The following is a 44900-nucleotide window of genomic DNA, read 5'->3' as shown; positions in this document are numbered from 1 at the left end:
ACAGGCTTTGGTCCGACTTGAGACCGATCCGACCGCTTTGCCCTGAATCTCAATTTCTCCGCATACTGATGATTTGCGTAGTTTGCGCTTTTTGAACAAGACCTGCTGTTCCAATGCTTTGGGTCTTTTAAAGGGTTTGGGCGATATGTCCGGCCCCAACAAGGGCAAGTCAGTTGCCCTTGCGGCAGCAGCGACTTCCTGTGGCGATGCGGGGCGCAATTGCGGTCGCATATTCGGTAGGGTCAAGGGCAAAGCTGCGGCAATGGTGGCAGCAGGAGTGGCGCTGGCTGTCCTGTCCGGTCGCGGCAACGGATGCAGCGACGTGGAAGGCGAAGCAGACTGGACAGGTTCACCCAACCAGGTGGCACAACATACAGCAATTGCACCCCAAACAGGTCTCATGCCGGTGCCTTTCCACGACCAAAGTCCGGCGCGTCCGTGTCTTGTCCCGCGTCGATAATTCCACGACGAATAGCGCGAGTACGTGTGAAATAGTCGAATAATTGCTCACCATCTCCGGTGCGGATCGCACGTTGCAACGCAAACAATTCCTCGGTGAAGCGTCCTAGTATCTCTAGCGTGGCATCCTTATTCGTCAGAAAAACATCCCGCCACATAGTAGGGTCTGACGCAGCAATCCGTGTGAAATCCCGAAAACCGGCGGCCGAGTATTTGATCACTTCGGAATCCGTTACGCGGCGCAGATCATCCGCTACACCAACCATAGTGTAAGCGATCAGGTGCGGCGCATGCGAAGTAACTGCCAAAACAAGATCATGGTAATCAGCTTCCATTTCATCGACATTGGATCCCATACCCTCCCACAGAGCCCGCAAACGTGCGACTGCGTCAGGATCGGACCCTTTAACGGGGACAAGCAGGCACCAGCGATTGTCAAAAAGCTCGGCAAATCCAGACTCAGGCCCCGAATGCTCGGTGCCTGCCAAAGGGTGCGCCGGGACGAAGTGAACACCTTCTGGGATCGCAGGTCCAACATCCTGAATGACATGGCGTTTGACCGAGCCAACATCCGAGACCGTTGCACCGATTTTAAGGACGGGCGCAATGTCGCGTGCCACGGCCCCCATGGCACCTACAGGTACGCACAGCACTACCAGATCAGCGCCTTCAACCGCTTCTTGCGCTGTATCGCATATGCGATCACAAAGTCCGATGCGGCGTGCCGTGTCTCGGGTTGCCCGAGACTTTGCGTAGCCCGTCACTTCGCGAGCAAGACCCCCGCGTTTGATCGCCCAGAACATAGAAGACGCAATCAAGCCCAGCCCGATCAGAGCCACGCGGTCGTATATTTGGCTCATTCGGCGCCCCTCTTGAACTCTGAAATCGCAGCGACCACGCGGCGGCATGCCTCCTCGTCGCCCACGGTTATCCGCAATGCGTTCGGCAGGTTGTATCCCGCAACACGCCGAACGATCAAACCTCGAGTTTTCAGAAAATCGTCGCAAGCCTCAGCCTCGACCTGGTCGGCAAAGCGAGCAAGGATAAAATTGGTGCTGGAAGGATCCGAAGGCACGCCAACTTTTGCCAGTTCATCAGACAGCCACGACCGCAATCGCGCATTTTCTGAACGGCAGAAATTCAGATACTCTTCATCCTGCGCAGCCGCTTCTGCCGCAGCCAGGGCGGTCAGTGACAAGTTAAACGGTTGACGGACCCGGTTAAGCACTTCGATGATATCCCGCTGGGCGTAGCCCCACCCAACGCGCATGCCGCCAAGGCCGTATATCTTTGAAAACGTCCGAGTCATGATCACGTTTTGGTATTGGTCAACCAGCGCTGCACCGCCGTCAAACCCATCGACGAATTCGGCGTATGCGCCGTCAATGACCAAGAGGCAATCGTCAGGAAGATTGTCCGCCAAGCGCTTTAGTTCATTCTGTGAGATCATTGTTGAAGTGGGATTGCCCGGGTTGGTTACAAAAACAACCTTTGTACGTTTTGAAACCGCCGCAAGAATGGCATCCACATCGACTTTGCGTTCACGCTCTGGAACCATCACGGGCTTTGCTCCGACCATGCGGGCAATGATTGGGTACATGGAGAATCCATGTTCAGTGTGAATGACTTCATCACCACAACCAGCATAAGCTTGTGCAACAAATTGCAGCACCTCGTCGCTACCGACGCCACAGATGATCCGCTCGGGATCCAGCCCTTGTCGCTCACCGATCACATGGCGAAGGCTTCGATGATCTGTGCTGGGATAACGATGCAGATTCGCTGCGCTGTCGCGGACGGCCTCAATCGCCTTGGGACTCGGCCCAAAGGGATTTTCATTGGAACTCAACTTGATAACGTGCTCCACGCCCGCCACACGCGACTGTCCGCCTTGATACAGCGCGATGTCCATAATACCGGGTTGCGGGGTGATCTTGTTCATGAGAGGCTCCGTTAACTGGGCCTCTCATACCTGTCTCAACGCGTTGAGAAAAGCAGCAATTCCATTAGGCCGCTTTGAAGCGAGCAGTCGCCGGGTCAGCGTTATAGAAACGGACGAATTCTTCGGTCCTGCAGGACAGGTCGTTAACGCTGTCGATAATGAACTGAACCGTCTCCTCGCTCATCAGATATGAAAAGTTCAGGCGAACCCAACCTGGTTTTTTCATCTCTTCCCCAGCGGTCAATGCGGTGTGCAGGGATTCCGAGGTTGAGCGGTCAATTCCCAACAAACGATGGGCATAGGGACCTGCGCAAGCACATCCGCCCCGCGCTTGAATGCCGTAAATATCGCTAAGCATCCGAGTGAACAGCTGCTGATGAACCGGTTGTCCCGATTGGTCACGAACAAGGAACGAAAATATTGGCAAACGATGAGAGTTTTCAATACCTAGCAAGGTCAAATGCGGGTTATCCCCCCACCCGGCCAACGCCATTTCGTTGTATTTGGCTTCGCGACTTGCGATTTCGTCTGTGCCTACAACGTCCTTAACGATAAAGGCCAAGGCAGCGCGAATATCACCGATTACATTCGGGGTGCCGGCTTCTTCACGTGTGGCCAAATCTTCGCTGTAGTCATGGCGCCATGGCGAGACAAAACTGACTGTGCCGCCTCCTGGCCAACTGGGGCTGGAGCGTTTCACGGTTTTTTCGCTGACAATCAGTATACCAGAAGCGCCAGGGCCTCCGGGGAACTTGTGAGGGGACACAACGACCGCATCTTTACGCGCTGAGCCGCTTCCCATGTCTAAAGGCAAATACGGTCCACCCCCCGCATAATCCCAAACTGACAACGCTCCGTACGATTTAAGCAACCTGGTAACAGGATCGGGATTTGTGACAATCCCCGTAACGTTCGACGCTGCCGAGAACGACCCAATCACCAAATCTGAATCCGCGTGATCTACCAATGCTTGTTCAAGTGACACCAAGTCAGGCCCACCATCTGCACCTTCTGGAATTTCGACGACCCGCGCCTTGCTTTCACGCCAGGGTAAAATGTTTGAATGATGTTCATACGGACCGATCAAGACAACCGGCCGGTCAGCCTCTTCCACTCCCATCAAGCTGACCAGCCGGTTGAGTCCCGCCGTGGCGCCCGAACCGGTGAAAATCACCGCGTCCTCTCCTCTTGCGCCGACGATACGGGCTATTTCTGCGCGCGCTTCACGGCGCAATCGCGTCATGTAAGAACCGCAATAGGAGGCCTCGGTGTGGCTGTTGGCGTAGAACGGCAAGACCTGTTGGGATATAAAGTCTTCGACTTGCCGCAATGCGCGACCCGAAGCGACGTAATCCGCGTAGACAAGCGGCACGTCCCCATGCAGACCAGGGATAAGAACGTTCTCACCAATCAAACCATCACACAGTTCAGAATTGCGAACGGCGGCTTGGATATCTGCACGAAACTTGGACAAATTCATTGCGTTGGCTCCTTTTGCAACACCAATGTGATTGATGGAGGGCCCATAATCATCACAAATTTTTGCCTGTTCGTTACAAAATTTGTGTCATATGATTAAGAATGGCAAAGAACATAGATCATATTGACACACGCATCTTAAAAGAGCTTCAAAAAGACGCGACTCTTTCACAACGTGAATTGGCCGATCGGGTCGGGCTTTCGCAGAATGCATGCTGGCGGCGACTCAAAATGTTAAACGACTATGGTGTTCTGCAGGGGTCAACAGCCCGGATAGCGCGTGAGAAGCTGGGGTTGTCCCTTGTCGTGTTTGTAATGCTTCGCACACGCCACCATTCTGCGGAATGGCTTCAGGCCTTCCGCAGTCACGTTCTAACAATTCCCGAAGTGGTCGATTTCCACCGGATTGGGGGCGATTATGACTACCAGCTTAAGGTGGTAACGCAGGATATGGCGTCCTACGACAAGGTTTACCAACGTTTGATCGAAAAGGTCGAACTGGACAGCGTGACCTCGTATTTCGCCATGGAGGCTATCGCCGAAGGGCGCCCTTTGCCAATCTAGGACCGACCGCTAAATCGGTCCAAAACGTTTCGCGTGATCATTTCGACCTGAAAATCTTTTCGGGCTAGCCCCATAACCCATTCACACGTAGCTGCATTGAAAATTTCACCCTTGCCGCGTTGCCAGTGGACCATGACTCCGTTACCCCTCAGGGCCGTATCGTAAGTTTCCGGGGTAAGCGAACCGTACATTGCTCGCGCCTTCCATTCTGCATCACTTTTGCCGATATATAGCGTTTCGCCGGTAACACCGTGATCTGTTTCGGCGTTTGTACCCAGACCCAATCCAATGATCTCGATATTCGTTGAGGCGCCGTCTTTACCGGTAGCGAAAGGCAAACCATCTCGGATCACGTGATCCAGCCCATCCACCTCATAGCCATAAATCCGCGAACTGGCGCCCAGAACATCGCCATACCCCAAGTGGGCGCCGTTCAAAGCCCAGTGACCGGGTCGGTATATTGTGAACCCCCCGCTCCCGCGTCCAACGCAATTGCCGAGGCCTGCATATACACCCTTTGAACCGTTGGCTCCGAAAGTTTGCGCACCAGGCCAATTCACCTCTGGTTGCTCCCAAGCTCCAGTCAGAAGATGGCTGTCATTAGTATCCCTGACAGGATCGGTTTCAGTTGCGATGTATTTGTAGCAGATTTGGGTACGTCCGTATTCCTCAAGACGAATCTGCCACAGAAAATTCCCAGCAAAACGCGCAACATGTCCGCCATTTTCGACATAAGTGTCGATGGCCAGTCGCATCTCGCGACTCCAATATTCGTCATGCCCCACACATACGACACATTCGTAGCCGTCAAGTAATTCTGGATCGTCGTGCAAATCGTGCAAAGTCGCGTAATCGAGTGTATAGCCCTGAGTCTCAGCCCACTTTGCGAAATGACGTTCGTAGCTTGCCCAACCAGCCGATGCGTATTTCTTGGAATAACCATAAGCGTACGCCCATTCCATGTAATGGTATCGAACCATGTCGCCTACTCTTGGCGGAGCTTCCGGCAAGGCTCGTGGTGCGCCAGTGGGCAGCCAACAAAATCCCCGCGACCAAGGGCGCTGTGTCGAAAGTATAGGCGAAAATTGTTTTCCATCTGCTCCGGTAATGCCTTCGTAGGCATTTGATCCCCCCCAGCAATTGTAGGCAACCCAGGTTCCGGTTGCGCACAACAAAAGGATCGGTGCTTGTTTCGTCGCCTGCGCACGTCGGACAAGAATAAGGTGGTGTTCTTGAACTTCTGCAGCTCCCTTTCGTCCAGTCAATTTGAATAGATAGCCGCCAGGTTTCCAATCAAGTGGAATTTCAAAACTGTAAGCCGTCGGCCAATCGCAACCCTTGACCGAGCAGTCCTCAGGCGTTTCGTGAAACACGCCGGGTAAGTTTTGAACCGTCAAAACCGACTGGAGTTTACCTCCATCCCTTGAAATTTCCATATCCCAGGTTTCTGCCGTGGTGCTAACACGCAAACCGACAGTTTCACCCGGTTCGTAACTGAAACGTTCTGTATAAGCCCAAATCTCAAGAATACTCGCGTCGCGTGCCGGTCCGATGTAATAGTTGTCTAGGATATGTCTGGCTCGCGCTCGTGAACGTGGCGAGGGGCAAGATTCCTTGGCGTTTGTTTCGTCCGACACACGAGTCCCTTCTTTGAGTTGTTTTTCAAACTGTCCAAGGGCTATTTGTTGATTGCAAGAAAAAAGGCCGCGCAAAATGCACGGCCTTTGCAATCAATCGGTTTGCGAAGATTAGTTCTTGGCGTAAAATTCAACGACGAGGTTTGGCTCCATCATAACCGGGTAGGGAACGTCGCCGAAACCGGGAGTGCGCACAAAAGTCGCGGTCATTTTCGAATGGTCAGCCTCGATATAATCAGGCACATCACGCTCAGCCAGTGCAGCGGCCTCTAAAACGATTGCCAGTTGCTTAGAACGATCACGTACCTCAATCACGTCACCTTCTTTGACGCGGTAGCTGGGAATGTTCACCCGCTTACCGTTCACTTTAACATGACCGTGGTTCACGAACTGACGTGCAGCAAACACTGTCGGTACGAACTTGGCGCGGTAAACGACCGCGTCTAGGCGGCGCTCCAGCAGGCCGATTAGGTTTTCACCAGTATCGCCCTTTACACGCTCGGCTTCGGCATAGATACGGCGGAATTGTTTTTCGGTCAGATCGCCGTAGTAACCCTTCAGCTTTTGCTTTGCGCGAAGCTGCAGGCCAAAGTCAGACAGCTTACCCTTGCGGCGCTGCCCGTGCTGGCCCGGACCATACTCACGGCGGTTGATTGGGGATTTCGGACGACCCCAGATGTTTTCACCCATCCGGCGGTCAATTTTGTACTTGGCAGACGTGCGTTTGGTCACGGCTGATCTCCTTCGCAAAGTCGAGGCCAGTGTTGGCCACTATGAAGGGCGTTGTCCTCTTGGGATTTCCCATGACAGGCATCCCCTTGCGGGGGCCACCAACACCAATGAAGCCGCGCTTATATATGTGCAATCGCTAGAGTCAACACGGCAAATTGGGCCTGAACAGAATATTTACGTCCAATCAGCACACGAGGAATGTCAGGTTACTTGGCCAACGTCTCAGCCAGTTGGTCAAAATACTCGGGCTCGGCCTGAACAGCAACGGCCGGCGCAGGAAAAGCAACGACAGTATTGTCAGTTCGCTCGTACGCCGAAGGCTTGGCGGCCAGAGTGACCGAACTTATCCAAAATTCCTCATCTCGCGGTGGGCATCCGTTTTCAAACATTAATACCAACCTGTCGTCACCATGCATCCAAATCAAATCCGCGGAAAAACTTTGCGCGCCATTCAAGAGCTCGAGGCTTGCATAAACCCTTGTCGCATTCACCGGCCGCGTAGCCGCGGGAACCTGTACATTCAACATGTTTGTCTCGTGAAATCGATGGCTCTGGTGGCCCATATCAGCTTCTGACAAGTAGTCGACGATGAAACCCCTCCAAGACCATGCAACCCCAACGCATAAATGGGACAAGGGTGCAGCCTCTAGCCCATCCAGTTCAGTTTGTGACCAATATACCGCTACTCGACCGCTTTGACCGGTTCTCATCTGTCCGCCCGCACTTTTGAACATCCCACCTGTAACGTGTTCTGTCTATCAATGGTGGCGTTGGCAGAAAAGAGAACAAAATACAGCATTCACGAACGTGTTGCATTCGAGTCAATCAAGGCACATAGGTGCCTTGATACGGGTTGCTAAATCTTGGGTGTCAACCACATTTGGAATGGCCGCAACTGCGACACGTCATACAACCTTCGATCATCACCATGTCATATTGACCGCAGGACGGGCAGGCTTTGCCGCGCGGGGCGTCGATGTTCACGACTTGGGCTTGTGGATCGGCCTTTAACCCCATTCCTTCGCCTTCCAGAAAGCCGATATTGATCATGTGTTGTTCAATGACGCCACCAATCGCAGCCAAGATCGAGGGGATGTATTTCCCTTGTACCCATGCACCGCCACGCGGGTCGAAAACTGCCTTCAACTCTTCCACCACGAACGAAACGTCTCCGCCCCGACGAAACACAGCCGAAATCATTCGGGTCAATGCCAGCGTCCACGCGTAGTGTTCCATGTTCTTTGAATTTATGAACACCTCGAAGGGGCGTCGACGGCCACCAATCACGATGTCATTGATAGTTAGATAGATCGCGTGCTCACTATCCGGCCACTTTAACTTGTATGTCGATCCCTCCAGCGACTGAGGGCGGTCCAGCGGCTCTGACATGTAGATAACTTCGCCACCATCTACGTCATGCGGTGCATTGGCGCTTTCTCCGGGAACTTTATCCTCGCTCTCTGAAACGGTCAGCACAGACCCGGTCACGTCATTTGGACGATATGTCGTGCAGCCTTTGCAACCTTGGTCCCAAGCCTGCATATAGACATCTTTGAAGGCATCAAAACTGATATCTTCGGGACAGTTGATCGTCTTAGAAATCGAGCTGTCGATCCACTTTTGCGCAGCGGCTTGCATCTTGACGTGATCGGCTGGGGGCAGTGTTTGCGCATTGACGAAATAGTCCGGCAACTCAACATCTCCGAACTTGTCGCGCCACATCTGCACCGCGTAGTCCACCACTTCTTCTTCAGTGCGCGACCCATCCTTTTGCAATACCTTGCGGGTGTAGGCATACGCAAAGACAGGCTCAATTCCCGACGAAACATTCCCTGCATAAAGCGAGATCGTCCCAGTCGGAGCAATCGAAGTCAGCAGAGCGTTACGAATGCCGTGTTCACGGATCGCTTCGCGCACGTCGTCGTCCATCTGCTGCATCGTGCCACTGGCCAGATACTTCTCGGCATCGAATAAGGGGAAAGCCCCTTTTTCCTTGGCTAATTCCACCGACGCCAAATACGCCGCGCGGGCGATTGCGTGCAGCCATGTCTCGGTCTGATGCGCCGCTTCGTCCGATCCATATCGCAGACCCAACATCAACAAAGCATCAGCCAGACCGGTCACGCCTAAACCGATACGGCGTTTGTCCTGCGCTTCCGCCTCTTGTTCCACCAAAGGGAACTTGGACGCATCCACCACATTATCCATCATGCGTACGGCTGTGGCCACCAATTGCTGCAGAGCGGTTTCGTCCAGATGCGCTGCGGCCTCGAATGGTTCTGCTACCAGCCGTGCCAGATTGATCGAACCAAGCAAGCAAGCACCATACGGTGGCAACGGCTGCTCGCCACATGGATTGGTTGCCGCAATGGTCTCTACATAATTCAGATTGTTGGCTTGATTGATCCTGTCGATGAAGATCACTCCAGGCTCGGCATAGTCATATGTCGCCTGCATGATCTTGTTCCATAAGTCGCGCGCCTGAACAGTGTGGTAAACTTTGCCATCAAAAACCAGTTCCCAAGGACCGTCTGCTTTGACTGCCTCCATGAACGGATCGGTCACCAGAACCGACATGTTGAACATGCGCAGACGGGCCGGATCGGATTTGGCCGTTATAAAATGTTCGATGTCCGGATGATCACAACGCATAGTAGCCATCATCGCGCCACGGCGCGATCCGGCGGACATAATCGTTCGGCACATTGCGTCCCAAACGTCCATAAAGCTCAGCGGTCCCGAAGCATCCGCTGCGACCCCTTTTACATCTGCTCCCCGAGGGCGGATGGTCGAAAAATCGTATCCAATCCCGCCACCCTGTTGCATGGTTAAAGCAGCCTCTTTCAACATATCGAAAATTCCGCCCATGCTGTCCGGAATTGTGCCCATCACGAAACAGTTGAACAGAGTCACCTGACGCGCGGTACCCGCACCTGCAGTGATGCGCCCGGCCGGCAGGTATTTGAAATCTTCCAGCGCCTCATAGAATTTTTCTTCCCAATGTTCCGGGTCTTTTTCCACTCGCGCCAAATCCCGAGCGATGCGCCGCCAACTGTCTTCGACTGTTAGATCAATGGGCGTTCCATCCGCCTTCTTGAAACGGTATTTCATGTCCCAGATCTGCTCGGCGATGGGGGCGGCAAAGCGGCTCATTGGTGATTCCTTGTCTTGAAAGAGAAATACAGGATACCCTAAATCGCACCCTTACCACAACACCTTGATGACAGCGTTCATCAAGCTACAATATGAAGATGGGCTTAGGGACGACTCTGTGGGAAAGCTGTGGATAAGTACGTAAATCTCATAAAACTATCTGTCGGATCAGAGAGTGTTGACACGCTGATGGCTTGGCAGGACAGCCGTAAGCCTCTTTACCCAGACGGTTTACCGCGCCACGTAACCCGCATGTGGCCCAAGCGCGAAGCCGAGATTCTTAATGGCGGATCAATCTATTGGGTGATCAAAGGCACTGTCCAGTGCCGTCAACGCATACTTCGTTTGGACGAGGTCAGGGGCGACGATGGTATCCGCCGTTGCGCGATCATTCTTGACCCCAATATACACCGCACTCAAAACGCATTGAAGCGACCGTTTCAGGGCTGGCGTTACCTCAAACCTGAAGACACGCCTGCCGACCTTCCCAAGTCCAGATCAACAGACGATACCTTGCCGGATGACTTGAACCGCGCACTTGCCGAGATCGGTGTTCTCTAACCTGATTTCAGCCGATCCAAAAATTCCGACAGAAACGCCTTTTGTTGCGGTGTGTACGTCGCTTCGCGACTGCGCCACAACGTCGCTTGCGATTTAAGGACAAGGCCATCCGACAGTATTTTCAAGTGGTTGGCCCGCAAAGTCTCTCCAGTCGAGGTGATATCAGCTATCGCTTCGGCAGTTTCATTCACCACGGTGCCCTCAGTCGCGCCTTGACTGTCGACTAAAGCGTAATCAGCTACACCCGCATCGGTCAGAAATTCACGAACCAACCGATGGTACTTAGTAGCGATCCTCAATCGGTGCCCATGTGTCTTGCGAAACGCAGCAGCCACAGCATCCAGATCATCCAAAGTGTCCACGTCGACCCAACAAGCAGGGGCGGCGATGACCAAATCAGCCCTGCCAAAGCCAAGTCGGGAAATTTCTTCAACCTGTTGTTCCCAGCGCGGCAGTTTTTCCTGCACCAAGTCGATCCCAGTTACACCGAGATGAATTCGCCCCGCCGCCAATTCGCGGGGAATCTCACCTGCGGACAACAGGATCAGCGAGACACCTTCGATCCCTTCAACACGACCAGCATATTCCCGATCCGAGCCGCTTCGCGACAAAGTAATGCCGCGCTTTTCAAACCACGAAAACGTTTTTTCCATCAACCTGCCTTTGGAGGGAACGCCAAGTTTCAGGCTCATTGCGTAGCCTCCTCGATCTCCAGCATCAGATCTGGACGCAGAACGCCACCAACTGCCGGGATTTCAGCTCCGTTTCCTAACTGCCGCGTCAGCGCATCATAACGCCCACCCGTCGCAATAGGCGGCAGATCGGGGCGACCCTCGGCATAGAAGCCAAAGACGAACCCGTCATAATACTCCATAGATGTCCGGCCATACGCGGCCTCAAAATCCAACCGCTCGACATCGACACCCCGCGTCTGCAAGGCAGCTACCCGATCCTCCAGCCGATCAAGAGCTGGGGCAATCTGGGGTAAGTCCACGGCAACATCCCGCAGCTGCTCCAGTGCAAAGGGCATGGTTTCACGTACATTCAAAAGTGTCTCCAGCCCCGCCAACTCTGTGTCGGTGATCGGAGGCGTTTCGCGGTCTTCGCGAAGCGCGTCAATCCTCGCTTCAATTTCCGAAGCGCGTCGTTTTCCAATCATTGGCACGCCAATATCCAACGGGCCTTTGGCGTCCAACAGAGCGTCGCGACCCTCGGGTCCGGGTTTTCGACCAGCAAACCGTTCGATCAATAGCCGAAACCGACGAGGGCGCCACAGATGCCGCATAAGCGCCGCCTTGCGCCGTTCAGTCGTTTTCATACCTTGAACCGCAGCCGTAAGGATACCGATGTCACCAGTTGCGGCCCGCAACGGCAAACCGCTAAGTTGCAGCGCAAAAAGTGAGAAAACTTCTGCGTCGGCGCCCGCTGGATTGTCTCGGTCAAATACCTCGTACCCAACCTGAACATATTCATTGGATCGTTCGGGGTCGTGCTCCTGACGTCGAAAAACCTCGCCTGAGTAAGTGTAGCGCGCTGGCTCGGCTCCATTGGCCATGTGCATTTGCACGACAGGCAAGGTGAAATCAGGGCGTAGCATTTGTTCGCCCCGCAACGCGTCCGAGGTCACATAGGCCCGTGCACGGATGTCTTCGCCGTAAAGATCAAGCAAGGTTTCTGCCGGTTGCAGCAAGGGCGGGTCAACGATCTGGGCGCCTGCGGCCTCAAAACGGACACGCATCATCGCAGCGCGGGTCAGTATCTGGGAACGGCTGGGCATAGATCAGTCCTGACTGTCCAGAATTTCACGCACCTTGGCGATTAGATCGCCGCGTGGCACTTCGAACTGGCTGGGGCGTTCCTTCCATTCTTGCACTGTCGCGCTTTCTGCAATCTTGGCGCCAAGCATCAAATCTTTGATCTGCACGACACCTTTCGCTTTTTCATCGCCACCCTCGATCACCGCGATAGGTGAGTTACGCTTGTCTGCATATTTCAGTTGATTGCCAAAGTTCTTTGGGTTGCCCAGATAAACTTCTGCTCGAATGTCGGCGTTGCGCAGTTCAGCCACCATTGTCTGGTAATCGGCCATTCGGTCACGATCCATGACGGTCACTATTACCGGGCCCTTGGCTTGAGTATGGATACGACCTTTTTCGCGTAAAGCCGCCAACAGACGATCCACCCCGATGGAGATGCCAGTTGCAGGAACCTCTTGCCCGGTAAAGCGCTTTACCAAGTCATCGTAGCGACCACCACCAGCGACAGAGCCAAATTGCCGCTTGCGGCCTTTTTCGTCAAAAATCTCGAAGGTCAGCTCGGCTTCGTAAACCGGGCCGGTGTAGTAACCCAAACCTCTGACTACAGACGGGTCAATTTCAACCCGGTCAGAGCTATATCCACCTGCTTCCAGTAGCGCGCCTATTTGCTCAAGTTCAAGAATACCATCTGTACCAATTTTGCTATCCCCGACGGCCTCGCGAAGGTTTGTCAAAGTTTGGGCTGTATCAACTGCCTTTGATGTAAGAAACCCGATGACCGGCTCGGCTTGATCTTCGCTTAGGCCTACGCCATCAATGAATGCGCCTGAGGTGTCCAGGCGTCCCGTTGTCAACAACTCGCGAACACCTTTTTCGCCCACCTTGTCGAACTTGTCGATGGTGCGTAGGACATCGTTCCGTGCAGAAACATCTTCTCCAAGACCCATCGCCTCAAGCACGCCATTAAGAACCTTTCGGTTGTTCACTCGCACAAGGTAATCACCACGGGGAATGCCCACTGTCTCAAGAGTGTCCGACAGCATCGCACAGATCTCGGCATCTGCTGCCATTGATGCCGTGCCGACAGTATCAGCATCACATTGATAAAACTGACGATACCGTCCCGGTCCCGGTTTTTCATTTCGCCAGACTGGCCCCATAGCGTAACGACGATAAGGCGTTGGCAGGTCGTTGCGGTGCTGCGCATACACTCGCGCCAAGGGAGCGGTCAGATCGTAGCGAAGGGCCATCCAGTCGCCCTTGTCGTTTTCATCCACTTCCTGCCAAGCAAACACGCCCTCATTTGGACGATCAACATCCGGAAGGAACTTGCCCAGCGCTTCAACCGTTTCGACTGCGCTGCTTTCAAGCGCATCGAAACCATAATGATGATAGACACCCGCAATATTCCGCAGCATCTCGGTGCGTTGCGTTACTTCCTCGCCGAAATAGTCTCGGAACCCTTTCGGCGTGATCGCCTTTGGGCGGGGCTGTTTCTTGGGCTTGGCCATGTGGGGCGTCCTCGGGCGTGTAGTGTTCCGCGCGCGGTCTATCCCATGGCCTGTGCCGGGGCAAGCATGGTGCTTGCTTTCTGTTGTTAAGGGCTTGTAGGGCAACTATGACCCGCGCCACTAACAGGAGCCGCAATGCAACATCTGGAAGAACAGATCGCCCATCTATCCCGCACTGTCGAAGAACTGAACACGATTGTTACTCGCCAGCAGGACGAGATCGACCGCCTGACCCGCCGGGTCGAGATGTTGATGCAGCGAGAGGCTGAACGCGCGCAAGAGGGATCGGGAGGCGTCGTATTAGGAGACGAACGTCCCCCACATTATTGAGTTGGTGGCCGCAGCCAAAGAACCAAAAAGAAAACCTCGGCCTTTCATTACTGACGGCAATACCAAAAATTTAAAGTTTTTACCTCAATAGTTCTATTCCAGATTGCGCAGCGTCCTGAAGCCCCTTTTCGTGCTTGGGCAGATCATCGGAAACCTGTACCCAGGGCAGGCGCTCTGACCAGAAAATATGGGCAGTCGGCTTGTACAGATTGGTGTCCTCAAGTGTTGCAGCATATAAATGAACCTCCTCCGGAAACACTTCGGTTTCAAAGGACGCAGGCGCACCACATTCGCTGCAGAAACTACGCATCACCTTAGGCGAAGACTTGAAAAATGACCTTGGTCCTGACCACGTCAGCCCCGAGCGCAGAACACCGAACCAACTTACATAATCGGAAGAGGCGGCGCGGCGGCAATCTTCACAATGGCAGATTGCACTCCAAAGCATTTCGTTAACAGACTGCCAGGTCAGTGAACCACAGAAACAACGACCTGCAATTTTCGGCATAACGAAATTTCCAAAATAATGTTCTGTTTAAGCATTGGCATCACGATAAACACGCTGTTTTGTGGATGCATCCGGCCTGCATAGTTTTTTCACAAACCCAGCGTTGTCTTTACCGCGTTGTCAACAACCCCGCCAAGCAGAGCGTCCTTGTCCTCTGCACATCCTTCTGTCAAAGCAGCCAAAAATGCCTCGCGCAATTTGGCGTTTTCTTCATCCGAACTGGCGTGATCCTCGATGTTGACTTGACGATTGTACAACGACAGCGCTGTCATCTTACCTACCACTTCCAGAACGTACTCATCGTTCCCGTCGGCCTCCTCAATGACAGAGGCACAGGTGTGGTACATGACCGGCAGAGCCTCTTTCATCATTTGTTCGGCTTCCTCATCAGCCAGGGCAAAGTTTGAGCCGGCAAACAGGGCAGCGGTGGCAATTAACTGAATGGACTTCATATTCATCGCTATTCCTCCGTCTACTTGGCATTGGCACCGATTAATGCGCCAACCACCGCACCCGCGGCGGCCCCCTTGCCATCGCCTACCAAAGCTCCGACCCCAGCACCGATCAACGCGCCTTTGACAGTGTTTTCTTTCTTTTTATCGTCCGCCAGTCCGGCCGTAGCCGTGGCCAAACCCAGCAACACAGTCGCAGCAAATGCAAACTTGCCGATTTTGAGAGCTGTAATCGTCATTTAAACGTCCTCCCGTGACATAACCCAAGAAATCTTGACGCTCCAAGCCTAGCGGGGCGGTAACCTTCTGGCAACAAAGCAAAGCCTCAGATCTCTTCAACGGTTATCACGCCATCAAGGGATTTGATCGCGCCCTTAATCTGCGGATTGATTGGGAAATCCTGCCCCAACTCCATTTCGACGTCCCCGGGCAGGCTTGGATCCATCAGGCACAATTGAATCGGCCCTTTGGACGCGCCTTTGGCGGCACTGGTGGCATCTTCGAGCACCCTTGCAACCGTTGATAAAACTTGCGCCTCGTCAACAAATATCCTCAACCCGGTCGATCCTGCATCTGCCACGACTGAGTCTGCTGGCCCAACGGAACGACCCAGAAGTTTCAGTTGGTCAGCTTCCATTGTTGCCTCGGCGGTCAGCACCACCTGAGCGCCCGTCTCCAAGAATTCGCGCGATTTCTCCAGCGTTTCCGAAAACAAGGTAACCTCGTAGGCTCCGGAAGGGTCAGAGAGTTGCGCAAAAGCAAACCTGTTGCCACGCGCGGATTTCCTTTCCTGCCGCCCAGCTACCACCCCTGCCATCTTGGCGATCAAGGGTCCAGACCGCGCCCTTTCGGTTACCTCATCCAGGGTCAGCACCTGCTTTCGCTTCAAAGCCGGCATATAGTCATCCAACGGATGACCAGAGAGGTAGAACCCGATGGCTTTAAATTCCTCACTCAGACGTTCACCCGGCAACCAGTCCGGACTGAGAGACAGACGCGGTTCAGGCAAATCATCTCCAGCTTCGCCAAACAACGAAACTTGGTTTGAGTGTTTCTGGTCATGTATCGCCGCAGAATATTGTGCCAGCTGATCAATGCTTTCGAACACCCGACGGCGGTTTTTGTCCAGCTCGTCAAATGCACCCGCTCGGGCCAGCATCTCCAGTGGGCGCTTGCCAACTTTCTTAAGGTCGACGCGTCGAGCGAAATCGAAAAGGTTTACAAATGGTTTATCTCCTCTTCCATCAGTGACTAGGTTCATCGCCTCTACACCCACGTTTTTGAGTGCGCCCAGCGCATAAACCAAGTGACCATTCGCGACGTCAAAAGTAGATTGCGAGCGGTTTACGCATGGAGGCACGTAAGGCAGGTCCAGCCCCTTGCGAACTTCTTCGAAATAAACCGCCAGTTTGTCCGTCAGGTGGATATCGCAGTTCATAACGCCCGCCATGAACTCGACTGGGTGGTTCGCCTTTAACCAGCCGGTTTGATAGCTGACCACAGCGTAGGCGGCAGCGTGGGATTTGTTGAAACCGTAGTTCGCGAATTTCTCGAGCAAATCGAAGACTTCGCTGGCCTTTTTGGCGTCCACGCCATTTTCGCCCGCGCCCTTTTCGAATTTCGGACGCTCGGCGTCCATCGCCTCTTTTATCTTCTTGCCCATTGCCCTTCGCAACAGGTCTGCCCCTCCTAACGAGTACCCGGCCATAACCTGCGCGATCTGCATCACCTGCTCCTGATAAACAATGATGCCTTGCGTTTCCTCGAGTATGTTATCGATCAAAGGATGCACGGATTCGATCGGACGGAGCCCGTTCTTAACCTCACAATAAGTCGGAATGTTCTCCATCGGGCCGGGTCGGTAGAGCGCCACAAGGGCAACAATATCCTCGATGCAAGTGGGTTTCATGCGCTTTAGCGCATCCATCATTCCGGTAGATTCCACCTGGAAAACCGCAACCGTCCTGGCCGCTGAGTACAGCTTGTAAGTGGCCTCGTCATCCAGTGGAATAGCGTTGATCTGGTTCTCTGCGCCTTCGGCTGGTTCATACAGTCGAGTACCGTCTGCAGCTATATGAAGGTCCCGCCCGGATTTGAATATCAGCTCCATCGCATTCTGGATCACTGTCAGGGTCTTCAGCCCGAGAAAGTCGAACTTTACCAGCCCGGCTTGTTCAACCCATTTCATGTTGAATTGAGTTGCTGGCATATCCGACCTTGGATCTTGATAAAGCGGGACCAGAGCGTCCAATGGACGGTCTCCGATCACAACACCTGCGGCGTGCGTCGAAGCATTCCGCAACAGCCCCTCGACCTGCTGGCCATAGTTGAGCAGTCGCTCTACGACCTCCTCACTTCGCGCCTCTTCGCGAAGGCGCGGCTCATCTTTCAATGCCTTTTCGATGGAAACTGGCTTAACGCCTTCAACCGGGATCATTTTTGATAATCGGTCCACCTGGCCATATGGCATCTGCAGGACTCGGCCGATGTCACGCACCGCGGCCTTGGATAGCAACGCACCAAATGTGATGATCTGTCCGACTTTGTCGCGTCCATATTTCTCTTGCACGTACCGGATCACCTCTTCGCGCCGGTCCATACAAAAATCGATATCGAAGTCGGGCATCGAAACCCGTTCAGGGTTCAGAAACCGTTCGAACAGCAGAGAATACCGTAGCGGATCCAAGTCCGTAATGGTCAGCGCATAAGCAACTAAAGAACCCGCGCCTGAGCCCCGTCCCGGCCCTACCGGAATGTCCTGATCCTTGGCCCATTGGATGAAGTCCGCAACAATCAGAAAATAACCCGGGAATCCCATGCCTTCGATGATGCCCAGTTCGAAATCCAGCCGCTCTTGGTATTCTTCGGGAGTCACGGCATGCGGAATCACGGCCAGCCGTTTTTGCAAGCCCTCATTGGCAATCCGGTGCAGCTCTGACACTTCGTCATCTGCGAATTTCGGCAGGATCGGGTCGCGGCGATATGCCATGAAAGCGCACCGTTTTGCAATCTCAACCGTGTTTTCAATGGCTTCTGGCAAATCTGCGAACAGAGTCACCATCTCTTGCTGGGACTTGAAATAATGTTGTGCAGTAAGGCGACGACGGCCATCCTGCTGATCGACATAAGCGCCTTCGGCGATGCAGATTAGCGCGTCATGCGCCTCGTACATATCCGAAGTCGGAAAATAAACGTCGTTAGTGGCGACAAGCGGCAGGTTTTTGGCATACGCCATCTCGACATGGCCGCGCTCGGTCAGGCGTTCTGCTTCGGGTTGTCCACCTTCTCCCGGATGGCGCTGAAGTTCGATATACAGACGGTCGGGAAACATTGTCGCCAGCCGGTCGATCAAAACCTCTGCTACAGCACGTTGACCTTGTTGCAACAGCTTCCCAACCGGGCCGTCGGGTCCACCTGACAAACAAATCAAACCTGCCGAATGCGCGGCAAGTTCATCTATGGTCACCTGCGGTAGTTGCCCGCCCTTGTCGACATAAAGACATGAGCTGAGCTTCATCAGGTTTTCATACCCGGCCTCTGATTGCGCCAACAAAATTAACGGCGCTGGTCCCTTTGGCTTTTCTCCCGGCTGAGCCTTAACGTATTCCAAGTCAACCTGGCATCCCATGATGGGCTGCACGCCTGCACCGCTGGCGGTGACCGAAAATTCCAGTGCTGAAAACATGCTGTTGGTGTCCGTCACTGCGACGGCTGGCATGTCCATCTGCTCGCAAAGGGCCGGCAGTTTTTTCAGGCGAACGGCACCTTCAAGCAGGGAATATTCGGTATGTACTCGAAGATGAATGAATCGGGGATTGCTGCTCATGACTGCCAAGCTATCGCAGCCGAGCCTTGGGCAAAAGCGAGAACAGAGGCATTTGAATGCCTAATAATGCGTCGACAATTCTTCGGCTTTTTCAGAAGGTGTTTCGATAATCAATCAGTGATCCTAGAAAAATTGTTTATTTTTAGACATTTAAATGAGTTTCGCTCGCCGATCAAATTTTTTGCTGCGCACAATGGTACACATATTAGGCAGTTTTTCTTGCAAGCTAATAGGTGCTGTTTCTAACATCTGACAGCATACTATACGCCCGCCGCTCTTTCTACGTCGCATCGAAGGAGGGCACCAATGGGCGCAACTGGGTAAGGCGACAGGTTTCACGTATGAATATCACGTTTCTTCTAAACGGGGAGACAGTGGCGTTGAAGGACGTTGATCCGACCGCGACCTTGTTGGACTGGCTGCGTGACGATTGCGGCCTTACCGGAACAAAAGAAGGCTGCAACGAAGGCGACTGCGGCGCATGTACCGTTATGGTTACTGACGAGGACGGCGCCAGGGCGTTGAATTCCTGTATCCTGTTCTTGCCGCAACTGCATGGCAAAGCGGTACGTACGGTCGAAGGCGCGACCGGACCAAATGGCGAGATGCATCCGGCACAGCAGGCGATGGTTGACTTTCACGGTTCGCAATGCGGTTTCTGTACGCCTGGCTTCGTGATGTCGATGGTGGCAAGCCATGCCAATGGCGCAACTGATCACGACACGCAGCTTGCCGGCAACTTATGCAGGTGTACCGGATACGCCCCTATCGTTCGTGCGGCAGAGTCCGTCGAAGATCAACCGGTTCCTGTCTGGGTAAGGGATGCACCGATTGCAACAGAGGCGGCGTCACCAAATTTACCTGAGTCATCGGATGAATTAGCCACAATTTACGAAAGGCACCCTGGTGCCACACTGATTGCAGGTGCAACAGACGTTGGTCTTTGGGTAACTAAACAGCTACGTGAATTGGACCCAGTGATATTTCTGAACCGTTGCGATGACCTGAAAGAGATTCTCGTCACAGATGATGAGGTACGCTTCGGCGCGATGGTCGACATGAACCGAATGGGCGAAGCGTTGGCCGAGCTCCACCCGTCCTATGCCGAGATGATCCGCCGCTACGCCAGCGTTCAGGTTCGACACGCAGCAACGATCGGCGGCAATATCGCCAACGGCTCACCCATCGGGGACAATCCGCCCGCACTAATTGCGCTTGGCGCAACACTACACTTGCGGAAAGGCAATACACGCCGCTCTGTTGTGCTGGAGGATTTCTTTATCGACTACGGCAAACAGGATCGCGCACTTGGTGAATTTGTTGAAGCTGTCAGCTTTCCACGTCAGGCGGACCGATTGAAATGCTACAAACTCAGCAAGCGGTTTGATCAGGATATTTCTGCTGTTTGCGGGTGTTTCAACGTCGTTGTTGAAAATGGAACGGTCACGCAAGCACGCATAGCATTCGGTGGTATGGCGGGCATTCCGAAACGAGCGGGAACGGTCGAAGCAGAATTGGTTGACCAACCATGGTCACAGAAAACGATCGAGAAAGCAAAGCTTGCTTTCGACAAAGATTTCACGCCAATGACCGACATGCGGGCCTCGGCGTCTTACCGACTGGGCTCGGCCAAAGCGATGCTGGAAAGGTATTTTCGAGAAGATCATGGCGAATTGACCAACGTGTTGGAGGTTTCAGCATGAGTGTCGCAAGCCCTATGCCTCATGACGCCGCACCTCTGCATGTTACTGGTACCGCCCGGTATGTGGACGATATTCCAACACCTAAGGGGACGTTGCATTTGGCCTTTGGTCTTAGCTCGATTCCAAAGGGCAGGATCACATCTATGGATCTAACTGACGTGAAGGCAGCCGATGGGGTGGTCATGGTGTTGGCTGCCGGCGACTTGCCATTTGCCAACGATGTCTCACCATCAATCCATGATGAGCCGCTGCTGTCGGACGGTGTGATCAACTACATCGGACAGCCGATTTTTCTTGTAATCGCATCTAGCCATCAAGCGGCGCGCAAGGCCGCGCGTTTGGGCAATGTTCACTACACTGAGGAAACGCCGATCCTTACTGTAGAAGAGGCCTTGGCGGCCGACAGCCGGTTTGAAGAAGGTCCGCGCATTTATGCTAAGGGTGATGCGGAAACAGCAATCGCAAATGCACACTGTTTGGTAGAAGACACTTTCGAAATTGGCGGTCAGGAGCATTTCTATCTGGAAGGTCAGGCCGCGTTGGCCTTACCCAACGAAGGCGACATGCTGGTGCATTCCTCAACCCAGCACCCCACAGAAATCCAGCATAAGGTCGCAGATGCTCTGGGCGTCCCGATGAATGCCGTCCGCGTAGAAACCCGCCGCATGGGCGGAGGGTTCGGAGGAAAGGAAAGTCAGGGAAACGCCTTGGCCGTAGCATGCGCCGTGGCGGCCAAGGCGACCGGCAAGGCCTGCAAGATGCGATATGACCGCGATGATGACATGATCATCACCGGCAAACGCCACGCTTTTCGCATTTCTTATCGTGCTGGATTTGATAAGGATGGACACATTCTGGGCGTCTTATTCCTGCATTACGCGATGTGCGGTTGGGCACAAGATCTGTCCCTGCCTGTCGCGGACCGTGCAATGCTTCATTCAGACAATGCTTATCTGTTGCCCCACGCACGGATCGAAAGCCATCGGTTGAAAACCAACACACAGTCCGCGACTGCCTTTCGCGGGTTCGGTGGTCCGCAAGGTATGGTTGGGATTGAAAGAGTAATGGACCATGCCGCACATGAGTTAGGGATCGACCCGGTGGAACTGCGCCGTCGGAACTACTACGAGCCTTCGCACAGGACCGAAGATCGCGAACCTGACGAAGAACCTCTGAACCATCCGGACCCGCACGAGGATCTTACGAGTCGAGGTGCAGTTGAAACCGGTGCAAACCCTACGAGACCTTTACCCTCGGGCGGGAACACCACGCCTTATGGCATGGAAGTCAGTGACTTTGTTTTGCACGAGATGACTGATGCTCTGTTGAAGTCCAGCGGCTATTTCGCCCGCAAAGCCGCCATAGCGAAATGGAATGCCGAAAACAACATGATCAAAAAGGGTATCGCCTTTTCACCAGTCAAATTTGGGATTTCTTTTACGCTGACTCACCTTAACCAGGCGGGTGCGCTGGTACATGTATATCAGGACGGCTCGGTTCACCTGAACCACGGCGGTACCGAAATGGGTCAGGGCTTGTTTCAAAAAGTGGCGCAGGTTGCGGCCTCACGCTTTGGAATCCCACTGGAAATGGTGAAGATTACGGCTACCGACACGGCGAAAGTGCCGAACACATCGGCGACCGCTGCATCCTCGGGCAGCGACCTGAATGGAATGGCGGTGAAGGCGGCGTGCGATACAATCCGCGATCGTATGGCGATTTATTTAGCCGAGCGCCATCAGGCCGATCCGACAAGTGTCATATTTGCAGATGGTCACGTAGAGATTGGTAAGAACCGTTACAGTTTCGCCGAAGCTGCGGCGATGGTTTATCAGGGGCGCGTTAGTCTTTCGGCAACGGGGTACTATAAAACGCCCAAGATTGAATGGGATCGGATCAAGGGCCAGGGCCGACCGTTTTACTACTTTGCTTACGGAGCAGCCGTCACCGAAGTGGCAATTGACACATTGACCGGAGAAAACCGCATATTGCGCACCGACATCTTGCATGATGCTGGCGCATCGCTGAACCCGGCGATTGATATCGGGCAAGTTGAAGGCGGTTATGTTCAGGGCGCAGGGTGGTTGACGACCGAGGAACTGGTCTGGGATGACAGGGGCAACTTGCGCACTCACGCACCGTCAACGTATAAGATCCCCGCCTGTTCTGATCGGCCTGACATATTCAATGTGGCCCTTTGGAACAGCAAAAACCGCGAGGAAACGATTTATCGCTCAAAAGCAGTAGGCGAACCACCCTTTATGTTGGGAATATCCGCGTGGCTTGCGCTGTCGAATGCAGTTGGAGCCTGTGGGGATAAATATCCTGCATTAAATGCCCCTGCTACGGCCGAAGAAATCTGGCGCGGCATCAAATGTACAAGGGGCAACCCAGATGGGATTTGATCTGCAAGCTCTTGAACAGGCAGTACAAGCACACGGAAAAGTGGTCCGTGTTGTTATCGCTGCAATCAAAGGATCCTCGCCACGTGACGTCGGCACAGCGATGCTCGTATGGGACGACGGACAATCCGGCACAATCGGAGGCGGAACACTGGAGTTTCAGGCGGCGCAGTCGGCCAGATTGCAAACCGTTCCTTCCCGCCTAACGCAACACGCGCTCGGACCTGATCTTGGCCAATGCTGCGGTGGCGCTGTGACGCTACTTAGCGAAGTATACGACTTAGCCACGCTTCGGACACTTGAAGACAATATTATCGCCCGGTCCACCAAGAGCGATGGAATGCCTATGTCTGTGAAGCGGTTAATGGCCACGGCACGAGGTCAAGGCGTAACGCCAGAACCGCAACTCGTCGATGGCTGGATGATCGAACCGGTGCACAATCCCACCCGCAATATCTGGATTTGGGGCGCAGGGCATGTGGGGCGTGCTCTTGTTGATGTCTTGTCGCCCATTCCCGAAATCGCAATTACCTGGGTAGACACAAACGTGGAGCGCTTTCCCGAAAATGTGCCCGAGAAAGTCACAGCCGTGACCGCATCGAAACCAGTGAATTTGGTGCGTCACGCTCCGCGCGATGCCGAGCATTTGGTGCTGACATATTCACATAACTTGGATTTCGAGTTGTGCAATCAGCTGTTACTCAGTGGTTTTTGCTTTGCTGGCCTGATCGGCTCAGCTACGAAATGGGCGCGATTCCGTTCGCGGTTGGCGGCGCTGGGACACCCTCCTGAGCGGATCAGCCGGATCACCTGCCCAATTGGTGATCCGTCATTGGGTAAGCACCCTCAGATGATCGCCATTGGTGTAGCAGCCGATCTGCTGCGTCCGGCTCGGCAAAGCGCATTGAAAGAGGACCTGAGAGCATGACCATGCCATTACTTAGCCTGCAGGATTTGACCAAAGCCTATCCTGGAGTCGTGGCCAATGATCATGTGACATTTAATATCGATGAGGGCGAGGTTCATGCCCTTCTGGGTGAAAATGGTGCCGGCAAATCAACTTTGGTTAAGATGATCTATGGGTTGGTTAAGCCGGACTCCGGCAAAATGATGCTGCGCGGACAACCCTTTATGCCACAAGAACCTCGTGCTGCGCGCGCTGACGGCATTGCGATGGTGTTCCAGCATTTCTCGTTGTTTGACGCGCTGAACGTGGCAGAAAATATTGCGTTGGGCATGGAAAACCCTCCGGCAATGAGTGATCTGGCATCACGTATTCGGGGCGTGTCCGAGACCTATGGCTTGCCGTTGGATCCTTACAGAACGGTTGGCGACCTTTCAGCAGGTGAACGGCAAAGGGTCGAGATCATCCGCTGCCTACTGCAGGATCCCAAGTTGCTGATAATGGATGAACCGACCTCGGTTTTGACGCCACAAGAGGTCGAAATCTTGTTCGAAACGCTGAAGAAACTTCGATCGGAAGGCACCTCGATCCTGTACATCTCGCACAAACTCGAGGAAATTCGCGCGCTTTGTGACAATGCCACGATCCTTCGTCTGGGCAAAAATGTCGGTGAATGTGTGCCTGCTGAAACTTCTGCCAGGGAAATGGCCGAAATGATGGTTGGCGCGACGTTGCAAACGCCCCAACGAGCAGGGCGTGATTTCGGTGAGGTCGCACTGGATGTAAGCGGACTATCGGTTCCTTCGCCTTCAGATTTCGGAACGGCGCTACAAAACGTCCATATGACGGTTCGCAAGGGCGAGATTTTGGGGATCGGCGGTGTTGCCGGCAATGGTCAGGACGAGTTGCTGGGCGTTTTGTCCGGCGAAATCCTGACAACCTCTGACGCGATCAAATTTAACGGACAGGCGATTGGCAAACTGGGGCCAACAGCGCGGCGCAAACTTGGGGTTTTGACTGCACCCGAGGAAAGATTGGGCCACGCGGCCGCGCCAGATATGAGCCTGATCGAAAACGCACTATTGACCGGATCCGTGCGCGAGAAGCTAGAAAACAATGGGTTTCTGAAGTGGACTGAGACCAAGGGCTTTGCCGAGAAAATAATCCAAGCCTTTGACGTTCGTACTCCCGGACCTGAGAACGCCGCCCGGTCGCTTTCTGGCGGGAACCTGCAGAAATTCGTTATAGGCCGCGAGGTCCTGCAGGATCCTGACGTACTGGTCGTGAACCAGCCGACCTGGGGAGTGGACGCGGCGGCTGCCGCAGCCATCAGACAGGCAATTCTTGATCTGGCCGCCAAAGGCACCGCAGTGATTTGCATAAGCCAGGATTTGGACGAGTTGATGGAAATCGCCGACAGCTTTGCTGCACTAAACGAAGGACGGCTTAGCGCCCCGCGCCCCACTACAGGTCTGACAGTGGACGAGATTGGATTGATGATGGGTGGTGCTCATGGAATGGAGGTGGCCCATGTATGAAGTATCGGTCCGCCTGCGGATGGGACATTTGCAAAATAAGAAGGACTATTGGGGGGTATATCTTTGATTGTTTTGGAGAAACGGCCACAGCCATCCAGGGCGTGGTCTTTTGCTACCCCCCTGGTCGCAGTTCTGGCTACGATGGTGTTTGGCGGTGTTCTGTTCGCGGTTCTGGGCAAGAATCCCGTTGAGGCTATCGGAACCATTTTTTGGGAACCTCTTTTCGGCGAGTTTGCGTTTTATTACCGCCCGCAACTTTTGGTAAAGGGCGCACCACTGGTCCTGATTGCCATTGGTTTGTCGCTGGGCTTTCGTGCTGGTATCTGGAACATCGGCGCCGAAGGCCAATACATCATGGGCGCAATCTTTGGCGCAGCCGCAGGATTGGCGTTTTACCCACTGGAAGCGTGGTACATCTTTCCGGTTATGGTCTTTGCAGGGGCCTTGGGCGGTTGGGTTTGGGCAATGATCCCAGCCATTTTGAAAGTGCGTTTTGGAACCAACGAAATTCTGGTCTCACTTATGCTAGTCTATGTTGCAGAACAAATTCTGGCATCTGTATCTCTGGGCCTGTTGAAGAACCCTGAGGGGTTCGGTTTTCCCGGTTCCCGCAACCTTCAATCCTATCCCAGCGCCTACAACTCGGAATTGATCACAGGTTCAGGTATGCACTGGGGTGTAGTAGCCGCCTTTGTCGCCGTGATATTCGCTTATGTTTTGCTTAACAGGCATCTACTTGGCTTTCATATCCGACTGACCGGAGAAGCCCCCCGCGCGGCCCGTTTTGCGGGTGTGAACCCCGCCCGTCTGATCCTTTTCTGCCTGGGAACTTCAGGAGTTCTTGCCGGGCTTGCGGGGATGTTCGAAGTTTCCGGCCCATCAGGCGTGGTCAGTATAGACTTTAACGTCGGATATGGCTTTACCGCGATCATCGTCGCCTTTTTGGGCCGCCTGCATCCACTGGGGATAATGCTGGCCGGGTTCTTGATGGCATTAACCTATATTGGTGGTGAAATCGCCCAGTCTCAACTCGGCCTCCCCGCCGCAGCAATTCAAGTATTTCAGGGGATGCTGCTTTTCTTCTTGTTGGCCTTCGATCTTTTGACCAACTACCGCATCCGTGCGGCCCGCAGCGAGGTGGCGTAAACCATGGACCTTGGAGAAATAAATCCCGTTCTTCTGGTTGCCTCGCTGATGGTCGCGGCGACCCCATTGCTGCTTGCCGCGATAGGAGAGCTTGTCGTTGAAAAGGCTGGCGTGTTGAACCTGGGCGTGGAGGGCATGATGATCGTTGGCGCGATCAGTGGTTTTGCTATCTCGGTCGAATCCGGTTCGCCATGGCTGGGTTTCATTGCGGCAGCTATCGGTGGTGCACTGCTTTCACTCTTGTTTGTTCTTCTGACGCAGATTGCATTGGCTAACCAGGTTGCAAGCGGTCTGGCGTTAACCCTTTTCGGGCTGGGCTTCAGCGCGCTTATGGGGCAGAGTTATGTTGGTGTTAAGCCGCCCGACATGAGCGAAATCCACATTCCAGTTATTAGCGATATTCCTGTAATCGGTCCGATATTGTTCCAGCATGATCCCATCCTGTATGTCGGCATAGCCTTAACAGCCGCAGTGTGGGCTACGCTGAAATACACTCGCGTCGGACTGGTCTTGCGTGCTGTTGGTGAAAACCATGATGCGGCGCATGCACTGGGCTATAAAGTTATCAAGATCCGCATTTTGGCTATAATGTTCGGCGGTGCTTGCGCAGGTTTGGGTGGCGCTTACATCAGTCTGATCCGGGTTCCGCAATGGACCGAAGGAATGACTGCGGGTGTCGGATGGATTGCGCTAGCCCTCGTAGTATTCGCCAGCTGGAAACCGTGGCGCGCGTTGCTGGGTGCCTATTTGTTCGGCGGTATCACCGTATTGCAGCTAAATTTGCAGGCAGCGGGCGTTGCCATACCTGTCGAGTATCTGGCAATGTCGCCCTATATCATCACAATCCTTGTGCTTGTAATCCTTTCGGCCGACAAGAGCAGCGCACCAGCTTCACTGGGCCGAACCTTCCATGCCTCACACTAGGGGCCAACTGAATCAACTTGGGGAGTAACCATATGAAATTCACTTCACTTTTGGCGAGCGCAGCCATTGCGCTGGGTCTTGCGACCAGCGCCTTTGCACAAGACAAAACCAAGGTTGGTTTTGTCTATGTCGGACCTGTCGGAGACGGCGGTTGGACATATGAACATGATAAGGGCCGCCAAGCGGTCGAACAGCACTTTGGCGACAAAGTCGAAACTGTTTTCGTTGAGTCCGTTCCGGAAGGGCCGGATGCCGAGCGCGTAATGACGCAGATGGCACTGGAAGGCGCGGATTTGATATTTACGACCTCGTTTGGCTACATGGACCCGACCATTAACGTGGCCAAGAAATTCCCGGACGTGAAATTCGAACACGCAACTGGATACAAAACTGCAGACAACGTATCAGTCTATTCAGCCCGGTTCTATGAGGGTCGCGCAGTACAGGGTCACATCGCCGGAAAGATGACCGAGTCGAACATCATTGGTTACATCGGCTCGTACCCGATCCCCGAAGTGATCCGCGGCATCAACTCTGCCTATATTCACGCCAAGAAAGTTAATCCGGACGTCGAATTCAAAATCGTTTGGGCTTACACTTGGTTCGACCCGGCGAAAGAGGCGGATGCTGCCACTGTTCTTATTGAACAAGGCGCGGACGTGATCCTGCAACATACTGACTCGACCGCGCCGCAGGCAGCAGCGCAAGAGGCGGGCAACGTAATCACGTTTGGACAGGCTTCGGATATGAGTGAATACGCGCCTATGCCGCGCGTTTCCTCGATCATCGACAACTGGGCGCCATATTATATCGCGCGCACTCAGGCTGTAATGGATGGGTCCTGGTCCACTACGAACACCTGGGACGGTATCGGACCAGGCATGGTCGAGATCGGCGAGATTTCTGACGCTGTTCCGGCCGACGTAAAGGAAGAAGCCCTTGCGATGAAGGACGCGATTGCAGATGGCAGCTATCACCCATTCACTGGCCCGCTGAAAAAGCAGGACGGGAGCGATTGGCTGGCTGACGGCGAAACAGCTGATGATGGCACTCTTGCCGGGATGAACTTCTACGTCGAAGGCCTCGAAGGTGAAATCCCTCAATAAACCCGGTACGTTAACCTAAAGAAAAAGCCCGCATTTTCTATGCGGGCTTTTTTGCGGCCATCGCAATCTCCGCTTGGATACGACAAATGCAGACAGAAGCTCCTGCCCTAACTCAGAGTGATAACGGTGCTTGTGAGTACCGCCACGAAAGTCAAACAAATACAAATTCTGCTCGTTTTTGGGTCAGGCAGGGTGATTGATTGTTTGGCAATCGGGACCGAATCCGCAGAGCTCACCCTTAATATTCGTCCTTCAATTTTGTAGTGCTTGGGTGGGTTGAATTGCAAATTCAAGGCCGCTTTAATTCTGCGTATCGTTAGGTCTGGTAGATGGATTTCCCAAATAAATAATGCTCAAATAGCGTCTGCTAATAAGAAGCTCTAACGGAACCCCTGAACATGATTGACTTTCTGGTTATTGGCGGAGGGATAGCTGGCTTGAGCGCGGGTGCGCGATTATCCGAGCATGGGGCTGTGGCGGTTCTCGAAGCGGAAGATGCACTTGGCTATCACGCTTCAGGGCGATCTGCCGCTATGTTCGAACAAAACTATGGGCCGCCCTCTGTGGTGGCTTTGAACATGGCCGGAGCGCGTTTTCTTGAGTCAGAAAATGGCGGTTATCTGACGCCGCGTGGCCTGATGCTGTTGGGTGGATCGGATCAAGAGGATCAATTTCTGCTGGATAGGCAAGCCCTGGGCATGCAGACCATCTCAGTTTCTGAGGCGAACGCGAAAGTACCAATCATCGACCCGAACGCAGTGGCGTTTGCCGCCATAAGCACGAACGCTTTTGACATCGATACCGACCGCCTGCTTCAGGACTTTGCCAGAACTATTCGTGCCAATAATGGGTCGATTTTAACCAGCCGCAAAGTGACAGGGGTTCGCAAAGCAGGTCATTGGATTGTCGAGGCAGGTGACCAGTTTGAAGCACGCGTGCTTGTAAACGCCGCTGGAGCTTGGGTGGATGAAATCGCCGTGTTGGCTGGTATCACCCGAATCGGTATTAACCCGCTGCGCAGATCGATGGCACGGTTACCCGCGCCGGGCGGGTATGATGTTACTGGATGGCCAATGCTGTTCGGAACCGGAGAAAGTTGGTACGCCAAACCCGACGCCGGTAAGCTGCTTGTTTCTCCGTCCGAGGCTGATCCAATACCACCTCAGGATGCTTTTGCGGATGACATGGTGTTGGCAGAAGGTTTGGCGCGCTACGAAGCGATGGTTACCGAGCCAGTCACCAGGGTCGAGACAAACTGGGCTGGCTTGCGAAGCTTCGCCCCTGACGGCACTCTGGTTCTGGGGCCAGACCCATCAGATCCAAGCTTTGTTTGGTCGGCTGGTCAAGGTGGATACGGGTTCCAAACCTCCCCGGCCGCCTCGCAATTGGTGGCGGATTTGACCGTCGGAAACCGCCCAGAGATGAACTCGACTGAAATCACCGCGTTGAAACCAGACAGGTTGCGGAATTCATGAAACGAACACTTCCATCAAACGCGAGTGTAGCGTCCAAATCCGACGGCGGACGCCTTGTTGCTCCAGCCGCCAGTCGTAATTCTGCAGTACTTTGCGAATTGCTTGAACGCGTCGCGCCTGCTTCGGGTCACGCGCTGGAACTGGCAAGCGGTACCGGGCAACATGCCGCGGCATTTGCCCAGCGCCTGCCTGATTTAGTATGGCAACCCAGCGAAGTGGATCCCGAGCGCCGTATTAGCATCGACGCCTATACCAAGGGTTTGGCGAATGTGAACTTAGCCGTTGATCTGGACGCAACAGCGAAGGATTGGCACAAATCTTTTGGCGGTCAAGATCTTATTGTCTTGGTTAACCTTCTCCATTTAATCAGCTGGTGGGAAGTGAAAACGCTCGTATTTGAGGCAGCACAAGCTTTGAACATTGATGGGCAGTTTGTTGTCTACGGCCCTTTCATGCGTGAGGGCCGCCTAACAAGTAACGGGGACATACAGTTTCACGAAGCACTTGTTCAGCAAGATCCAGAAATAGGTTACAAAAACGACATGGACATGCTGGCCCTATTCCAAAGATGCCGCTTGGAAGTGACTGAAACCAAAGAAATGCCTGCAAATAATCTGGCGTTTGTCACGAAAAAAGCCCGCCAAGGCGAGCTTTGATCGATTGGTAACGCAGTCAGTATTTTATCGCCCACTTAGCCATCTTTGCGGATAACTTCGTTCTTTGGGTCATAGGGGCTGTCGCAGGTAACAATCGCGTCCCATAGCTTGTCCTGCATTTTGACCTTTAGCTTTGTTCCTTCGACCGCGAGTTCGGGCGACACATAGCCCATCCCGATTGATTTTTCGAAGGCCACCGAATAACCGCCTGATGTAAGGCGGCCAACGCGCTCGCCTTCTGGGGTATAAAGCGCCTCGCGGCCCCACGGGTCTGCATCGTCTGGGCCGTCGATCAGCAGCGTGCAACATTTTACGCGTACGCCTGTTTCTTCCAATTTGACCTTACCGTGAAAGTCTTTGGACAGGTCAACAAAGCGTGGCAGATCAGCCTCCAAAGGCGTCGCGTCCCTGCCTAATTCGGTACCGAAAGCGCGATAGGATTTTTCCTGGCGCAACCAGTTTTGCGCGCGGGCACCGACAAGTTTCATTCCATGCTTCTCACCAGCTTGCTCCAGCAGATCAAACAGGTAGTTCTGCATCTCGATCGGGTGGTGCAGTTCCCAGCCCAATTCGCCTGTATAGGCCACGCGGATCGCGTTGACCGGACACATGCCCAGTTCGATCTGACGCGCCGACAGCCACGGGAAGCGCTTGTTGGACAACGCAGTTTCCGGATCGGCGTCTTTGATAACTTCTTTCAAAACGTCGCGTGACTTGGGTCCGGCGATTGCAAAGACACCCCATTGGCTTGTCACATCCTGGATTTCGATGTAGCCGAATTCGTCCATCTTGTCTTCGGCCGCCTTGCGTAAAAAGTCTGCATCGTACTCGGTCCATGCACCAGCGGAGACAATGTAGTAGTTGTTCTCGCCGTTACGGACGATCGTGTATTCGGTACGCGTGGTGCCATGTGCTGTCAGCGCGTAGGTCAAGTTTATGCGACCGACCTTGGGCAACTTGTTGCAGGTGAACCAGTCCAGGAATTGGGTCGCTCCGGGGCCTTTCACGACATGCTTCGTGAAAGCAGTCGCGTCGATCAGCCCAACGCCATTACGTATCGCTTTGGCTTCTTCAACTGCGTACTGCCACCAACCACCGCGGCGAAAGGAACGGCTTTCTTCGTCGAAATTTGACGGTGCGTTTAGTGGGCCAAAGTAGTTGGGGCGTTCCCATCCGTTGACCCAGCCGAACTGTGCACCGCGCGCTTTCTGTCGGTCATAGGCAGGTGCCGTCCGCAGTGGGCGGCAAGCCGGGCGTTCTTCGTCAGGGTGGTGCAAGATGTAGACGTGGTCGTAGCATTCTTCGTTCTTGCGGGCTGCGAATTCGGTAGTCATCCAATTGCTGGAATAACGCTTGGGATCCAACGAGGCCATGTCGATCTCGGCCTCACCGTCGACCATCATCTGCGCCAGATAGTAACCGGTGCCGCCCGCAGCAGTAATGCCAAAGCTGAATCCTTCAGCCAACCACATGTTTCGCAGACCCGGCGCAGGACCAACCAGTGGGTTGCCGTCCGGGGTGTAGCAAATTGGACCGTTGAAATCGTCTTTCAGACCGCTTTCTTCGCAAGATGGAATACGATGGATCATGGCCATGTACTGGCTTTCGATCCTCTCCAGATCAAGCGGGAACAGGTCAGCGCGGAAGCTGTCCGGCACGCCATATTCAAAGCAAGCGGGCGCATTCTTTTCGTAAACACCCAAAATCCATCCACCGCGTTCTTCGCGCACATAGGATTGAGCATCTGCGTCGCGAACAACAGGATGCTCTGCCCCACCACTGGCACGGTAATCCACCAAAGCAGGGTCTTTGTCCATTACGATGAACTGGTGTTCAACAGGGATTGCCGGGATTTTGATACCCAGCATCCTTGCAGTACGTTGGGCATGGTTACCCGACGCAGTTACGACATGTTCGGCAGTTATTACCACTTGCTCGTCACCGGGTACAAGATTTCCGCCTTGTTCGATCATCTTAGTGCAAGTGACTTCCCAATGGGCGCCGGTCCAGTGGAAAGCATCTGCCTGCATCTTTCGCACAATCTCGACACCACGCTGGCGTGCGCCCTTGGCCATGGCCTGCGTAACATCGGCCGGGTTAATGTACCCATCCGTGTTGTGATACAAAGCGCCCTTGAGATCCTCGGTACGGATTAACGGCCAACGCGCCTTGATTTCGTCGGGGGTCAGCCATTCATAAGGAACACCGCAGGTCTCAGCAGTCGAGGCATAGAGCATGTATTCGTCCATGCGCTCATCCGTCTGGGCCATACGAAGATTTCCCACAACGGCAAAGCCAGCATTCAGGCCGGTTTCTTCTTCGAGCGTTTTGTAAAAATCGACTGAATACTTGTGAATATGAGTTGTCGCGTATGACATGTTAAAAAGCGGCAACAGACCGGCGGCGTGCCAGGTAGAGCCCGAGGTCAACTCGTCACGCTCAATCAGCATAACGTCATCCCAACCGGCCTTGGCCAGATGATAGGCGATCGAGGTTCCGATGGCGCCACCGCCAACGACCAGTGCTTTGACTTGGGTTTTCATTAGCCCGCTCTCCGGATTAAATCTGTTTGGCAAGGTTTATGCCGAACAGAACGCCGAACCGCCAAGTCCATCCGACGCTATTGCGCACAAAACCGACTTTCTGGGAATCGTTCGCATAGCAGTGCCAACGCTCAGCTTGTTCCGGCGACCTCAAATGATCTTACCGGGATTCATAATGTTGTCTGGGTCCAACGCGGTTTTGATCGCTGACATGAAGTCTATTGCCGGGCCAAGTTCTTTGACAAGATAGGGTTTCTTTCCCTGCCCTATCCCATGCTCTCCGGTACAAGTACCGTCCATCGATATTGCGAGATCATTTAACCACCCGACAAACTCTTCGGCTTTTGTAACTTCGTTGTCGTTTTCCATGTCGAGCAAAACCAGCGTATGGAAGTTTCCATCGCCAACATGTCCTACTATTGGCGCCATCAAGCCAAGCTGCGCTGCCTTGCGCTGAGTTTCAGTCACGCATTCAGCCAGACGAGATATCGGCACGCAGACATCCGTAGATATCCCCCTTGCGCCAGGCCGTAACTGCAGGCTTGCCCAATACATATCATGTCGGGCTTGCCAGAGCTTGTTGCGTTCTTCGGTAGTCGATGTTGCTGCAAAATCGGTTCCACCGAATTCTTCGGCTATTTGGCCAAAGGTTTCGGCTTGCTCTGCTGCTCCGCTGTCAGATCCGTGGAATTCCAGCAGAAGCAGTGGCGTTTCAGGCAAGGTCAACCCGGAATAGGCATTTGCCGCGCGTACTGACATGTCATCAAGAAGCTCGATCCGCGCAACCGGGATTCCATATTGAATAGTCATTATCACCGCCTGACAGGCCGCATCAACCGATGGAAAGGAACACCTGGCTGAAGTTATGGCCTCAGGAATACCCTGCAATCGAAGTGTGAGTTCGGTGATAATGCCCAGCGTACCCTCGGCTCCAATCAAGAGACGAGTCAGATCATATCCCGCCGACGACTTTTTCGCGCGTTGGCCCGTCCGAATGATCTGTCCGTTTGGCATAACTGCTTCAATGCTAAGGACATTATCCTTCATCGTGCCATAGCGTACCGCGTTGGTACCTGACGCCCGGGTCGCAGCCATTCCGCCCAACGACGCATTGGCGCCCGGATCAATTGGAAAGAACAATCCCTGGTCCCGCAACTGCATATTCAAGTCTTCTCGGGTGACGCCCGGCTGCACAACACAGTCGAGATCACCTGCATTAACCGACAAAACCTTGTCCATCTGGCCCAAGTCTACCGATATTCCACCTGCCGGAGCATTCACGTGACCTTCCAGCGAAGTTCCCGTTCCAAACGCGATAACCGGTACCTTATGCGCAGCGCAAGTTTTGACAATTTCCGAAACTTCCTCTGTCGAATGCGGGTAAACCACAGCATCCGGGCTTTGGTTGTCGATCCAGGTTGTGGTGTGACCGTGCTGTTCGCGGATTGCTGCGCCGGTTTGAAGCCGATCTGCGAAACGCTGTTTAAGTATGCCAATGACAGTTTCTATACCGGTTTCGTTGCGCGGAAGCGCTCGGGCGTGCACCATCCTGTTCCTCCCCAGATTACAAGTCGGCGTTACAGCATTGCGGGAACGACCTGATCCGGCGGGCGGTGGCCATCCTCGAAAGTCTTGATATTGATGATCACCTTTTCGCCCATCTCGATCCGGCCTTCCAGCGTAGCCGATCCCATGTGAGGCAAAAGAACCACGTTTGGCAGCTGTCGGAGTCGCGGGTTCACATCGGTGCCATGTTCATAGACATCCAAGCCAGCACCAGCGATCTCATTTGCGCGTATCATGCGGGTAAGAGCGTTTTCGTCGATAACCTCCCCGCGTGAAGTGTTCACGATCACCGCTGAAGGCTTCATCAGCTTCAGGCGCCTTGCGTTCATCAAATGGAATGTTGACGGAGTTGAAGGACAATGGATCGAAATAACATCCATCCGCGCCACCATTTGATCAAGGCTATCCCAATACGTTGCCTCCAGCGCTTCTTCGATTTCAGCCCGAAGCCTTCGACGGTTGTGATAATGCACCTGCATACCAAACGCGCTGGCCCGTTTTGCGACGGCCTGACCGATTCTGCCCATCCCCAGAATTCCCAAGCGGCGACCGCCAACCCGACCGCCCAACAAAGCAGTTGGCGCCCAGCCTGCCCAATCACCCTTTTGCATTACGCTCTGTCCCTCGGGGATCCGACGGGTGACGGCGAGGATCAAAGCCATGGTCATATCCGCGGTGTCGTCGGTCAAAACACCCGGCGTGTTGGACACAAGAATGCCCCGCTGACGGGCAGTCGATACGTCGATATTATCAACACCCGCGCCGTAATTGGCGATCAGGCGCAACTTTTCTCCAGCCTGCCCCAGAATACCTGCGTCGATCGTGTCAGTAATTGTCGGAACAAGCACATCTGCTTCTTTGACAGCAGCAATAAGTTCTTCACGCGTCATTGGCGCATCAGTGTCCCGCAACTGAACATCGAACAGCTCACTTAATCTTGTTTCAACTGCCTCAGGCAACCGTCGCGTTACAACAACACTCAGACGTTCTCTTGGCACCTCGGATCTCCTACCGCTTTGCAATCAGTTGCGCGCCATGGCATCGTGGCGCAGGATCACACGGGGCACAAGAACCCCATGTCCTTAGATGCGACCTTTTTTCGAAGCACCACAAACAGGCTTAAGAGCAGGCAGGCAGTGATTGCTAATTTTTCGATTAAACGCCTCGTTCCGGCGGTTATTTGTATATTGATTGTCGCGTTGAGCGTATCTGCCGCCAACGCACAGGACAGGCGCGGCCAAGTAACCAATTTACCACTGCCGCGCTACGTCTCGATGAAAGCAGCCGAGGGCAACGTGCGCCGCGGTCCATCACTGACACATCGAATCGACTGGGTATTCAAACGTCGCGGGATGCCACTGCAGATAACAGCGGAGTATGGCAACTGGCGTAAGGTTCAGGATCGTGACGGCGCTGGGGGCTGGGTGCATTATGCGCTGCTTTCAGGAGTGCGAACCGTATTGATCGAACCGGACTTGCTGCCGATTTACGCCACGCCAGACCCTAATTCACAGGTCAACGCGCATTTCGAGTCAGGAGTGGTGGCAAGGCTAGGCTCTTGCACGATTGATTGGTGCCGCATCTCCGCCGGAGGATATCGGGGCTGGACACTCAAAGCCAACCTTTGGGGTGTGGAACAATCCGAAGTTAGGGAATAGTGGGCATTTCTTAGAAACCGCGTTCCTTTCCAATCCGTATCCCGTGATTTATTCGTTATCATCAAGCCGCAGGTCTTAAGTTTCGACATACGCAATAGTTGCCGTCAGTAAACGCCTACCATACGGCTCGCTCGATCCTTTGCGTGGAAATTTGAAGACTGATACTTTGCCCGTATCTGATGAAAGGTTGAGGGCTTGAAAATATTTCTTCAGCGGTATCGATTTTTACTGAAAACCTCTTGAACCTGATAAACATCAGTCGTAGATAGCCGCTCACCGTTGGGGTGTAGCCAAGTGGTAAGGCAGCGGTTTTTGGTACCGTGTATCGTAGGTTCGAATCCTACCACCCCAGCCAACCACTCCCTAATCTTCAGCCAATGAGAGAGTTCGTCGATATTGTCGCGTGCTTTCAGCATGTTGGCATGGGCAATTTCTGTCAGAGACGCCGGATGCTGAGCAATAAGGGCCGATTTCGGCCGACAGTCTCTGTTTGCCACTTCGGCGGTACGAGTTTGGTAGATTGTGGAGAGGCTGCGCTCAGAGCGTCGCGAACTGTTCGCGTTGCTCAGACCAGGGAGCCGGGATACCTGATTTGATGAGATAATCAGACGTGAGGCCATCCGGCTGTTCACCCGATGCGATGACGTCGAGGATGTCTGGCGCAAGCATCGCCAGATCAACCAAGTCTTGAACGCGACGCTTTGACGTACTTTCTGCCTCTGCAATTTCGGCGAAGGTCTTGCCATTGAGGATCATCTTCATCCATCGCTGCGCTTTCACGATGTTTTGGACCAGAGTGCGATCGACCTCTGTGGGCGCCTCTCCCAGATGCAACTTCAGTTCGACTCCGCGCCGGCGCATACGGAACGGGGCTCCTAATTGCAGTGCCGGTGCATCTAGCCGACCTTTGTCACATTCAATCTGCTCGGCCACTTTACTTTGGCAGAGAACAACAGTGAGCTGGCCCGGCTTGAGATCAACACGCGAGACAAGAGCAAGGCACTGTTTCGTACTCTTGGCTGACTGCACTCTGGTGGAGATGCCAGGGATCTCCGCCGCCGATGCGTCCGGCATGAGGGCTGTAACAGAATCCGGACGGCTCAGGTTTTTTCTGATGACATCAGCGATCAACGCCTCCAATTGTTCCGCAGGCAACCGCCAGGCATCCGGGTGCTTCCGACTGCGGTCTTTTACCAGCCTGTAGGAGATGTAATAGCGCAATCGCTTTCCGTTCTTCCTGCTGTGACTGGGTGTTAGTCGGTCACCGGTTTCATCGAAGAGCTTGCCAGCCAGCAGTGACGTTTTGGCCTTTTGATTTGCGCCGCGAGACTTTGCGGCCCCAGCTTGCAGCATCTGCTGAACCTGATCCCAAACGTCAGGCGCGATGATCGCCGGGTGCTGTCCGTCAAAGACCTGTCCCTTATGGCGGATGCGACCGGCGTAAATGGGATTGCTCAGTATATGATGGATGTGCCCACGATCAAAAAGGATACCTCCGGCCACCCGCCCTGCCCCACGCATGCGTTGCCGCGATCTCAGACCTATAGCGTCAGCGCGTTCTTTAACGACACGGATAAGGCCATGTTCGAGATAGAGGTCATAGAGAGCTTTCACTGTCGGCGTCTCCTCCTCATTGATCTTCAGCGTCCGGCCATCTGCATCATAGCCGAGCGGCACGTTGCCGCCCATCCAAAGCCCCTTGCGCTTGGAGGCTGCAATCTTGTCGCGGATGCGCTCTGCTGTCACTTCGCGTTCAAACTGTGCAAAGCTGAGCAGCACATTCAATGTGAGCCGCCCCATGCTGGTGGCTGTGTTGAAGCTTTGCGTGACCGACACAAACGACGCTTCTGCCTCATCCAACCGTTCCACAAGTTTTGCGAAGTCCGCCAGTGAGCGGGTCAACCGGTCGATCTTGTAGACCACGATTTGATCGACGCGCTTGTCATCCACAGCTTGCATCAACCGCTGCAATGCAGGTCGATCCAAATGTCCGCCGGAGATTCCGCCGTCGTCATAACGGTCGGGCAAAAGCTCCCATCCTTGATGCTTCTGGCTAGCGATGTAGGCTTCGCAGGCCTCTCGTTGTGCATCCAGAGAGTTAAAGTCTTGCTCTAACCCCTCTTCAGAACTCTTGCGGGTATAGATGGCGCAGCGGATCCGGCGCGTCACTGTACCCCAAAGAAGCGCGGGCCTGACCAATGGGCACCGGTAATGTGCTTTGCAATGGCTGACAAGGACCGCCAGGTTTTGCCATCCATCACGTACCCACCCTCAACGACTTCAACCTGATAGGTCCGTCCGTTCCATTCCCGGACCAGATGAGACCCAGGCCTGGCGGTCGTGGGCGACGTTTTCCCAGCCGCAATCTGCTTCAGGCGTCGGGTGGTTTTCGCTGACACACTGCCCAGCGCTTTGTTTTGCATATCCCAGATCAGCACCCGCTTCATGAACTGTGGTGACAGATACTTTGGTGGCGAGCGTCCGAAGGTCTCTCGCCAGCACTGGAGACACGAAGCGCGATCCAAGGCTTCGACCTCTGATATCAGGATCGATACCTCTTCGTTATGCCCCGCTTTCATTGGTTGCCCTGCACTTCGACAATTCGGTAAACCGATCCCTTGTCGGTTTCCAGTCTGTCGACCACACATCCCGCTTTGCGTTGCGCGGATATTGCGGCTCGAGCCGTATGCGGTTGCCAGCCGAAGGTCTTTTGAAGCTGCGCGATTGTGACGCCGGATTTCCGCGTGAGCATTCTATGAAGCTGCCTATGACGGGTCAGCTTTTTGCCAAACTTTGTGGTTCTGGCCGAACTTTGCGCTACCGCATTTGGTGTAGTCATCGTGTTTCTCCACTCTTGGGGCAAAGGTCCATCCCTCGCCCCGTACTGAGTGGAGCCCGGTGATCCCGGGCGAATGCGACACAGACAGTACCGCTCTGAACCGCCAGGAAGTCCAGTCCATTTAGGGAGAAAGCCCGAATTTATTAGATCATTGGGTAATGGCTTCCGTGTCCGCTTGCCGACCACAAGCGGTCATCTGACAGAAAGACTCAGATGACTGCATCGAGCCCATATCGGCTTTTTGTTGCGTATCGCACCAATGTTGGCTTCTTAGTCTCTCTCTTCGGAAAAACACAGATTTGACGATCCCGGCATCGCGAAGCCGACCACGAGGTGACAGAATGCTCGTTAGCCAAGCGTGGCAATGACGTAATGGATTTGCGTGAGTTTTGAGAGAGATCAATTCTGCCAATCCCTAAATGTGCCAAAGTCGTCCCTGATATCAGATCTCCACACTCATTTAGCTTGCGAACACATCGAGATGTGTCCGAGCGATCCAATGAAGGGAGCAAGCTATGGAAACCACACAAGCGGATAAAGAACGTGCGTATCAAAACGCTGACCCACTCATTCGATCTGTGCAGGTTCTTGATTGCGGGCGCGCTGAACAGCATTGGGAGCACCGGAACGGTAGTCCCCTCCCCAAACTCTGGTGGGTGTTCTTTGGACGGCGTTGGGTCGACCTTCCGTTACAGGCTTTTCTGATTACCCATCGTGATGGGCTGGTCCTTTTCGACACGGGCATCGACCCTGCTGTCCAACTTGACCAGGGCTACATCAAACAGGCTATAGGGCGCTTCTTGCTGCCGCGCATCTTTCGGCTGCACCTTACTGCGGAGGACCGGATCGATCGCGTCCTCCATAAATCCGACGTCGCGCCCGAGGAGATTAAGACCGCGGTCATCTCGCATCTGCATTTTGACCACGTCGGCGGAATTCGTCACATCCCGCAGGCTGACTTGCTGGTGAGCGCGGAGGAATGGTCGATCCTGTCGGAGCCACACCCAGAGCAGGATTGGATCCTGCGCGAGCATATCGAAATCCCGTCCGCAAAGTGGCAGCAGATTTCGTTTGTGCCCACGGACGACCCGCTCTTTGAGGGCTTCGAAGGCATCCATGACGTTGCCGGTGACGGCTCCATGATTTTGATCCCGACGCCCGGTCATACAAGGGGCTCGATGTCGATGTTGATCCGGCAGGAGGGTTGGGATCCGATCCTGCTTGTTGCTGACCTCACCTACGACGCGGCCTTGATGGCGAAGAACGTGGTCCCTGGTGTTGGCGACGGCCCAACGCTGCTTGCGTCCTTTGCCAAGGTTCGGAAGCTGCAAGAGCGCCTGCCCAATCTTGCGATCGTTCCCTCGCATGATTTTGGCGCGTCAAAGTTCATTGACCACGCGACAGGTTCCGCACGCGAACCGGACGGTTCAGTGTCATGACTGCAGATCACCCAGCATTGGCTGTTTTACAGCAGCTTGATACTACCAACATGGCGGCCTCTGCGCATCTCTTCGCCGAGGTTGCCCTCTGGCACTACTCCAACCCCAATCTCCCGGACTTGAACGGCGACTACGTGGGACCGGCAGGCATAAGCACCTTTTTTGCCAAGTTCGCAGAGAAATCCCAAGGGACTTGCCAGTTAGAGCCCGTTTCGGCCACGCCCGTGGGGCCTGAACTGGTCGTCGTCCAGTCTCGCAACACGCTGACCCTCGAAGCTCAGATCATCACAGTGGACGTCGTTGTTGTCTGGCGCGTTGTCGCAGGGCGCATTCAAGAGGTCTGGGACATCGTTCCGGGTCAACCAACGGAGGTACGACATGTCGGAGATTGAGAACACTGTTTGGGACGCCATCGTCATAGGCTCGGGAATGGGGGGCATGGCAGCAGCCGCGGCCCTAAGCCAGGTCGGTCACAAGGTCTTGATGCTGGAGAAGCACTGGACGCTCGGCGGGCTCACACATAGCTTTTCCCGAAATGGATTCACATGGGATGTGGGCGTTCATTACCTGAGTGAAATGTCACCCGGTGATCGTGCCCGGGCTCTTCTTGACTGGCTGTCCGACACCCCCATCGAATTTGCCCCATTGGGGTCGATCTACGATACAATGCACATCGGGTCGGCCGAACCTTTGTCCCTCTCGCGTCCCTATGAAGCCCAGGAAATGGATCTCAAGGACCGTTACCCCGACGCAACCGATGCCATTGAGGCGTGGACCCACGCCATGAGAGCCGGCCACGATGCGATGTACAAGATTTTTCCGACCCGTGCGATGCCGGGGCTCGCAGGAGATATGCTCGATTGGTGGAACAGGGCGACAATCTCGAAGTGGATTGCTCGTACGACGCAAGAGGTCATCGATGACCTGACCGACAACAAGGAGCTAGCGGCCGTCATGTCAGCCCAATGGGGAGACCACGGCGGACGCCCCAGCAAAGCGAGCTTTGCCATGCATGCCCTGATTGCAGGTGCATACCTGCCCAGCGGGGCATGGTATCCCGTGGGTGGGGCCAAGGCTTACGCCGAACACATTCTTCCAACCATCACCAAGCGCGGCGGCGAAGCACGCGGAGGTGTCACCGTCACAGAGTTGCTTTTTGACGGCGACACTGTGGTCGGGGTGCGGACAGATGACGGCACGGAGTTTCGCGCAAAGGTCGTAATTTCGGATATCGGCGCGCGTGAGACCATCGACAGCCTCTTGCCCGAGAACTGCGGCCATGAAGACTGGATCGAAGAAATTCGCGCGTTGCCTTCCAGCATTGCTCATTTCAATCTCTTCTTTGGCTTCGAAGGAGACATAGAGGCTGCCGGTGCCACGCGGGCAAACCACTGGTTTTACCCAACAGGGGAAACCGATGTTGTCTGGACGGATGCGCCTGACGGGCCGCCGCCCCACATGGCTGTGTCCTTTGGCTCGCTCAAGAACACCGCGCATGATCCGGGACCACGCCAGACGCACGTGGGCCAAGCCATCTTCTGGGCGGATTGGTCCACTGTTGAGGAATGGGCAGACCGTCCAGCCGGTGCGCGAGGCGATGATTATGAAGCCTTCAAGAAGCGCGCTGAAGACACTTTGGTGGCGCATTTCAAAGCCCAGTTTCCCGATTTGGCTAAAATGATCGTTTACCAAGAACTAGCAACGCCGCTGTCGACCGTCAGCTTCACTGGGCACCGCAAAGGGTCGTTTTACGGTCTGGACGTGACGCCCGAGCGGGTCATGTGCGATGGGTTGCGGGCGAAAACGCCTATCCAAGGTCTTTTTCTGGCAGGACAGGATGTCGCAAGTCCCGGTATCCCAGGGGCACTCTGGGGTGGGTTGCTCGCCGCCGCCAGCGTTGACCCAAGGGTCTTCAAACACTTCCAGAAATGAGAATGGAAAGGCACAAGGATGTCTGACTACACAACCAAGAGTGTTCCTGAACAGCACTACCTCTAGGTGAAATGCGTTTGTTCCTTGGCCACAAAACAGCCGTTCGAGTTCGGCGCTTGAAGGATTGCTCGGTTCGCACAACGGCCATTGATGCGCTGCGTAGCGAACGACCGCTCCGAGCCCAATTTACTTGTCTTTTGCGTCGCGGCGAATGTCGGCTTTGACGAAGGGAAGAACCCCGCGTAGTTGGAAGAGGAAAGCCAAGAACACACTTTCTCAGAGATTTACTGGCGACTGCCGGTTTATCTCATGAAGGTGACCTAGAGTTTCGCAAAGGCACAACTTCGTGGAATTTGCCGCTTGCGGTGAATTCGGGAGATCCTTTACTTGCTCGAACTGTGACGTCATCTAGGCCGTTGTCGCGGAATACTTTCTTCACCGACCCGATGACTTCCTCAAGAACAAGCCCCTCCGCCGCACCCGTTGCCAGTTGCACGCGCAGCTCGAAATCGAATTCGCCAGTCTGGATCAACTGGATGCGCTGAGCTTGGTCGTGCTCAAAATCGAAAATCAGTGGCGACAGGGTCACCTCGCCTACGCGAACCAACGTCGCTTGGCGTCCCTCGACCTGCAAGCTACGAAACGGCGATCCACAGGGGCAAGCATCCTGGTCAAACCGAATACAGTCACCCAAATCATAGCGGATGAAGGGCTGAACGTCGTTAGCGAGCACGGTCAGCAGAGCGGTCGCAGACAACGTTCCGTCGGGAACGGGTTGCATTGCTTCGTCGACCGCTTCGAGGATAACCCAATCTTCATTCACGTGTTTCCTCCCGTGGCTACACTCGAACGAAAGCGCCAAGCACTCGGTGCACCCATAGGGATCGGCAATGCCGTATTTCAGCGACGGAAAGGCTCGCCCGACTCGTTCGCGGAGATCGTCGGTGAGTGTCTCGCCTCCTGTGGTAATGAACGCCGGTTCGATCCGCAGCCGCCTGGCCACTTTTTCCTGGACTAGAATGGCCAGCATGCTGGGGTACGTCACGATCCAAGCGATGTTCCCAATCGCATTCAGTCTTTTGACAAGCTGACCAATTGGCTGTTCAGCCTCGACAAAGGTGACACCAAAGCCCTTGGCAAGCCGGGGGTTCAAACGTTGCACTAGTTTGTTGAAACCGTTTCCGGCAAAATGGCCGTTCCCTCCTGTAATCGTCACCCTGTCGCCAAGTTTTCGGACGTCTCGCACGAGCTTCCGATGATATCGTTCGAAGCGTGCGAGCATGATGCCATAGGCATATTCCACGAATGATTCAGACAAGACGATGACGGCAGGTTCGCCCGAAGTCCCGGAGCTCTGAAAAACGGCGACATCGTCGATAGGCACACCAACCTTGCGCAGGTCCCGCAGATGTTCGCGGGCCTTGTCAAGTGGAAGAGAGCGGATTGTCAGCCAGTCGTCGAACTCCGCCATGAGTTCGGGCTTATGGGTCACCGGTAAGTCGTGAAGTTCGATCTCGGCAGTTGGTGGCAGCTCTGCGTATAGTCGGCGAAACAGAGGTGAGTCACCACGCGCCTTATCCACGAGGCGCCGCAGGTTGCGGAGTTGCTTGGCTTCTATTCGCGTACGTCCGCCCCAACCTGTCCAGAGTCCACCAATCAAATACCCTAATGCTTTATGAAGACTAAGATGCATGTTTTCTGGCATTTCTCGTTTTGTATCCCGCGTCGGAAAAGTCGTTAATTTTTAACTATAGCAAAGAGCTGGGCTGCATTGACCAATGTCAAATCTGACAGCCGCGCAGGATCAAAGTCACCTGAGATACCGCGAAAGCGGACATGAGGTCACCAACACCAAACGGCAGCTCCGTCCGCAATTCTGCCGTTCAGAAGATTTCAACGAATGTCTGGTGCTGGTAAATGCAGACCTTCAGGCGAAATTTCTCGGAATGACCACCAACAATGACCGCTATCCGTTCCTAAGCTGTCATCTGTCTGAAAGACTCAGATGACCGCGTTGAGTCCAATGCGGGCATGGTTGTTGTTTGAGTAAAAATTCCAACTAAAATGAGCGCACTGTATCTTTTTCTCGATCAGGGGGAGCCGATGACAACAACGCACACAGGTTATTTGCTGATTGCAGATGTCACCGGCTACACAC

Annotated in this window: 38 protein-coding genes, 1 tRNA gene and 1 pseudogene; 18 read left to right on the top strand and 22 right to left on the bottom strand. The window is 54.1% G+C overall.

Features of this window, described 5'->3' with window-relative positions:
- The 4 genes and pseudogenes from AC2FNV_RS16990 to AC2FNV_RS16975 all read right to left on the bottom strand — a co-directional run.
- Positions 1-402: pseudogene (locus AC2FNV_RS16990) on the bottom strand (extensin family protein); the annotation flags it as partial.
- Entirely contained in the window at positions 399-1319 is a 921-nt protein-coding gene (locus AC2FNV_RS16985; protein WP_170607307.1) for a prephenate/arogenate dehydrogenase family protein, read from the bottom strand. The pseudogene AC2FNV_RS16990 and the gene AC2FNV_RS16985, both read right to left, overlap by 4 nt.
- Positions 1316-2401 carry a histidinol-phosphate transaminase gene (gene hisC / locus AC2FNV_RS16980; protein WP_170607309.1) on the bottom strand — a complete coding sequence of 362 codons (1086 nt, stop codon included), beginning with the start codon at positions 2399-2401 and terminating at the stop codon, positions 1316-1318. The genes AC2FNV_RS16985 and hisC overlap by 4 nt, the downstream gene beginning before the upstream one ends.
- A gap of 64 nt (positions 2402-2465) precedes the next feature.
- Positions 2466-3881, bottom strand: a complete 1416-nt coding sequence (locus AC2FNV_RS16975) for an aminotransferase class V-fold PLP-dependent enzyme (protein ID WP_170607311.1) — start codon at positions 3879-3881, stop codon at positions 2466-2468.
- A gap of 101 nt (positions 3882-3982) precedes the next feature.
- Here AC2FNV_RS16975 and AC2FNV_RS16970 point away from each other — a divergent pair, with 101 nt between their 5' ends.
- Positions 3983-4444, top strand: a complete 462-nt coding sequence (locus AC2FNV_RS16970) for an Lrp/AsnC family transcriptional regulator (protein WP_170478331.1) — start codon at positions 3983-3985, stop codon at positions 4442-4444.
- On the opposite strand, the gene AC2FNV_RS16965 is transcribed toward AC2FNV_RS16970, so the two are convergent.
- The 4 genes from AC2FNV_RS16965 to AC2FNV_RS16950 all read right to left on the bottom strand — a co-directional run bounded on the left by AC2FNV_RS16965 (position 4441) and on the right by AC2FNV_RS16950 (position 9966).
- The gene (locus AC2FNV_RS16965) at positions 4441-6081 is read right to left on the bottom strand and encodes a N,N-dimethylformamidase beta subunit family domain-containing protein (protein ID WP_170607313.1); all 1641 of its coding nucleotides are present in this window, start codon (positions 6079-6081) and stop codon (positions 4441-4443) included. The genes AC2FNV_RS16970 and AC2FNV_RS16965 overlap by 4 nt on opposite strands.
- A gap of 111 nt (positions 6082-6192) precedes the next feature.
- Complete coding sequence (gene rpsD, locus AC2FNV_RS16960; protein ID WP_170478325.1) at positions 6193-6813, bottom strand: 30S ribosomal protein S4; 621 nt, start codon at positions 6811-6813, stop codon at positions 6193-6195.
- 206 nt (positions 6814-7019) lie between these two features.
- Positions 7020-7523 (bottom strand): hypothetical protein, encoded by a 504-nt coding sequence (locus AC2FNV_RS16955; protein ID WP_496773952.1) that lies wholly within the window; start codon positions 7521-7523, stop codon positions 7020-7022.
- A 160-nt stretch (positions 7524-7683) separates the two neighbouring features.
- A complete protein-coding gene (locus AC2FNV_RS16950) occupies positions 7684-9966 on the bottom strand; it encodes an adenosylcobalamin-dependent ribonucleoside-diphosphate reductase (RefSeq protein WP_170607316.1) in 2283 nt (760 codons plus the stop codon).
- A 129-nt stretch (positions 9967-10095) separates the two neighbouring features.
- Here AC2FNV_RS16950 and AC2FNV_RS16945 point away from each other — a divergent pair, with 129 nt between their 5' ends.
- Entirely contained in the window at positions 10096-10527 is a 432-nt protein-coding gene (locus AC2FNV_RS16945) for a DUF1489 family protein (protein WP_170607318.1), read from the top strand.
- Here the strand turns inward: AC2FNV_RS16945 and hisG are convergent.
- The 3 genes from hisG to hisS are packed head-to-tail and all read right to left on the bottom strand — an operon-like array spanning position 10524 to position 13795.
- Positions 10524-11219: an ATP phosphoribosyltransferase gene (gene hisG / locus AC2FNV_RS16940; protein WP_170478306.1), complete on the bottom strand. Its 696-nt coding sequence runs from the start codon at positions 11217-11219 to the stop codon at positions 10524-10526. The genes AC2FNV_RS16945 and hisG overlap by 4 nt on opposite strands.
- Entirely contained in the window at positions 11216-12304 is a 1089-nt protein-coding gene (locus AC2FNV_RS16935; RefSeq protein WP_170607320.1) for an ATP phosphoribosyltransferase regulatory subunit, read from the bottom strand. The genes hisG and AC2FNV_RS16935 overlap by 4 nt, the downstream gene beginning before the upstream one ends.
- Before the next feature lie 3 nt (positions 12305-12307).
- Positions 12308-13795, bottom strand: coding sequence for a histidine--tRNA ligase (hisS, locus tag AC2FNV_RS16930; protein ID WP_170607322.1), 1488 nt, complete (start codon positions 13793-13795; stop codon positions 12308-12310).
- A 135-nt stretch (positions 13796-13930) separates the two neighbouring features.
- On the opposite strand from hisS, the gene AC2FNV_RS16925 reads away from it, so the two are divergent.
- Positions 13931-14125, top strand: coding sequence for a SlyX family protein (locus AC2FNV_RS16925; protein WP_170478299.1), 195 nt, complete (start codon positions 13931-13933; stop codon positions 14123-14125).
- Between the two features lie 79 nt (positions 14126-14204).
- On the opposite strand, the gene AC2FNV_RS16920 is transcribed toward AC2FNV_RS16925, so the two are convergent.
- From AC2FNV_RS16920 to dnaE, 4 genes are all read right to left on the bottom strand, one after another.
- Entirely contained in the window at positions 14205-14633 is a 429-nt protein-coding gene (locus tag AC2FNV_RS16920) for a GFA family protein (RefSeq protein WP_170607324.1), read from the bottom strand.
- Between the two features lie 89 nt (positions 14634-14722).
- On the bottom strand, positions 14723-15091 hold the full coding sequence (locus tag AC2FNV_RS16915; protein WP_170607326.1) for a hypothetical protein: 369 nt from the start codon (positions 15089-15091) through the stop codon (positions 14723-14725).
- A gap of 14 nt (positions 15092-15105) precedes the next feature.
- A complete protein-coding gene (locus tag AC2FNV_RS16910; protein WP_170607328.1) occupies positions 15106-15324 on the bottom strand; it encodes a YMGG-like glycine zipper-containing protein in 219 nt (72 codons plus the stop codon).
- 86 nt (positions 15325-15410) lie between these two features.
- On the bottom strand, positions 15411-18911 hold the full coding sequence (gene dnaE / locus AC2FNV_RS16905; RefSeq protein ID WP_170607330.1) for a DNA polymerase III subunit alpha: 3501 nt from the start codon (positions 18909-18911) through the stop codon (positions 15411-15413).
- A 341-nt stretch (positions 18912-19252) separates the two neighbouring features.
- On the opposite strand from dnaE, the gene xdhA reads away from it, so the two are divergent.
- The 9 genes from xdhA (at position 19253) to AC2FNV_RS16860 (ending at position 30765) form a co-directional block, all read left to right on the top strand.
- Positions 19253-20614, top strand: coding sequence for a xanthine dehydrogenase small subunit (xdhA, locus tag AC2FNV_RS16900; protein WP_170607358.1), 1362 nt, complete (start codon positions 19253-19255; stop codon positions 20612-20614).
- Positions 20611-23019, top strand: coding sequence for a xanthine dehydrogenase molybdopterin binding subunit (gene xdhB / locus AC2FNV_RS16895; protein WP_170607332.1), 2409 nt, complete (start codon positions 20611-20613; stop codon positions 23017-23019). The genes xdhA and xdhB overlap by 4 nt, the downstream gene beginning before the upstream one ends.
- On the top strand, positions 23009-23944 hold the full coding sequence (gene xdhC, locus AC2FNV_RS16890; RefSeq protein ID WP_170607334.1) for a xanthine dehydrogenase accessory protein XdhC: 936 nt from the start codon (positions 23009-23011) through the stop codon (positions 23942-23944). The genes xdhB and xdhC overlap by 11 nt, the downstream gene beginning before the upstream one ends.
- Entirely contained in the window at positions 23941-25458 is a 1518-nt protein-coding gene (locus tag AC2FNV_RS16885; protein WP_170607336.1) for an ABC transporter ATP-binding protein, read from the top strand. Before xdhC ends, AC2FNV_RS16885 begins: the two co-directional genes overlap by 4 nt.
- A 63-nt stretch (positions 25459-25521) precedes the next feature.
- The gene (locus AC2FNV_RS16880) at positions 25522-26604 is read left to right on the top strand and encodes an ABC transporter permease (protein ID WP_170478279.1); all 1083 of its coding nucleotides are present in this window, start codon (positions 25522-25524) and stop codon (positions 26602-26604) included.
- A 3-nt stretch (positions 26605-26607) separates the two neighbouring features.
- Positions 26608-27528 (top strand): ABC transporter permease, encoded by a 921-nt coding sequence (locus AC2FNV_RS16875; protein WP_170478277.1) that lies wholly within the window; start codon positions 26608-26610, stop codon positions 27526-27528.
- A 32-nt stretch (positions 27529-27560) separates the two neighbouring features.
- Positions 27561-28634 carry a BMP family ABC transporter substrate-binding protein gene (locus AC2FNV_RS16870; protein ID WP_170610839.1) on the top strand — a complete coding sequence of 358 codons (1074 nt, stop codon included), beginning with the start codon at positions 27561-27563 and terminating at the stop codon, positions 28632-28634.
- Positions 28635-29032: 398 nt separating this feature from the next.
- Positions 29033-30109 (top strand): NAD(P)/FAD-dependent oxidoreductase, encoded by a 1077-nt coding sequence (locus AC2FNV_RS16865; protein WP_170607339.1) that lies wholly within the window; start codon positions 29033-29035, stop codon positions 30107-30109.
- Positions 30106-30765 (top strand): DUF938 domain-containing protein, encoded by a 660-nt coding sequence (locus AC2FNV_RS16860; protein WP_170607341.1) that lies wholly within the window; start codon positions 30106-30108, stop codon positions 30763-30765. Before AC2FNV_RS16865 ends, AC2FNV_RS16860 begins: the two co-directional genes overlap by 4 nt.
- A gap of 35 nt (positions 30766-30800) precedes the next feature.
- Here the strand turns inward: AC2FNV_RS16860 and AC2FNV_RS16855 are convergent, their stop codons facing one another.
- The 3 genes from AC2FNV_RS16855 to AC2FNV_RS16845 form a co-directional block, all read right to left on the bottom strand.
- Complete coding sequence (locus AC2FNV_RS16855) at positions 30801-33308, bottom strand: GcvT family protein (protein WP_170607342.1); 2508 nt, start codon at positions 33306-33308, stop codon at positions 30801-30803.
- Positions 33309-33458: 150 nt separating this feature from the next.
- Positions 33459-34856 carry an FAD-binding oxidoreductase gene (locus AC2FNV_RS16850; RefSeq protein ID WP_170607344.1) on the bottom strand — a complete coding sequence of 466 codons (1398 nt, stop codon included), beginning with the start codon at positions 34854-34856 and terminating at the stop codon, positions 33459-33461.
- A 29-nt stretch (positions 34857-34885) separates the two neighbouring features.
- Positions 34886-35872 carry a 2-hydroxyacid dehydrogenase gene (locus tag AC2FNV_RS16845; RefSeq protein WP_170478260.1) on the bottom strand — a complete coding sequence of 329 codons (987 nt, stop codon included), beginning with the start codon at positions 35870-35872 and terminating at the stop codon, positions 34886-34888.
- Positions 35873-36013: 141 nt separating this feature from the next.
- Here AC2FNV_RS16845 and AC2FNV_RS16840 point away from each other — a divergent pair, with 141 nt between their 5' ends.
- On the top strand, positions 36014-36532 hold the full coding sequence (locus AC2FNV_RS16840) for an SH3 domain-containing protein (RefSeq protein ID WP_437436525.1): 519 nt from the start codon (positions 36014-36016) through the stop codon (positions 36530-36532).
- A 280-nt stretch (positions 36533-36812) separates the two neighbouring features.
- Positions 36813-36887, top strand: a tRNA-Gln gene (locus AC2FNV_RS16835).
- A 182-nt stretch (positions 36888-37069) separates the two neighbouring features.
- On the opposite strand, the gene AC2FNV_RS16830 is transcribed toward AC2FNV_RS16835, so the two are convergent.
- Genes AC2FNV_RS16830 through AC2FNV_RS16820 form a run of 3 tightly spaced genes read right to left on the bottom strand, consistent with a single transcriptional unit; the run spans position 37070 to position 39371 of the window.
- Positions 37070-38701 (bottom strand): recombinase family protein, encoded by a 1632-nt coding sequence (locus tag AC2FNV_RS16830; protein ID WP_496773944.1) that lies wholly within the window; start codon positions 38699-38701, stop codon positions 37070-37072.
- On the bottom strand, positions 38698-39111 hold the full coding sequence (locus AC2FNV_RS16825; protein WP_496773942.1) for a DUF2924 domain-containing protein: 414 nt from the start codon (positions 39109-39111) through the stop codon (positions 38698-38700). Before AC2FNV_RS16825 ends, AC2FNV_RS16830 begins: the two co-directional genes overlap by 4 nt.
- Entirely contained in the window at positions 39108-39371 is a 264-nt protein-coding gene (locus tag AC2FNV_RS16820; RefSeq protein ID WP_496773940.1) for a DUF3489 domain-containing protein, read from the bottom strand. The genes AC2FNV_RS16825 and AC2FNV_RS16820 overlap by 4 nt, the downstream gene beginning before the upstream one ends.
- Before the next feature lie 515 nt (positions 39372-39886).
- On the opposite strand from AC2FNV_RS16820, the gene AC2FNV_RS16815 reads away from it, so the two are divergent.
- Genes AC2FNV_RS16815 through AC2FNV_RS16805 form a run of 3 tightly spaced genes read left to right on the top strand, consistent with a single transcriptional unit; the run spans position 39887 to position 42742 of the window.
- Positions 39887-40810: an N-acyl homoserine lactonase family protein gene (locus AC2FNV_RS16815; protein WP_496773938.1), complete on the top strand. Its 924-nt coding sequence runs from the start codon at positions 39887-39889 to the stop codon at positions 40808-40810.
- Positions 40807-41202, top strand: coding sequence for a nuclear transport factor 2 family protein (locus AC2FNV_RS16810; RefSeq protein ID WP_496773936.1), 396 nt, complete (start codon positions 40807-40809; stop codon positions 41200-41202). The genes AC2FNV_RS16815 and AC2FNV_RS16810 overlap by 4 nt, the downstream gene beginning before the upstream one ends.
- Positions 41189-42742: a phytoene desaturase family protein gene (locus tag AC2FNV_RS16805; RefSeq protein ID WP_496773934.1), complete on the top strand. Its 1554-nt coding sequence runs from the start codon at positions 41189-41191 to the stop codon at positions 42740-42742. The genes AC2FNV_RS16810 and AC2FNV_RS16805 overlap by 14 nt, the downstream gene beginning before the upstream one ends.
- A gap of 307 nt (positions 42743-43049) precedes the next feature.
- On the opposite strand, the gene AC2FNV_RS16800 is transcribed toward AC2FNV_RS16805, so the two are convergent.
- Positions 43050-44447 (bottom strand): phenylacetate--CoA ligase family protein, encoded by a 1398-nt coding sequence (locus tag AC2FNV_RS16800; protein ID WP_254444582.1) that lies wholly within the window; start codon positions 44445-44447, stop codon positions 43050-43052.
- Between the two features lie 73 nt (positions 44448-44520).
- On the opposite strand from AC2FNV_RS16800, the gene AC2FNV_RS16795 reads away from it, so the two are divergent.
- A complete protein-coding gene (locus AC2FNV_RS16795; RefSeq protein ID WP_496773932.1) occupies positions 44521-44751 on the top strand; it encodes a hypothetical protein in 231 nt (76 codons plus the stop codon).
- The last annotated feature ends 149 nt before the right edge of the window (positions 44752-44900 follow it).

The sequence above is a fragment of the Ruegeria sp. BHSA163 genome, from assembly GCF_059613365.1.
The sequence above is the reverse complement of the archived record's forward strand: the minus strand, read 5'-3'. Positions and strand labels throughout refer to the sequence as shown.

Excerpts from the sequence above, each read along its gene's own strand:
- AC2FNV_RS16850 (WP_170607344.1), bottom strand. The coding sequence starts at position 34,856 with ATGGTGCACGCCCGAGCGCTTCCGCGCAACGAAACCGGTATAGAAACT.
- dnaE (WP_170607330.1), bottom strand. The coding sequence starts at position 18,911 with ATGAGCAGCAATCCCCGATTCATTCATCTTCGAGTACATACCGAATAT.
- AC2FNV_RS16815 (WP_496773938.1), top strand. The coding sequence starts at position 39,887 with ATGGAAACCACACAAGCGGATAAAGAACGTGCGTATCAAAACGCTGAC.
- hisC (WP_170607309.1), bottom strand. The coding sequence starts at position 2,401 with ATGAACAAGATCACCCCGCAACCCGGTATTATGGACATCGCGCTGTAT.
- AC2FNV_RS16920 (WP_170607324.1), bottom strand. The coding sequence starts at position 14,633 with ATGCCGAAAATTGCAGGTCGTTGTTTCTGTGGTTCACTGACCTGGCAG.
- AC2FNV_RS16875 (WP_170478277.1), top strand. The coding sequence starts at position 26,608 with ATGGACCTTGGAGAAATAAATCCCGTTCTTCTGGTTGCCTCGCTGATG.
- hisS (WP_170607322.1), bottom strand. The coding sequence starts at position 13,795 with ATGGCCAAGCCCAAGAAACAGCCCCGCCCAAAGGCGATCACGCCGAAA.
- AC2FNV_RS16885 (WP_170607336.1), top strand. The coding sequence starts at position 23,941 with ATGACCATGCCATTACTTAGCCTGCAGGATTTGACCAAAGCCTATCCT.
- AC2FNV_RS16805 (WP_496773934.1), top strand. The coding sequence starts at position 41,189 with ATGTCGGAGATTGAGAACACTGTTTGGGACGCCATCGTCATAGGCTCG.
- AC2FNV_RS16855 (WP_170607342.1), bottom strand. The coding sequence starts at position 33,308 with ATGAAAACCCAAGTCAAAGCACTGGTCGTTGGCGGTGGCGCCATCGGA.
- AC2FNV_RS16810 (WP_496773936.1), top strand. The coding sequence starts at position 40,807 with ATGACTGCAGATCACCCAGCATTGGCTGTTTTACAGCAGCTTGATACT.
- hisG (WP_170478306.1), bottom strand. The coding sequence starts at position 11,219 with ATGAGCCTGAAACTTGGCGTTCCCTCCAAAGGCAGGTTGATGGAAAAA.
- AC2FNV_RS16800 (WP_254444582.1), bottom strand. The coding sequence starts at position 44,447 with ATGCCAGAAAACATGCATCTTAGTCTTCATAAAGCATTAGGGTATTTG.
- AC2FNV_RS16925 (WP_170478299.1), top strand. The coding sequence starts at position 13,931 with ATGCAACATCTGGAAGAACAGATCGCCCATCTATCCCGCACTGTCGAA.
- xdhA (WP_170607358.1), top strand. The coding sequence starts at position 19,253 with ATGAATATCACGTTTCTTCTAAACGGGGAGACAGTGGCGTTGAAGGAC.
- AC2FNV_RS16935 (WP_170607320.1), bottom strand. The coding sequence starts at position 12,304 with ATGCCCAGCCGTTCCCAGATACTGACCCGCGCTGCGATGATGCGTGTC.
- AC2FNV_RS16955 (WP_496773952.1), bottom strand. The coding sequence starts at position 7,523 with ATGAGAACCGGTCAAAGCGGTCGAGTAGCGGTATATTGGTCACAAACT.
- xdhB (WP_170607332.1), top strand. The coding sequence starts at position 20,611 with ATGAGTGTCGCAAGCCCTATGCCTCATGACGCCGCACCTCTGCATGTT.
- AC2FNV_RS16910 (WP_170607328.1), bottom strand. The coding sequence starts at position 15,324 with ATGACGATTACAGCTCTCAAAATCGGCAAGTTTGCATTTGCTGCGACT.
- AC2FNV_RS16860 (WP_170607341.1), top strand. The coding sequence starts at position 30,106 with ATGAAACGAACACTTCCATCAAACGCGAGTGTAGCGTCCAAATCCGAC.
- AC2FNV_RS16865 (WP_170607339.1), top strand. The coding sequence starts at position 29,033 with ATGATTGACTTTCTGGTTATTGGCGGAGGGATAGCTGGCTTGAGCGCG.
- AC2FNV_RS16985 (WP_170607307.1), bottom strand. The coding sequence starts at position 1,319 with ATGAGCCAAATATACGACCGCGTGGCTCTGATCGGGCTGGGCTTGATT.
- AC2FNV_RS16825 (WP_496773942.1), bottom strand. The coding sequence starts at position 39,111 with ATGAAAGCGGGGCATAACGAAGAGGTATCGATCCTGATATCAGAGGTC.
- AC2FNV_RS16915 (WP_170607326.1), bottom strand. The coding sequence starts at position 15,091 with ATGAATATGAAGTCCATTCAGTTAATTGCCACCGCTGCCCTGTTTGCC.
- AC2FNV_RS16820 (WP_496773940.1), bottom strand. The coding sequence starts at position 39,371 with ATGACTACACCAAATGCGGTAGCGCAAAGTTCGGCCAGAACCACAAAG.
- AC2FNV_RS16795 (WP_496773932.1), top strand. The coding sequence starts at position 44,521 with ATGTCAAATCTGACAGCCGCGCAGGATCAAAGTCACCTGAGATACCGC.
- AC2FNV_RS16975 (WP_170607311.1), bottom strand. The coding sequence starts at position 3,881 with ATGAATTTGTCCAAGTTTCGTGCAGATATCCAAGCCGCCGTTCGCAAT.
- xdhC (WP_170607334.1), top strand. The coding sequence starts at position 23,009 with ATGGGATTTGATCTGCAAGCTCTTGAACAGGCAGTACAAGCACACGGA.
- AC2FNV_RS16950 (WP_170607316.1), bottom strand. The coding sequence starts at position 9,966 with ATGAGCCGCTTTGCCGCCCCCATCGCCGAGCAGATCTGGGACATGAAA.
- AC2FNV_RS16970 (WP_170478331.1), top strand. The coding sequence starts at position 3,983 with ATGGCAAAGAACATAGATCATATTGACACACGCATCTTAAAAGAGCTT.
- AC2FNV_RS16870 (WP_170610839.1), top strand. The coding sequence starts at position 27,561 with ATGAAATTCACTTCACTTTTGGCGAGCGCAGCCATTGCGCTGGGTCTT.